The organism is Enterococcus sp. C76 (assembly GCF_040886985.1).
Lineage (GTDB): Bacteria > Bacillota > Bacilli > Lactobacillales > Enterococcaceae > Enterococcus_B > Enterococcus_B lactis.
The window spans coordinates 230,687-288,357 of record NZ_JBFOEY010000001.1; the positions used below are offsets into that span (position 1 = coordinate 230,687).

Here is a 57,671-nt window from a genome sequence, read left to right on the forward strand (position 1 = left end):
ATTTTATTGAATATTATTGCGGAAAAGACGATATTTTCTATGGGGATAAACTGTTGGAAGAAAACGCACATACTTATTCTGGCGATCGCTTTGCTCCTATTTATGTAGAAATCCCGGTTGATCGTCAACAAAAATCCGGTATCTATCCGATAGATATCACGATTTATCAAGCAGGGATAACGACAAAAGAAACAGTCATCGGACAGAAACGATTAGAAGTAACCGTAGAAGCCTTTGCGTTCAGTGATAAAGTAACTGATTCCTTCCATTTAGATATTTGGCAACAACCTTCTAATCTTTCTCGTACATTCCAAGTGCCTCTTTGGAGTAATCAACATTTTGAACTGATTCAGACAATGGCTTCAACCTTAGCTGAGTTAGGCCAAAAAACGATTACAGTCATTGCAGGAGAGATCCCTTGGAAAGGATGGTTCAATTATATTGTTAAAGATTTCCCAGCTAACTTGTATGAATACTCAATGGTCAAAGTCCTCAAAACAAAAGAAGGAAATATCCAGTGTGATTTTTCAATATTGGATAAGTATTTAGCTTGTTTTTTTGAAGCAGGGATCGATAAAGAAATCGATGTGTTCGGCCTTTTAGGCGTCTGGCAGCCACCTTTCTTTCCTTTGAATAAAGCAGTAGAACATCCAGAAAAACTTGTGATCCGCTATTATGATGAGGAAATGCAGCAAATGGCATTCATTGAAAAACAAGAAGAGCTCAGACAATATTTCCAGCAATTGTTTACCTATTTCAAGAAAAAGAACATTTGGGACAAAGTTCGTCTCATGGCAGATGAGCCAAAAGCTCATGAAATCGATACGTTTAAAGAAGCTGTCAAACGTCTAAAAGAAATCGAACCAACATTGCAGTTGAAAGTAGCATTTGACAAGGAACCAGTCTTACAAGCCTTGATTTCAGAAATCGACTATCCAGTCACATCTTTTTATTGTACTTGTCAAAACCATGGATGGCTGAAGGAACAATTTCCTGGAAAAACACAATACTACATCTGTAATTATCCAGATAAACCAAATACATTCTTACACAGTCCATTGACAGAAAGCCGGTTACAAGGCGCATTAGCTTATTATTTTAGAACGGATGGTCTGCTGAGGTGGGCATATAACTGCTGGCCAGAACATGCAAGAGAAGATATCCGTTATAATACTAGTTCACTTCCAATTGGTGACTTGTGCTTAGTCTATCCATCTGTCTCTGGCAGCCTGCTCTTGTCTCTTCGCTATAAAGAACTGTATCGTGGTGTAGAAGATTTTTATTTGCTAAAAGAAGCGGAGAAAATAAACAAAACAAAAACAGACCAGCTTTTAGCAGATTTTCTTGGAGAGGAAAAGCCAGAAAATTGGATGGAAAACAGCCATCAGTCTGTGCAAACATTATTCAATCAATCGTATCGTCAATTCGATCAGTTAAGAAAGAAATTGATCGCAATTATCACAGATACTTCTCCTTTAATCAAGTAAGAGTGAATGAAAAGCATGACCTGCATGTTGTAGGTCATGCTTTTTGTTTTTAACCGAAATAGGAAAGAATTCGTCGTAAAAATATTTCCAGCACAGTGAGTTTTGTAAATCTTTGTTTAAAGCGGTTTAGGTCTAGCCAGCCGAAAAGAGGCAAAGAACCTTGTTCCTGCTTAGATAAACTTTTTGAATAGAGAAATCACGTGTTTACATAGTTTTTACAATCTTTATTTGAATTAAGAAGGATACAAATTAGAACTTTACAAATAGAAGGTACACTAAAGATGTAGCAAATAAATAAAAGGAGCATAAGATATGTTTGAGTTGAAAAAAATAGAAAAAACAATGGTGCGTATAGTATTAATAGCAACTCTAATAGTGTTAGCAGGTTGTCGTTCATCTAATCAGACAGTAAGTGGTAATCAAAACCAATCCTCTGATACGATCAAAATTGCTTTTTACCCTAATGAATCTGCTGCAGAGTTTGAACCGGCAAGAGAAGCGGTAAAAGCGGTGGTTGAAAAAGCTACAGATAAGAAAGTCGAATTAGTGACAAGTACAGATTACAACGTGGTCGTGGAATCTATTGCAAATGGACAAGTAGACTTAGCTTATATGGGTGCAGAAGGTTATATCGAAGCAAACAAGAAAAATGAGCAAGTAGAAGCCATCTTGACCAATTCTGGGCCAAGCGGAACGCTGGAAGACGCGTTATATTACAGCTTTTTAGCGGTGAAACCAGAAAACAGCAAAGAGTATGAAGAAACAGGTGGCTATACGATTGATCCAATCAAAGACAAAACGATTTCTTTCGTCACGAATACCTCAACTTCTGGTTTTACTGTACCGAGCAACAAAATCGCTGAACATTTTGATTTAAAGAATACAGATGATCTTATCATGGATGGTCTATTCTTTGAAAAAGTGTTGTTTGGTGGGTCTCATCAAGGATCGATGATCAATTTATTAAAAGGTGACGCGGATGTAGCTGCTTTTATGAATATGCCACAATATTTTGATGTGATCCAAGGAGAAGAAAACAAGGCAGGAGTCATTTACGAAGTAAAAAAAGATGCTCAAGCTCCTTTTGACACAGTGCAAGGGGAACAAGCACAAGTCATTTTTTCCATACCGGTCTTGAATGGACCAATTGCAGCAAACAAAGAGACGTTGTCGGAAGGAGATATCGATAAGATCATCGAAGGGATGACTGCCGATAGTACGGCTGAAAACACAGCTATTTTTGCACCAAAAGATGCTGATGTCCCAGGGATGTTCACAAAAGAAGGAAATGAGCGATATGTGGAAGTCACAGATGACTTTTACGATGAAATCAAAGAAATGAATAAATAAGAAGAGATTGGAAAGGACAGCCAAATGCTATTAGAAGTAAAAAATATTACAAAAACCTATCCAAACGGAAATCAAGCATTGCAGGACATTTCATTTTCACTTGAAAAAGGAGAATTTGTTTCGATCATCGGACCTTCTGGGGCGGGGAAATCTACTATCTTGCGTACGATCAATCGATTGATCGAAGCAGATAGTGGAAGGATCCGATTTGAGGAGAGGGAAATGAATGAGCTGAAAAGAAAAGAACTGCGAAAGAAAAGAAGACGTATTGGTATGATTTTCCAGCACTATAATCTTGTCAGTCGTCTTACCGTAATCGAAAATGTACTGCATGGCTGCTTGGGTTATAAAACAACGCTCGGTGGAGCTGCTGGGCTTTATCGAGAAGCAGAAAAAGAACAGGCTTTTGATCTTATAGAAAAGGTCGATCTTTCGGCATTTGCGTACACTCGATGTGACGAATTAAGTGGTGGACAAAAGCAGCGGGTCGGAATCGCCAGAGCACTCATGCAAAATCCGGCACTGATCTTATGTGATGAACCAATAGCTTCTCTTGATCCAAAATCTGCTAAAACGATCATGGATTACTTAAAAAGAATAACCAATGAATTGGCGATTACTTGCCTTGTCAACTTGCATCAAGTGGAAACAGCCATCGATTATTCCGATAGGATCATTGGAGTGAATAGTGGAAAAATCGTATTTGAAGGAAGACCGTCTGAGTTAACAAAAGAAAAAATAGAAACGATCTATCAATCTAAAAAATTATTAGTGTAAAGGATGAGAGAATGGAAAAGATAGAGGCAGAAAAATTTTTCAGACAACAAAAAAGATATCGCTTGTTTTATATTTTGCTGATTGCTTTTCTTTATTTTATTTCAGCCCATGGCGTTGGATTTCAGGCAGGAACAGCTTTTTCTGCTATACCAAAAAGTTTTACCTGGCTATTCTCCAACTTTATTCCGACAAGTGATTCTCTAGCCTATTTATCGATCATCGTGTCTAGACTCATCCAGACGATACTGATGGCAGTGACTGCTACGACATCAGGTGCTGTAATTGCCTTGATAGCAGCTGTGATTGGTTCAAGAGAAATCGGGTTGAATCGTTTCACAAAAGTGATGGCTAGAGGCATGGCGAGTTTTTTCAGAAATGTCCCTATCGTCGTATGGGCAATGATTTTGTTACTAAGTTTCAAACAAAACGAATTTACCGGCTATTTGGCGATTACTTTTACGACATTTGGTTATTTGACTCGTTCCTTCATGGAAACGATCGATGAAGTATCTGGCAGCGTCATTGAAGCAATGATGGCATCAGGAGCTTCCTATTTGCAAATCATTTGGCAAGGTGTTTTGCCGATGTGTTTGAATCAGCTCCTTAGCTGGCTCCTTTTTCTAATTGAAAATAATATTCGGGATGCTACGCTAGTCGGGATACTGACAGGAACTGGTATTGGTTTTTTATTTGACTTTTATTACAAAAGATTCCAATACGATGTAGTCGGAATGGTTACGCTGACTGTCATTATCGCAGTTATCGTATTGGAGACGACTTCGAATACAGTAAGGAGGATGATCCGCTGATGATGGATTATCAGACAAATGAAACGAATGCCATACTTAATCCAACCTCTTATTCAAAAGTGGCATTTAGGAAAAGAAATCAAAGAATAAAAGTAAAACTATGGCGTCAAGAACGGATCATTGTAAAGCTTATGCTCCTATTTTTATGTTTGGTTTCTGTATATACGGTAATCACGATGGATTACGGGAATGTCAAATTAACAGAAGCAGTTTCTGCTTTTTTTTCCAATATATTCAATATTTTCTTACGTCCACAGTTATCTGGAAGATTTACGGCGTTCTCTTTAATAGAAAGCCTTGGTGTAACGATTGGCCTCTCTGTTTTAACAACGGTGATTGGTGCTTTTCTTGCCTTCTTTCTTAGTCTGTTAGCTTCCAGAAATTTAAGCAGCGGCTTTCTTTCCAATATGATAAGAGGGCTGATGTCGTTTATTCGAGCAGTTCCCACAATTTTATGGGTCATGATTTTTTCTATTTTGATCGGATTAGGAGCGAATGCTGCAGTTATCGGGATGTCTTTTCACAGCATTGCTTATTTGACAAAAGTTTATTCTGAAAGTATCGAAGAAATGGAATCTGGTATGATTGAAAGTTTGAAAGCATGTGGAGCAAGCTGGTGGCAGATTGTTTTTCAAAGTGTTCTCCCTCATTGTTTTACGACGTTGCTTTCTTGGACATTCATCCGGTTTGAAATCAATTTTACAAATGCGATCGCAGTAGGAGCTGCAGCTGGTGCAGGAGGATTAGGCTTTCAGTTGACGATGGCTAGTAACTTTTATTTTGATTTTCGAGAGATTGGTGTAATGGTCTATATGATCTTGACGATTGCTGTATTGCTAGAATTCATTTCTTTGAAATTAAAAGAAAAATATATAGTCAAAACATAAATTTTTATAGAAAGAGGAGAACGGGAATGAAGGCAGATTTACATGTGCACAGCTGCTATTCGAATGGTTTTTTTCATCCAAAAGAGCTTTTGTCTTTAGCAACAACTCAAGAAGTAAACCATTTAGCCATCGTGGATCACCATACATTCGCAGGAATAGAAGCAGTAAAAGAAGTATTCTATGATTCACCTGTTAATTTGATTGAAGGAATCGAAATTAGTGCCTTTGACTTGAAAAGACAAAAAGATGTCCGCATATTGGGCTACAATCTTTCAAATCGGAGCTATATCGAGCAGTTGTGCAGACCGTTACTCCATTTTCAAACAAATCAAACTTTATGTAAGTTAAAAAAACTGCAGGCAGAAGGCTATCGTTTGAAGGAAGAAGAACTTTGGAAGGAAGCAGAGACGGCAACTGCACTTTATCCCTGTCATTTATATCGTTTATTGAAAAAAAGAGGTTATGGTACACAAATGAATCCTCTGTTTTATCAAAAACTCATGACGACAGAAGAAGTTTCTGATGATCGGAAAAAAATAAATGTATATGATGCCATAGAAGCAATCAAATACGGCGGAGGATTGACTGTTTTAGCATGTCCAGGGAAATTTGACAACTATGATTTGATTCCTGAACTCGCTTCATTCGGGATTGATGGTTTGGAGAAATATCATCCAGCTCATCGCTTAAGAGACCTTAAAGTCCTTTCAGAGTTCATCCAAACCTATCACTTTTCTTGTTTCGGAGGTTCTGACTTTCATGGGATAAGGGGAACTGCAGGATTCGGCAGGACCTTGATTACAGATACACGAGAATTTCCCGACCAACTCCTCTGTAATTGAAAAACAATTTTTCAGAAAAATATCAAAAGATGATTGTAGCAAGGAAGGATAGTGATATAATAACCTCAATTACGTATGAGGGGATTGTGAACAATGATCAACTTTGCTTTATCACAGATCCAAGATTTGCCTAGAATCGTAGAAATTTATAACCAAGCGATTCCTACTCGCTTATCTACAGCTGATTTAGAACCAGTAACAATAGAATCGAGACAAGCATGGTTTGATGCTCATCAAACCAAAGAACGCCCGTTGTGGGTCATAAAGATCAATCAAAATATCGTAGGATGGCTGAGCCTTAGCGATTTTTACGGGAGACCAGCTTATGCAAATACTGCAGAGATAAGTATTTATATTGATTCAACTTATCGAAAACATGGCTTAGGACAAAAAGCATTATCCTTTGCTGAATCGCAACTGAAAGATTGTAAGATCGACACACTTTTAGCTTTTGTGTTTACTATCAATCAAGCGAGCATCAAGCTGTTCCAAAAAAATGGATTTGAGCAATGGGGGCATTTACCTAAAGTTGCAAATATGGATAATCAACGGATTGATTTAACTATCTTAGGAAAATCTTATGAATAACAGCTAATGACCACTTTTAAGTGTTTTTTACACTTGAAAGCGGTCATTATCATAGAAGTTTTCAATTGAAAAGTGTAAAGTGTGGATAAATTTTTTGAATTATCATAGTATTCCATCAAAATACAGTAAAAAAAAGACATGTTTATCTCATATACCATTCTTTTTTCATTTATCCTAGTATCAATGGGAAATAGCAGAAAATTCTAAAGAAATGAGAGCCCTTTACTTTAGGTTGAGTGTTATCGAATGTTGATTTTAAAATAACCAACGATAAAGTAGCAATAAAGTAGCGATAAAGTAGCAATAAAGTAGCAAAAAATTTGTTTTCTGAGAAATTCTGCGAAAATAAGGGTTAAAGGAAGAATGTGTATGTCAAAACGGTCTTTTTTAGTTATTGGAATTATTGCTTTGCTAGGTATTTTATTTTTCGAAGTCACTTCGGTCGCCTCCTTGATCACCGAAGAGAAAGGACAAGTAACTTCTTCGGAGCGTTCGTCACAATCTTTCAATCAATCAGAACAATCAACGAATAAAAACAAGTCGACTGAAACAGCTAGAGTTAACGCATCCACTCAAGAATCAGTGGAACCGGCACAAGGTCAATCAACTGAACCAGAACCAACACAAGAAAGTACAGAAGCTGTCCAAGATCCAACTGTCAAAAGTATTGCCATCAGTTTTGATGATGGACCAGGAGCGACCACGACACCACAGCTGTTGCAAATACTTAAAGAAAAAAACGTGCATGCTACTTTTTTTGTTTTGGGAGAAAATACGGCGCAACATCCTGAAATTGTAAAGCAGACAGCTGAAGCAGGACATGAGATCGGCAATCACACGTATGATCATCAGGATCTGGCGACGCTTTCTGCCCAGTCGATCACAGAGGAAGTGACAAAACAGACACTGAGATCAAAAAAGCCACTGGTAAAACCCCCGCTTTCGTTCGTCCGCCCTATGGTTCGATCACAGGTGTAGGAGCAAGTGTTATCCAGCGGCCAATCATCGAATGGTCGGTCGATTCAGAAGATTGGAAGACAAGAAATCCTGATTTGATTTTGCAGAAGATCCAAGCAACAGTATACGATGGTGCAATTATTTTATTCCATGATATTTATCCTGAAACGATTCGTGCCGTTCCTCAAGTGATCGATTATCTGCAAGAGCAAGGGTATCGCATCACGACAGTGGGGGATTTATTAGGGCATCCAACGACTGTCGAGAACTATTATGGCAGAAACGATCATCGGCCAGTCCAGTAAATAAATTATTTTTCGGAGTAGCTACTTCTGAAATACCGCTTTTATCAAGAGGTTGTGACAAAATTTTGTCACAACCTTTTTTGAATTTTTCTAAAGTATAGGATTTAGATACAAATCAGATAGATTTTGCTTCTATCCTTAACAGCAAAGGAGGAGAGTACAAATGTACAAAATATTAAAAGTCATATCTATTTTTCTATTGATGTTTATTATAGCAGCAGGCGCTTATGGTGTAAGCGAATATATGAAATTGCAAAACTTGTCTGAGGTTTCAAAGAAAACAGCAGCCAATATGAATGTGAAATATTCAGCTGATGCAGCCACACATTTACCGGATCGGTTCAATGTACTGCTATTAGGTGTAGATACTGGAGAATTTGGTAGGACAGAAAAAGGAAGATCGGATTCAATGATTGCTGCCCATGTTGATCTTAAAAATGAGACAGTAAAACTTATCAGTCTAGAACGAGATACTTATGTTCAAATCGCAGGACATAATAGTTTTGATAAATTAAATGCCGCTTACGCTTATGGAGGAGAACAAACAGCTATACAAACGACAGAAAATATGCTTCATACTACTATTCCTTACTATATGACAATGAATATGAAGGGGCTAGAGAGTATGCTAAGTATTGTTGGCGATATTGAAGTGATCAATGATTTTGCTTTCAACTTTGACCATTATGATTTTCCAAAAGGGTCCCTTACGTTATCTCCAGAAGAAGCACTTGCATGGTCAAGAATGAGATATGATGACCCTAATGGTGATTATGGGAGGCAAATAAGACAGCAAAAAGTGATCAAAGCAATCATGCAGAAGCTGTTGACTGTGGAATCCATACCTAAAATAGACAAAATCATCAATGTTCTAGGGAACAATATGAAAACAAATTTACCTTTGGGAGAATTATTTAAATTATATTTAACAAAGAGTACCAAATTTAAAATGAGTACGGATCAATTAAAAGGAGAAGAAGAAATAATTGACGGTATCTCTTACCAAAAAATGACTGACACAGAAATCAAACGAATCAGTCAGCAATTACAGTAAAGCAGGAGAGAGGCACATGATTAAAAAAAGTTTGATCACCCTTGGGACAATCGTCCTTCTAATAGGGATTACAGGTGGAAGCGTCTATATGACGAACAGAGTCTTCACGCCCTCAACGAACGAAAGTAAAACAATAGAAGATACTGAGAGTTCTAGGAAACAAGAACGAACAGAATGGCAAATTTCCAATTCTACCAGTTGGACGATCACTACAAAGGAACAGCAAGCAAAAAATGAAAAAAATAAAGAAACGGAAGATACAAAGGAATCATCAAAGACCGTTGCTCTTACCTTCGATGATGGACCTAATCCCTCCACTACCCCAAAACTTTTGGAGATTTTAAGACAAAAAAACGTACACGCCACTTTTTTTGTTCTAGGGGAAAATGTTTCCCAACACGAACAGCTTTTACAAAAGGAGGTGCAAGAAGGTCATCAAATCGGCAGCCATACTTTTTCTCATAAGGATTTAGCTGGTCTATCTGACCAAGAAATCAGTGAGGAAATCACTCAAACAGATAACGCTATTTTGAAAGCAATCGGTAAAAAGCCAGCCTATGTCCGACCTCCGTATGGCTCTATTACAAAAAAAGGAGCAGCAATCATTCATCGACCAATGATCGAGTGGTCTGTTGATTCTCAAGATTGGCAATCCAGACAAAAGGAAAAAATTTTACAGCAAGTAAAAAGTACAGTATATGATGGCGCAATCATATTACTACATGATATCTATCCTGAGACCGTAGATGCTGTTCCTGTGCTGATTGATGAATTAAAAAAAGAAGGATATACTTTTACGACAATCAGCGATTTGCTAGATGATCCATCAAAAACAGAAAATTATTATGGACGCAATGATCACCGTCCTGCGTAGTCTACAAAAAGGAGAGATGTCCAATGATTCAAAAGCAGATGTATTTTATTAGAGGATATTACATTTTGCTGCTGCTCGTTCTTTATCTTTCTTTTTATGAAAAAAGTGTTTTTTATTTATTTTTTACTAATACGATTCTGGCATATATCCCGATTGAATTAGCAAGGTGGGTAAAAGTCAGCAGCTCCAAACTAGTCTCTCTCGTGCTGATCTTATTCTGGCTACTGTTTTTTCCAAATAACTTTTATTTGTTCACCGATTTATTCCATCTGTCTTTGCTTTCACCTTACGATCCATCTACTATGATGATAAGCGTGAAGATGGAAATTTGGTATAAATTATTGCTAGTCGTTCTTTCTGTTTTCCCAACCACATTTTTCGGTTGTGAAAGCTTATGGATGGTTACCAATGTAATTGTCAAAAAAATCGGAATAGGCGTCTATCAATGGTTAGTTATCAGCGTCGTCTTGTTTATCAATGCTATAGGGATTTACTTCGGTCGCTTTTTAAGATTGAACAGTACGGATGTCTTCACTGACAGCAAGGAAACGTTCATGAGATTCGTTGAAGCATTTACCAAAATAGATGGTCCATCTTTTTTGTTGATCGTACTCATCTTTTTCTTTTCACTGATATTCGTGTATATTTATAGGTTAGGGATCAAATTTGCTCTATTGGCAGAAAGAGAGGAACTGTATGAAGATACTAGTAGTAGAAGATAATCCTGCGATCAACAAACTTTTAGTTCGTACATTAGAAAAAAATGGTTATACAGTCTATTCGGTATTCACAGGTAAAGAAGCAGCCGATATCATTGAGCAACAGGAATTTGATTTGGTTTTGCTAGATATCATGCTTCCTGAAATCGATGGTTATGAAGTATTTGCGTATATGCGGGAATATGATCTTCCTGTCATTTTCTTGACAGCCAAAGATCAGCTTTCTGATCGAGTCAGTGGCTTAAGATCAGGTGCTGAAGATTATATAACAAAGCCATTTGATCTGGAAGAATTGCTGGCACGGGTGGAAGTTGTTCTTCGAAGAAATGGAAAAAACGACTCCAATAAATTACTGAGATGGCAGTATATCGAAATCAATGAAAAAACAAGAGCTGTCACCGCAAGAAACCAAGCTGTTTCTTTGACTCCTAAAGAATATGAATTACTTCTTTACTTAATTAGAAATAAAGGGATTATTCTGCCAAGAGAAAAAATCTATCAAAAAATCTGGGGAAGGGAAGAAGAGCCCAACTCCAGAACGCTTGATTTACACATCCAAAGAATCAGAAATAAATTACAATTAGGACAGGACTTGCGTACGATTTATGGTGTAGGTTACCTATTGGAGGGATGAACTTGAAATATACAAGCAAAGTTTTCTTTTCATTATTATTCTTCTTTCTACTCATTTATTTGGTGGTCAGTGGTTTTACACTGCATGCGATTTATCAGCGCACAGTTTCTCAAGAAAAAGAAGTGCTGGTCAACCAGCAGAAAAATCTCTTATTGCTGTTGTCGACGAAAACAGACGGAGATGAAACAACAGATGAAATGAGAAAAAATGGTGAATTCGTAGCCGCAGCCAAAATCGGAGAGTTTGAGATTCTAGACAAAAAAGGCAAAACGGTTTTTACTACAAAGCCCACTTTGTTTGAAAAATACGAACCTCCAGAAGCGTTGTCTAATCGTACCGTGGAAATCAGCGACATGTCTACTGTTAAAAACAAACAGGTGCTTTATTCAACTTCAAAGATACCTGATACTGCCTATCGTTTAGCCACTTACCATCAAGCAAAAAACTATGAAGAAATCGTCAAAGATTCTCTTGTCTATTTTCGTCTGATCTTGCTCTTTTTACTTTTGGCCATTATTCCAGTCACTTATTTTCTAACAGGCATGATCTTAAAACCAATCAATCAGCTGATTTCCGTTGCCCAGCATATCACAGAAGGTAAGACGAAAGAACGGGCAATAGTCAATACTCAAGACGAGATTGGAAAATTAGGGAGCAGTTTGAACAATATGGCCGATAAATTGAGCCACGATCTAGAAACTCTCCGTCAGGCAAAGGAAAAGCAAGATTTATTCGTTTCTAGCTTTTCTCACGAAATTCGAACGCCGCTGACTTCCATTATTGGCTATGCTCAAATGTTGAAATGGGAAAAATTGGACCAATCAGCCGAAGAATCTGTCGATTATATCCTTGAAGAAAGCAACCGATTAAAACATCTGTCCAATGATATTTTGAAATTGATGGAACTGGAAAGAACAAGTGTCTCTCTTGAAGAAATCTCGACTAATATGATTAGCGATGATCTAAACAAGTTTCTTAAAGGAATGAAACAAGGGTTTACTTATACCATCGAACTAGAACCTGCCAATATTTTGCTAGACCTCAATCTTTTCAAGCTATTAGCCATGAATATTTTGGCAAATTCATTAGAAGCTATAGCAGAAGATGGAAAATTAGTGGTCAAAGGAATAAAGGAAGAAAAGCGTTATATTATGAAGTTTTCCGATAATGGTAGAGGGATACCAACAGAAAATTTGTCTAAAGTAACAGATGAATTTTTTACAGGAAATCCTTCAAGAACAACGAAACATTTAGGACTTGGATTAGCTTTAGTAAAGAAAATAACCGAATTGCATAATAGTTCTTTTGACATAGAAAGTACACTTGGTACAGGGACGACGATCACGATCGATTTTGCTTTAGGAGGGGAAATAGATGAAAATTAAATTATACCTTCTTTCTGCTTTCTTTCTGGTATTCAGCGCAGGATTGTTTTTTTTACCAGATATTTTAGCGAGTAGCATTACTACAAAAGAACAAAGAACAGTAGATATTTCTTCTTTAAGTTCAGCTTCTTCCTCTATCGAAACGGCAATGAGCCAAGCACAATCCTTTTCTATCATGGAAGAATCAGATCAGAGCCAATTAGATATGGTCAATCGGCTACGAGAGGAATTAAATCAGCTATTTCAAAAGCTAGCCATGCCAAAAGAGCCAGTGATTGTTCAAGACTATGAAGTTTTGATTTCAGGGGATAGCGTATTTTGGCAAATGGAATTCCTCACGCAAACAGGCTACGGAACGGCAATCATTGATGAAACGAACAAAAAAGTCGTACGGTTATCTTATTTTGATGAAGATCAAAATAACCGAGGAAAAAAACAAATCATAGACGATTACTTGAACTATCTTCCTCTAAAAGCAGATAAGATCGAAGAAGATGGTGAGATGATTACTGTCACTTTGAAAAATGGCCAGAAATTAAACTTTCTGATTGATGAGACGCGATTGTTGCTGAATTATGCATGAAGAATTACGTAGAAAATAGGGGTGAATCTACCGTTTGCCAAAAGGTTGTAATCAGAATTTTGTTACAATCTTTTTTATATTACTCATGGTATCCAGATATAAATCAGATAGAGTTTGCTTATGTTCTTAACAGCAAAGGAAAGATGAAAATCGAACCCCAAAAAAAGATCGATTTTTTTACTAAAAATATATTTTTTTACTGAATTCTGGTAAAATGAGATAAAAAGGTGTCATTCAAGGAGGATATGATGAAAACAATAGCTGATCCTTTAAAAATTGAGATTTTTAAAGCCAATAAAGAGTATATTCAGCAAAACAAGATTGAACCTTTTGTATTAAAAGAATTTATGGAATTTTTTGAAACGGGTAAACGATTGAGATACGAATCTAGTTACTTTGCTAGAAGAAGACAATTGGTTGTGGCCGCTTTGGCTTATTTCTATGAAAAGAACAGTGAGAACAAAGAGTGGTTGGAACAATTAATTTGGGATGTTTGTAATGAATGGACATGGGCGCTGCCTGCTCACTTGTCAGAGCAAGTTTTATTCAACGATCAAGCAAGGGTTTATATCGACTTATTTTCTGCTGAAACAGGGCAGGCATTAGCTGAGATCTATGAGCAAGTCGGAGAAGAGCTATCACCTATCGTTGCGAATCGTATAAGAAAGGAAGTAGAGGAACGTTTGATCTTGCCTTTTGAAAAACAGTCATGGGAATGGGAACAAAAGAAAAACAATTGGAGTGCTGTGATTGGCGGATGCGTTGGGATGGCTTGTTTGTCCTTGCTTCCTAAACAAAGCAATCGTTTAGAACGCCTCCTGACAAAAGTCGATATTTCACTTAAGAACTATCTTCATAGTTTTGGAGAAGACGGTATCTGCACAGAAGGTGTGGGATATTGGGGTTATGGTTTTGGTTATTATATTTATTATGCTGAAAAATTAGCCGAATCGACAGGGAATCATTATTATTTAGAGATAAATAAGGTTAAGAAAATAGCGGAATTTCCTGGGAAGGTAAGAATAAACAATACTTATCTTCCTTTTTCAGATTTTTCTCAACCCAACTTGCCAAGCGGTCTCTTAAGCTTTTGCGTATCGAGATTTGGTGCAGATATTCCTATAGAGACAGTCAGTTCTTTGGATTTTGACAAGTGTTACCGTTTTGCTCATCTCTATCATAACCTTCAATGGACAAAAAAGAAGGAGTCGAGTGTTTCTAACAGGCAGTGTGACTATTTTCCAGATGCTCAATGGTTTATCCTAAATTCAGTAAAACAAGATCTATTTTTCGCAGCAAAAGGTGGGGACAATCGAGAAAGCCATAATCATTTGGATGTCGGTCATTTTGTATTTGGAAATCACGAAGTATTGTTCCTAACAGACCTAGGAGCAGGGGAATATACTAAAGAATACTTTAATGAATCAAAACGGTATCAGTATTTTGTTACTTCAGCTAAGAGCCATCATCTCCCTATCTTAAATGGTTGTTCTCAAGTCGTTAACGACGGAAAAGCAGAAGTGGTAAGAACGGATTGCGCTAACGGGGAAATCACTTACAGCTTGGCCGAAACATATAGTACTGAATCTTATATAGAAAAATTTACCCGTCATTTTTCTGTTCATGAACAGAAAAAAATCTTAGTGCTCCATGATCGGTTTTGCTTCAGTAAAGCAAAAAATGAGATCATAGAGAATTTTGTGTCTCCTATTGAACCAGTAATAGAGGAGAAAAAAGTTATTCTAAGAACAAGCAACGAAGTCGTTGAAATCAAATTCGATACGCGTTTTTTGATTAGCCTCAATGTGATGAAAAAACAATATCACCGGCATGATGGTGGTCTTTGTGAAGCGCATCAAATACAAGCGATGTATCAGGTTGCCAAAGAGGCTGAGATTATTACTTCTTTTGTACTTATGTGATAAACTTGAACACTTTAACTTAAAAAGGGCAGTGACAATCAACTTGTCACTGCCCTTTTTCGGAGTAAACCACTTTTCCTGCTAACTCCACGTTTATAAATCACACTATCCATAAAACAGGAAGAACTGTACTTATGCTTAGTGTAGGACAGCTTTTTCATTATCTCTTATTTCTCTACATTTGACGTGGCGCAGCTGTCGATTGTCGGATAACTAATTCTGTACTAAGTAGAATCCGTTTAGCGATTCCTGGATTTTTAATTCGTTCGTCTAAAAGGTTCACGCCCATTTCGCCCATTTCTTCTGTAAATGCATGGACAGTTGATAAAGAAGGTGAGACATAACGAGAAATCGAAAGATCGTTTATTCCCATCACACTGATTTCTTCCGGCACACGAATCCCAGCTTCTGTCAATTTATGGATAATACCGATCGCAAATGAATCATTTGCAGCTAAAATAGCAGTTGGCAACTTTCCATTCCAGCTTTTCAATGCTTGCAAGGTCAGTTCTTCTCCTGTAGGGACATCCAAGCGACTATTTTCCTTCAAGATAAAATAGTCCTCTTTATATAAGCCATGAAATTGCATAACATCAATGTAAGTGTTAGTAGTTGGTGTCTTATATCGACGATAACTGTGAAGATTATCCGTTTCTTCAGCCCCAATAAAAGCGATATCTTTATGTCCAAGAGAAAATAAATGTCCTAAGGCTAGTTCAGTTGCTTGAGCAAAATCGGTGTTTACGGAATCATAGTTGTTCAAAGGGAAATTACTTCCTATTACACAGAAATGTTCATGAAGTGCTGCGAATTCATCGATTCTTTCCTGGGTGAATTTACCAATAGCTAAGAGACCATCCACTGATTCTATTGATTGATCATCTAAGTGAGAAATCTTCAATACGTTATATCCTAGCTCGGCAGCACGTTTTTCTACTCCTAAGCGAATGGACATATAATAAATATCATCTAATTCTTCCTCGTCTAAGCGCCATTGGATGATGCCAAGCGATCGTTCTTTTTTTTCTCCTGTTTTTTTTATGGTTCGTTTCTGTTTCTTTTTTTGTTTATATTTCGTGTAATTCAATTCTTCAGCAATTTCAAAAATCTTCCGCTTCGTTTCTTCAGTAACAGATAAGGTAGGATCGTAGTTCAATACTCTAGAAACGGTAGAGATCGATACTGCTGCAGCTTTTGCGATATCAGTAATAGTGGCCATTTTGTACCCCTCATTCATTCAATTTCTTATATACAGTATATTTCTTTCAAGTAAAAAAGCAAAGTAAAAAAAATACAAATAAAAATATTTTACTAAAAACTATTGATTTTTCCTGAGTAAAAAAGTACTATCTTCTTAAGGAAGCGCTAACAAAAAAGAGGGGTGGGATAAAATTGAAAGGGATAGTAGCTGCGGTTATCGTTATTTGTAGTCTATTTTTAGCAATAGGATATACGAATGATAATCGTGAGCAAATAAATAATTTTAGTAAAAAACAAGAGGAAAAGTTAAAAGAAAATGCTCGAAGCGTTTCTGAACAAGAATGGCAAAACGATGAAGTACCTTTACGTGAAATAGTCTCTTTAGAGGGAACTATCATCAAATCAGATCGAAAAAGCAACAAAGTGGAAAATGGCGATCGCTTCTTATTGCGGACCCAAGGAAACGTTTTTATGATATTCAACGATCAGAATCAATGTTTTCGTGTAGGAGAGCGGATTAAAGTGTATGGAGAATATTATGGTTTTATAAAGGGACAGCTGATTGAAAGGGAGAACGAGAGTGAATGAAAGAACGAGAGCAAGACAAACTAGCTTAAGGTTCAATGATTGTTTATCAAAAGAAGATATTGAAGAAATGTTTTTGGGTTTGCTAGAGCCATTAAGCGTCTTTTATGAGAAACGACCCGGGCGATTGAAGTTAGGGACGCATGGAACGGTATATACAGAAGATCGTAGACAAATCGAAGCATACTTAAGACCGTTATGGGGATTAGGACCTTTTATCACAAACAAGCCGCATCCTCTTACAGATATTTATCTTGAAGGGATAACGAAAGGTGTAGATCCAAGAAGTCCAGATTATTGGGGAGAAATCGATTCTTCTGATCAATTGATCGTAGAGATGGCTTCTCTCAGTACATCCTTGTTGCTGAATAAAGAAAATATCTGGGATCGATTAGAACCGCAGGCACAAAAAAACCTTCATCATTGGCTAATGCAGGTTAATGAATCTTCTTTACCGAGAAATAATTGGCATTTCTTCCGTGTGCTGATCAATTTAGCGATGAAAAATTGTGGAAGAAGTTATTCAAAGAGTTTGTTGGAGAAAGATCTTGAAACGATCGAAAGCTTTTATCAAGGAGAGGGGTGGTATTGTGACGGGGTCGAGACACAAGTAGATTATTATGTTTCTTTTGCAATCCACTACTATAGTTTGATCTATTGCCGCTTCATGGAAAAAGAAGACCCGGCTCGTGTCAAAAGAATGAAGCAAAGGGCATGCTTGTTTGCCCAGACATTTAAATATTGGTTTGATGAAGAAGGAAGAGGGCTTCCATTTGGGCGTAGTTTGACTTATCGCTTTGCGCAAGTGTCGTTTTTTAGTGCGTTAGTTTTTGCTAATGTCGAAGCATTGCCGTGGGGCGAGATCAAAGGATTGATCAGTCGACATTTGAAATATTGGAATCAACAAGAGATGCTGACAACTGATGGGTTGCTGTCAGTTGGTTATCATTATCAAAATATGGTTTTTGCGGAAGGATACAATGGCCCAGGATCCCCTTATTGGGCATTCAAAACGTTTTTGTTATTAGCAGTCCCTGATGATCATCCTTATTGGCAAGCAGAAGCACTCGGATTAAAAATAGAAGTACGTAAAAAAGCAGTACCTTCTAGTAAAAATATGTATCAATATGATCAGACATTAAAACATGTGCAAGCTTTTCCGGCGGGACAGTTCATTCAAAATCAAAATCATGGGAGTGCGAAATACAGTAAATTTGTCTATTCAACGCTTTTTGGTTTCAGTGTGCCAAAAAGCAACGGATCATATGGTGAAGGAGCTTATGATAGTTGTTTGGCGTTGTCTGAAGATGGCCGTCACTTTCGGACAAAAGAATTAGATGAAATGTTTTCGATCGAGTTAGACCGAGTTGTCCATTTATGGCGTCCTTGGTCAGATGTGACAATAAAAAGTACAATCGTTCCGCTTGAAAACGGGCATTTGCGTATCCACGAAATATGGAGTGAACGGTTGCTGTATGTGTATGAAGGCGGGTTTAGTGTACCAATGGAAAATACAAATAGATGTATAGCGGGAAAATGTGCCACAGCACGATCAATCATTGGTACTTCGAGGATTAAGAACATCATTGGATACAAGAAAGCTGGGATTATCCGACCTGAACCTAATACAAGTCTTTATTTTCCGGTAACACTATTACCATATTTGACAGGCGTGGCTGAAAGCGGAAAACAAGTATTTATATCTGTGATCAGCGGTGTTTTACCAGACCAGGTTTTTGAAGAGCCTGCAGTAGAAATTATTGGGAGAAATATAGAAATCGGGCAACTAGGGCAAAGGATTAATGTAAAGTTGGAGGAAAAATACAACGATGGACAATAGAACAAATATAGTTGAGTTAGATTGGCTAGTTTCAGAAATTGATTTTATTGAAAAACAGGTACGTGAAAATCAAGAAAAATTTAAAATTCTCGTACCTGCTGCAGCTAGTAACAATCATGTATATGAAGCGGAAGAAAACACTGATTGGACGGCTAGTTTCTGGTTGGGGATATTATTTTTAACAAAAGAACTTTCTAACTCAAAAGATTTTGATCGAACGATCGAAAGTCAATTAGCTTCATTCAAAGAACGTTTAGAAAAAGATATAGCCTTGGATACGCATGATATTGGATTTTTATATCAATTATCAGCTGTTGCTGATTATCGATTGAATAAAAACGAGTCATCAAAACAAATAGCGATACAAGCAGCTGATCGATTGATGGAGCGGTATTCTCCCAAATCTCAAATTATCCAAGCTTGGGGAGACTTAGATGATCCAAAGCAGCGTGGACGTATGATCATTGACTGTTTGATGAATCTACCATTACTTTACTTTGCTACTGAGGCTACCGGAGATGAGAGTTATAAAACAGCTGCCTACAACCATGCGAAACAAACTCAAAAGTATATTGTGAGAGACAATGCTACCACTTACCATACGTATTACTTTGATGATGTTACTGGAGTGCCTAAATATGGTCGTACGCAACAAGGTTATTCAGATGAATCTTGTTGGGCACGCGGGCAAGCGTGGGGGATCTATGGATTCACATTAAGTTACTTGTATACGGGAGATGGTTCTTTTTTAGAGACCGCCACGCAACTTGCTGATTATTTTCTACAAGAGCTTCCTGAAGATTTGATTTGTTATTGGGATCTAATATTCAAAGAAGGTAGTCAAGAGGAAAAAGATAGCTCTGCGGCAGCAATAGCTGCATGCGGATTGTTAGAACTTTCCAAACAACTGCCTGTTTCAGATCATCGTCATTTCGATTACGAAGAAATGGCAGTCAAAATCTTGGGAGAATTACAAAAAAACTATACAACGAAACAGGTAGATGGATCAAACGGGCTGCTTCTCCATGCCGTTTATGATAAAAACAGCTTAAAAGGTGTAGATGAATGTGTGATCTGGGGCGATTACTTTTATGTAGAAGGGATCATTCGTCTAGCTAAAAAATGGTACTGTTACTGGTGATGTATAAGAAAAGAGGAGGATTCATATATGATGAAGCGATGGAAAAAAATGATGATTGGATCAATAGTTTTGGGAATGTCACTCGTATTTGGTGCTTGTGGTAATCAAGAAGGCAGTAGTGAAGAATCAGCAAATGAAATTACCGTTTCGACATGGAATTATGAAACAACACCTGAATTCAAAGCGCTCTTTGAAGCATTCGAAAAGAAAACGGGAATCAAAGTGAAAGCAGTAGATATTGCTTCAGATGATTATGACACGAAACTTACTACGATGCTTTCTTCTGGAGATACGACAGATGTATTGACGATGAAAAATCTTTTGTCGTATTCAAATTATGCTTTACGAGATCAGTTAGTCGATCAAACAGAACGAATTAGAGAATTAGATACTGATGCTGCTGAAGGAACATATGAAATGTATGATATCGATGGAAAAACATACGCATTGCCCTATCGAACGGACTTTTGGGTACTATATTACAATAAGAAAATGTTTGATGATGCAGGAATCCAATATCCAGAAAATCTAACTTGGGACGAATACGAAGATTTAGCAAAAAAGCTTAGTAAAAATGACGGACAAGTTTATGGAGCATATCAACATATCTGGCGTTCGACGATCCAAGCTATTGCAGCTGCTCAAAACGAAGCGAATCTTGTGGAACCAGATTATCGATTTATGACTGATTATTATGATCGAGCATTGAGGATGCAAAAAGAAGGCGCGCAAATGGATTTTGGCACGGCTAAGTCAACGAAAGTAACCTATCAATCTCAATTTGAAGAACAAAAAGCAGCAATGATGTACATGGGAACTTGGTATATGGCTGGCATACTTGCGAACAAAGAAGCAAATAAGACAGAAGTAGAATGGGGAATTACAGCTATTCCTCAGAAGAAAAAAGGAGAATCGGTCACGACGTTTGGCTCGCCAACAGCATTTGCTGTCAATAAAAACTCAAAGAAACAAAAAGCAGCGCAAGAATTTATTGAATTTGCAGCTAGTGAAGAAGGAGCAAAAGTATTGGCAGGAGTAGGAGTAGTTCCTTCATATCGTACAGATGAGATTGATCAGCTTTATTTTAACCTCGCTGGAATGCCAACGGATGAGATTTCTAAAAAAGCTTTTTCTCCTGATGAAATCAAACTTGAATTTCCGATTGATACGCATGGGCCTGCAATCGATAAGATTTTACAAGAAGAACATGACTTGATTTTGGTTGGAGATGAAACGCCGGAAAAAGGAACGGCAAATATGGAGAAACGTGTAGCTGCTGAAAAAGAATAATCATGAAAGGAGAGAAGCCAAGAGATCAAACGCTCTTGGTTTCGTCATCGAAATGGAGAATAGTATAAATAAGAAAGCTACAAATCATTTGCGTAGAAAACGAACGTGGATCGCTTATTCGTTTATCGCCCCGAATTTCATTGGTTTTTTCGTTTTTACATTAATACCGATCCTGTTTTCGCTTGTACTAGCATTTATGAAATGGGATTCTTTTTCAACGCCAGAATTTGCTGGACTAGATAACTTTCGTAAAATGGCCAACGATGAGACCTTTTGGATTTCTTTGAAAAATACTTTTTTATATACCGCTGCTGTAGTGCCCGGCACACTTGTTTGTTCGTTAGGGCTAGCTTTACTACTAAATCAAAAAATTAGAGGGATGAAGCTTTTTCGTACGATATTTTTCTTTCCGTATGTTACTTCTTTAGTAGCAATTGCTGTTGTTTGGAATATGTTGTTTCATCCAACGATGGGACCAATTAATATCTTTTTAAGGCGATTTATTGAACATCCTCCAGGTTGGACTTCAAGTTCAAATTGGGCGCTTTGGGCAATTGTAATTGTCAGTATTTGGCGCGGGATGGGTTATTACATGATTCTGTACCTTGCAGGACTACAAAGTATCCAAAAAGAATTGTATGAAGCGTCTTCGCTAGATGGAGCAAATCGATGGAAACAATTTTTGAATGTGACATTACCTTCGTTGAGGCCAACTACCTTCTTTGTAACGATCATGCTTGTCATCAATTGTTTCAAGGTGTTTGACCTGGTGCAAGTGATGACGGATGGCGGCCCTGGTCGAGCGACAAATGTGTTGGTTTACCAAATCTACAATGAAGCATTCAAAAAATTTGATTTTGGTTATGCTTCAGCTATTTCACTTGTTTTGTTCGTAATTGTTTTGGGCGTTACGGTTGTTCAGTTTTCTTGGAATAAGCGTCGTACTTAGGAGGTATGAAATGGAAGAGAGTGTTCAAAATGAAAGGAAAAAAGCAAAAATTTTTTCAAACGATATGACCTTTATTCAATGGTTGGGTATGATTCTGCTAATAGGGCTAGCTTTATTGACGATCATTCCTTTTTTATGGATGGTTTCTGCTTCATTCAAAGCAAATAATGAAGTGTTCACGATTCCGATTCAATGGATCCCTAAAACTTGGCATTTAGAGAACTATCTGGTTATTTGGTCTCGTATTCCTTTAGTGACGTTTTTTAAGAATACAGCTTTTTTAAGCGTTGTGATCACATTGATTCAGTTGTTTACTTCTAGTTTTGCTGCTTACGGGTTTTCTAAACTGAATTTTAAAGGGCGCGATATTTTATTTTTAGCATATATCGGCACAATTGCTGTCCCTTGGCAGTCTTATATGATCCCTCAGTTCATCATGATGAGAAAAGTGGGCTTAACAGATACGTTGTGGTCATTGGTGCTATTACAAGCGTTCAATGCTTTTGGTGTGTTCTTGTTGAAGCAATATTACAGTAGTATCCCAGATTCTTTATGTGAGAGCGCGCGGATCGATGGCTTATCAGAATGGGGAATCTATCGAAAAATCATTTTACCCCTTACAAAACCGGCGATTGCCAGTTTGACGATCATCACATTCGTTAATACATGGAACGATTATATGGGGCCATTCATTTATTTGTCTTCTACGGAAAATAAAACAATCCAGTTAGGGTTGAAAATGTTTATTGGGCTATTTGATGCAGAGTACGCATTAATCATGGCTGCCTCAGTTGTTTCTGTTCTTCCTGTTGCTTTTATATTTTTAGCGATGCAAAAATATTTTGTAGAAGGGATCGCTTCATCAGGAATGAAGGAATAGGAGGCGATTATGAAAGAGCAGCGTTTTGACAAAAATGTTTATATGGAATTCTTTTATTGGTTGTATCAATCATTGGCAAGTAGCCTTTGTTTTTGGTGTGTCAATATCTTGTATATAGCAGCTGCGTTCTTTTTGTCAATAGATGGAAGGAATGTCTTTTCCCTTATTTTTTCTTTGCTTTTTATTGGTCCGGGTTGCATCGTGATGATAGGCATGACAGAAGAATTAGCAAAAGAAAAAAGTTTTTCATCAGTACGTTTGTTCATAAAGACGTTTCGCCGATTTTGGCTAAAGGGATTTTTTTATTGGCTATTTGCTTGGATAGTTAGTGTGATAGCGATTTTTGATTGTTTCTTTTTTATACGTTTTTCTTATGGAAAATGGTTGATTCCGTTGTTTGTTTTACTTGCTTGTTTATCAGTTTCCTTTAGCATCAACTGCTGGTATTTTCAGGTGAGAAATCCAGCGTCAAAACCAAATCAAGTTCTACGAATAGCGTTCTACTATACGTTGAAAAAATGGTATGTGAGTTTACTAGATTTTTTACTATTGACAAGTTTGTTTCTCTTCTTTTTCGTAAAGCCCCAATGGTGTATTCTACTAGGTCCTTCTATCGTATTTGGTTTGATTTACTTCAACAATCGTAAATTGATGAGAACGATGGATCTGTGGACTTTATAAATTGAAACTTTCAACCAAGAATGACAGTTTTTTATGTAAAATCTGTCATTCTTTTTCATTTTTTGAAACATATGGCTAAACAAATGAAATAAAACGTGCTATACTTCTGAATGAAACAGGTTTAGAAACTGTATCACTTATTTGTGATTATTTCTAACTAATAATTAAAAATAAAGCATAAAAAGGACGATGTTCAATGGCCGAAAAAATGAAACAAGGTTCGAAATCTGTAGTAGAAAGTTTGATCAATCATCACGTTGATTATGTATTTGGTATACCAGGCGCAAAAATCGATGGTGTATTTAATGAATTAGAGGATCAAGGTCCTGAATTAATCGTAACTCGTCACGAACAAAATGCTGCATTTATGGCACAAGCAATCGGACGTATCACAGGAGAACCAGGGGTTGTTATCGCAACAAGTGGTCCAGGTGCTAGTAACTTAGCTACAGGTTTGGTAACAGCGACAGCAGAAGGAGACCCAGTTTTAGCAATCGCCGGGCAAGTAAAACGAAGCGATCTATTGAAGTTGACCCATCAAAGCATGGATAATGCAGCGCTGTTCCAGCCAATCACAAAATACAGTGCAGAAATCCAAGATCCGGAAACAATTTCAGAAGTGATTGCCAATGCTTATCGCATGGCTAAGAGCTCAAAAAAAGGAGCGAGTTTTATCAGTATTCCTCAAGACGTAGTGGATGCGCCAGTTGAAGGTAATATCATCAAGCCATTGAGTGATCCTAAATTAGGTTCTGCTTCTGCAGATGATATCCGTTACTTAGCCGAACGCATCAGGGAAGCAAAACTACCGGTATTATTAGTAGGTATGCGGGGATCAAGCGAAAAAGAAACATTAGCTATCCGACAATTAGTTGAAAAGACAGCATTGCCTGTTGTAGAGACATTCCAAGCAGCTGGAGTGATCTCACGTGAATTAGAAGCGCATTTCTTTGGTCGTGTGGGATTGTTTAGAAACCAACCAGGCGATATGCTTTTGAAACGAAGCGACCTAGTCATCGCAATTGGTTATGATCCAATCGAATACGAAGCAAGAAACTGGAACGCAGAAAAAGATGCGCGGATCATTGTGATCGATGAAGCACCAGCTGAAATCGATCCGTTTATGCAGCCTGAAAGAGAGTTGATTGGCGATATCTCAGCTACTCTTGATTTATTGACAGGTTCATTAGAGCCTCAACAAGTGTCAGAAGATGCGAAAGAATATTTAGCTTCTCTTCAAGCAAAACTAACGGAGCGGGATATTGTCCAATCAAAAGGAGAAGCAGGTATTTTGCATCCTTTAGAAGTCATCAACACACTTCAGTCAAAAGTAACAGATGATATGACCGTTACTGTAGATGTAGGGAGTCATTATATTTGGATGGCACGCCACTTTAGAAGTTATGAACCCCGACATCTGTTATTCAGTAATGGTATGCAAACGCTTGGTGTAGCATTACCATGGGCAATTTCTGCTGCACTGGTACGTCCAAATACACAAATCGTATCAGTTTCCGGAGATGGCGGATTTTTATTCTCTGCCCAAGATTTAGAAACGGCCGTACGTAAAAAATTGAATATCGTTCATTTGATTTGGAATGATGGACGCTACAATATGGTAGAGTTCCAAGAAAAAATGAAATATCAACGGGCGTCAGGTGTAGACTTTGGTCCAGTTGATTTTGTGAAATATGCAGAAGCTTTTGGTGCTAAAGGAATCCGAGCTACAAGTGTAGAGGAATTAGAAAAAGCTTTAGAAGAAGGATTTGCGACAGAAGGACCCGTAATTATTGATATTCCAATCGATTACCGTGATAATGAGAAATTGGGAGAAACAATCTTACCAGATCAATTCTATTAAGGAAGTGTCGACATGACTGAAAAAATCTTATACCAGCACGGGACATTAGGAGCTTTGATGGCCGGCTTGATGGATGGAACAGAAACGATTGCTCATATATTGGAAAAAGGAACTCTGGGATTGGGAACATTGCATGGACTTGATGGTGAAGTCATCTTTTTAGATGGCGTAGCTTATCAAGGAAGATCAGATGGCTCAGTTGTCCAATTAGATGGAAGTGAACTTACCCCCTATGCAGCAATTACAGATTTTACGCCAGATACTAGTTTTTCTGTTTCAGAATCTGCAGATGGAGAACAATTGAAAAAAGACATCTTAGTAAAAGAAGATGGGGAAAATCTATTTTTAGCAGTGAAGATAACTGGATTATTCAAAAACATGCATATCCGTATCATGCCGAAACAAGAAAAACCTTATCGAAGACTAGCAAAAATTTCAGAGTCTCAACCAGAATTCCAACAAAGCAACATTCATGGAACATTAGTCGGGTTCTTTACGCCTGAATTATTCCAAGGAGTTGCTGCAGCGGGATTTCATCTGCATTTTATCGATGATACACATACATTTGGCGGACATGTAATGGATTTTGAAGTAACTGAAGGAAAAGTTGAGATTAGCCGCATTTCGTCCCTTGTACAGCACTTTCCAGTTGATGATCCGACTTTTGTTCATGAAACGATTGATTATGCTGATTTAGCAGCAGAAATCCAACAAGCAGAATAAAAAAGACAGCGAGATGCGTTTAAGGTAAACAACCTAACGTATCTCGCTTTTTTGAGAAGCAAACCTAGCGTTTACCAAAAAACTGAGCTATAATCTTTTCCATAGATCAAAAAGGAGCGGTTTTTATCATGTGGACAGAAAAACAGAAAAAAGATGCATACGAAATTCTATTATTACAGCAACAAGGATTATTAGAAGCAGAAGATAACTGGTTAGCAAACTTAGCAAATTCATCTGCATTGCTGAATGAAACATTACCTGAGACCGTCTTTGCAGGATACTACTTATTTGATGGCAATGAATTGATTTTAGGACCGTTCCAAGGGCGAGTTTCCTGCACACGTATCAAGATGGGAAAAGGAGTTTGTGGAGAGTCAGCTGAAAAACAAGCGACATTGATCGTTGACGATGTCAAAAAACATGAAAATTATATTTCCTGTGATTCAGCCGCACAATCAGAAATCGTTGTACCAATGGTAAAAGAAGGTCATTTAATCGGTGTTTTAGATATCGATTGCGGAGTAACGAAAGGGTATGATGAAATCGATCAAGCATTTCTAGAAAAATATGTAGATCTTTTATTAGCAAATTTTAATATAAATGCTTTTTCATTTATTAATAACTAAAATTGACTATTGAAACAAAAAAGAAGAGAAATCAAAAATAAAAAGAGCCGGAAAGACAGTGGACATATCTGTTTTTCGGTTTTTTTATTTTTTTATAAAATCACAAGTGTTATTGGTTTTCATAATCATATTTTAATGGTATTATCATTTTAAATAATGAAAAACACATTAAGGATGGATGAAATATGAATAACGAAACTATCATTTTAGGAAAAAAATATATTTGCCAACCTATTGGCTTGAAACAAAAAGTGGTTGGAGAAGTAATCAGTAAATTAGAAAATTGTGTTGTGATCTGCGTAGACGAATATCATGACGTCGATCGCAATGAAATATTAGAAAAATGCGGAAAAGTAGTGGCAAAATACACTCACGTTCATGAGTTGGAAACGACAGAATATCTATATAATTACAGCAATAAATATGAACATACTTTAGTTTCATAAAGATTTTAAATAAAGTGCCTTCAAAAGCGAGGAGTCCAAGCTTTTGAAGACACTTTATTTAGTTGGCGTTGTTTTTTATATGTCACTTTTCTTTTTAAGTGGCACAATAATTGTAAATTTTCTTTAATTGATTCTCTATACAACCTGAATCTAGGTCAGTATATAAAAACTAGTTTCGTTTGCTTCACTGTCAGAAATTCTCCTTCGCTTCTTTTAGATTATATAAGGTATCTCTAAAGTCCTTTTAGTTGCCAAAATTTAATAACAAATAAAGTATAATGATTATAGCTTCTCTAATTTCACTTAATTTAATTGTAGACATTATTTTTAAATAACAAACATAATCATTAAAAAAGTTTTTGTCATATCCTCAAGTACTTGTTCTAGCTTCCAGTATATGTTTCTATTTTTATCTTATTTTTTTTTAAACTAAAAGACGTAATTTCAAATGAAAATTTATTGAATAAAGATTCCATTATTATAGTGCCCACAACGAAACCAGCAGCATTTGCAATAATATCCCCTACATCAAATATTCCTAAATGAAAAACATATTGCGCTATTTCAATTAACCAGATACCCAAAACCACTATGCCTAGATGTTTTTTATTTAATGATAGTATCCAGCCTAATGGTATAAACATGATTATATTCAGCATCACGATTATCGCATCCCCATTGATAAAATCAGAAAGAAATGATAAAGGATTGGATTCTAGTCCTCTTATTCCAATGTTTTTTAAAAAGAGCAGATAAATTAATACTAAAAAATAAAGAATATAAAATCCAATGATTACTTCCTTATAAATTTTCTTTGTAAAAAAACTTAGTAAAAAAATATAGAGAAAAAAAGTAATAATTATTATTTGGATAAATGGAATCCAAAAATCAACATCTCCACTAGGAGGAAAAATAGAGAGTGAGTAAAAATAAAGATATTTCATGTAAAACCATCTGGAAAACAAAAACGATAAACATAGTAATGAAACATTTAAAAATAACAATTTTATTTTAATTTTTATGCTATTAATAGTAGAATTCTCCTTTCAAATTTGTTTCTATTATTATAACAAAAAAACATAAAGGAGCTATACTATGAAAAATATATGAAAAAACTATCGCTCGCATTTTTAATACTAAGTTTTTTTCTGCAACAGTTGTAAACGCTGCTACCGCTATGACATATAGTGGGACTGGTATTTGGTCATGGAGATCTGTCAACAGTGGTCTACTTCAACTACACGTTCGTATACTGTTAGGCATAATCTAACTAGACGGAGTGCTGGAGTATCTACTGTGTTGAATGTTGCTATTGCACGGCAGAATCTGATAGGCTCAACTATAGTTTCTTCTAGGAATTTTTCTGGAACTAGCAACGGTACTTTCACAAGTTCATTAACTTCTGGCACGTATTTTCTTCAATTTGAAAGTAATGAGCGGACCAAAACATTTGACATAAATGGAAGTGTCACGTATTAATAATATTCTATCTCCTTAAAAAATTCTATAAATGACCAGTAAAAGTACAATTGGCCGTTCATTTTACTGGTTATTTCTAATGTTTTCTAGATAGATACTCATTATTTATGGTAATTTCTGATTGGTATTTTTTTATAGGAACTAATAAAGTTAAAACGGATAAATCTATAAAGAAAATTATTGAAGGAAAGACTGTTGACAAAGAAAAACTAAGTGTGACAATATACGCGAAATTCTAATTATTAAATAAAAAGCAAAAAATTCAAATTTATTTTAAGCCAAAATAAAAAAACGTTGATTTATCAACGTTTTTTACAGTATCTATTAGTCTCAACCATACATATATGGAGACGGCGGGAGTCGAACCCGCGTCCAAACACATCGCCACTTAAAAATCTACGTTCATAGTCAACTCATTTGAGGTTTCGCTTTACAGCTTGCCGAGTGACAGGCATTCTGTATCGCTAGTCTGATATTCTCTTTTTCAACTTACAGACGGAAAGTTGAAACGTATCCCACTAAAGTTAGGACCCTTACTCGAGCACATGGGCGATGCCGAGAGGATCTACGCTAACTGTTTTTAGGCAGCTAAAGCGTAAGAGTTGTTTTCGTTTTTAGCAGTTATATTTAACTGTAACGTTTTTACGTAGACGTAACCTACGAAACGCAATTCAAGCTCGACTGTGCCTGTCGAATCCGTAACGTCCCCGTTAGCTAACAAGGGTTACGTGTATTTTTCATACAAAATCAGTATAGCACATCTTGGGATAAATTCAATAAAAAAGCGGATGATACCCCATTATTTATATAAAAACTGTCCCTTTCTTAAGAAAAAATAAGTGATTTTTTAAGAAAGGGTCCAGTTTCGAAAAAATATCCTTAAATCAGATCAAAATGCTTCAATGCGTGGACAATCCCGCCTTCTGTATTTTTCTTTGTGATGAAAGTAGAAAGCTCTTTTAATCCATCATAGGCATTGCCCATAGCGATTTTGTTGTCGCAAGCTTCCAACAAGGCAAAATCATTCGGACCATCGCCAAATCCAAAAGTAGGAACTTCTTCTAATTGAAGTTCTTTTTTCAGTCGTTTGACACCTGCGCCTTTTGAGATTCCTTTCTTCACTGTATCAATCGAGTAAGGACCATTCCGATAAAAAGTTAGCTCAGGAAAATGTTCATGATAGTATTCGTCACCCGATTGAGATAAGATAAGTAACATATTTACTGTATTGTCTTTAAAGCCTAGAGGATCTATTTCCGGCACATCTGAATGGATAAAGTCATAAGCATCGATCATTGTTTGGCTATGACCGGTACACCAGATTTTCTGGTCGTTATAGTAAGAAAGTTCGTGCCCATTCAACTGTACATGATCATACATTTTTTGACATTCTTCTGAAGAAAATGTCTGAGAGTAGATTTCTTCACCGTTTACTCGAATGAAAGAACCGTTCATGGTGACTGCAGAAGTAATGCCCGCATCTTCCATGATCGAGTGGATTTCTGCTTCTGTACGTCCTGTGGCGATGACGGGAAGAACGTTGTTTTCTTTTAATGCGTTCATAGCTTTTGCCACTTCGGGTGTGATTTTTGACTTCGCATCTAGTAATGTTCCATCAAGATCAAAGAAAGTGATTGCACGATAATTTGACACAAATAAAACTCCTTTTTTATTGGAATAAGTTTATCTTAACAAAGAATGAACAAAAGACAAACCTTTCGTGAAGAATTCCTGAATATATTGGTTCAGTCAACAATATAGAGTATACTATAAGAAGAGAATTTAGGAGGGAAAGAATGATTTTTTTCAGTATTGGTATCTTATTCTTAATAATTGGCAGTCTTTTTCGGATTCTGCCCTCAAAAGGAAACCTGCCTTTTTATGGGTACCATTCGCCTCTTGCCGCAAAAACAGACGCTCATTGGCGACTAGCACAAAAGACAAGCGGGAACTGGTTTTTCCTTATGGGCTTACTGATGACATTGATCGGTTATTATTTAAAGATATCTGGACATACGAATTATTTTTTGATCGAAATGCTATTATTGGTATTTCCAATTATGCCCATTTTTATTATGACAGAAAAAAAATTACAGAGATATGACCTGGAAACTGGAGGGAACGATAATGAATATTTTAATGATTGAAGATAATCAATCTGTTTCTGAAATGATGCAGATGTTTTTCTTAAATGAAGGATGGGAAGCAACCTTCAAATATGATGGAAAAGAAGGGCTCGACGCCTTTTTAGAAAACCCCCAACATTGGGACATGATCACATTGGACTTGAATTTGCCTACAATGGACGGCATGCTAGTAGGAAGAGAGATCCGCAAAGTTTCAAGCACAGTGCCGATTATCATGCTGACAGCTAGAGATTCTGAAAGTGATCAGGTGATTGGCTTAGAGATGGGGGCAGATGATTATGTGACGAAACCTTTCAGTCCGCTGACGCTTATTGCTCGAATGAAAGCTTTACATCGCCGTAGTGAGTTGGCAGAAGCAAGAGAAGAAGCAGCGGTTTCAGATGACCATTTTGATATTGAGACCAGTCATTTCAAGATGAATACGAAAACACGAGAAGCATATCTGGACAATCGGCCCATCGAAGGCTTGACGCCTAAAGAATTCGATCTATTGTTTACTTTAGCAAAAAAACCACGACAAGTATTTTCTCGGGAACAGTTGCTTGAACTAGTCTGGGACTACCAGTATTTTGGTGATGAACGGACAGTAGATGCCCATATCAAGAAATTGCGTCAAAAAATTGAAAAGGTCGGACCACAAGTTATCCAAACTGTTTGGGGAGTCGGCTACAAATTTGATGATTCTGGTGTTGCCTAATGCGTTATTTGTATCAGCAACTCTTAGCTTTTTGCGGAATGGTCGCGTTGATCTTATTGATCGTCGGAGTTTCTTTTACGCAACTGACAAAACAGACGATTGAAGAAAACAATTATCAGCAACTGTTTGGATATGCTGAATCAGTTGAAAAGACAACGCAAACATATGCAAACAGAATGTCACAACCTAATCAAGATCTGGCATTTCAAAATGCATTGCTGTTGACGGAGCAAGTACTGACAGAACAAAATGTGAATTTTATATTCATCGATAAAAATGAACGAATCATTTATCCTATTGATACAGCGATGCTAGACTTTTCTCTGACAAGTGATCAATGGGAAAATCTAAGAAACAGTCGTCAAGAAAAGTTTACATCAGATAAAAATATCTTGGGGCAGAAGCAAGCAACCTCTTATGCACTGATTCCATTTTATTTAGATAATGAATTTTACGGAGCTTTAGTAGTTAGTCAACCCGCGCGGAATATCGATAACAGTGTTCGTCCAATTACGTTGAATCTGTTCAAAGGTTTCATTTTTTCCAGTATTGTGGCAGTCATTGCTAGTTATGCTTTTGCAGCATTCCAAGTCAAGCGGATCAATCGTTTAAGGAATGCGACGAAAGAAGTGACGAATGGTAATTTTGATGTACAGCTTCCCGTACATGATAAAGATGAATTTGATGAGTTAGCAGATGATTTCAATAAAATGACGAATTCACTGAAAGAATCTCAAGCAGAAATCGAAGAACAGGAGAATCGTCGAAGACAATTCATGGCCGATGCTTCCCATGAGATGAGAACACCTCTTACGACAATCAACGGTCTTCTGGAAGGGTTGGAATACAATGCGATCCCTGAGAATCAGCGAGAAAACGCGATTAAATTGATGAAGAATGAAACAGAGCGTCTGATCCGTTTAGTAAATGAAAATTTGGATTATGAAAAAATCCGTACGAATCAAATCAGTATGGTCATAAAAAAATTCAATGGTACAGAAACATTGAAAAGCATTATTGCCCAGTTAGAAGCTAAAGCAGAAGCAGCAGGGGATACGTTGACACTGAAAGCCGATGATGATATCGATGTTTACGCGGATTATGACCGTTTTGTCCAAATCATGGTCAATATTATTCAAAACGCGATACAATTTACTGAAAACGGCCAAATCACAGTCACTCTGGAAAAAGGTTATCTTGAAACGATCATCACGATCGAAGATACGGGAATTGGAATGTCTGAGCAACAAATGAAAAGTATCTGGGATCGCTATTATAAAGTAGATCCTTCAAGAAAAAACACAAAATATGGTGAATCAGGATTAGGATTACCAATCGTGCAACAGCTTGTAAGATTGCATAAAGGTAAATTAGACGTAAAAAGTGAACTAGGAAAAGGAACGAAATTCACCGTCCGTTTGCCTGACGTAGAAATCAAAGAAGAGTAAAAAAAACAAGTGATATAAAAGATCATGAATCGATCTTCTATATCGCTTGTTTTCTTATAATAAAAGGACTGATTTAACCCGCAGGCTCTAAACGATCAATGTAAGGACTCTGGGCAATAGTAGCGTCATGCGTAAAGAGTAAGATACCTTGATTTTCTTCATGAGCTAAATAAGAAAGCAAGTGGAGCAGTTCTTGAATCTCCAATATGCTAAGTTCATCAAATGTATCTTCAATAACAATATTGTTTCGTTTGGAAAGCAACGCATGAAGCAATTGAAGCTTTACTTTCTCAAAAGGCGTAAGCTCAGTCGCCGCACAATTAAGTAACGAAGAAGAGATATCAAGTTTTTCTTGATAGGCTAAACGATCTTGTTTGATTCCCTTTTCTGGTAAATCTAACAGCACATGGTCTTTGAGCTTTAGGTAAGGAAACATTGGCCAATCTTTTTGAACGATGGCGAAATTTTCCAGATTAGCAACTAGAACTTCTTTTTTTAAATGTTCCAATATCTTATCCTGTTTTTCGAGGGGACACAAGATAACGGTCAAATGGTCAGCGTTAATCAAATATTCAGGTTTCATTACGTTTAGACCTCCTGCTTTGCAAGTGATGGATAAAAAAAGTGAATGGCAATAGGCTGAGAATCAGACAACACCCGCTAAGTCCAACAAGTGTTTGGACAAAGCCTCTAAGGATATCTGTGAAAAACAGATCATTTTGAAAATCGATAGTAAAGAAAGTCTGCTGATCCATCGGAATCGTAAGTCCGCTTACTGAAGTCAAGATATCACGGATATCTGGCAGCTCAGCAGTCTTTAAGACAAGAAAATTGATCCTTTGAAGCAGTGTTTCATAAACCGACTGGAAGCTGACGATCCACAATAAAACCAAGATACAACAAAGAAAGAGAGGAAAGAACAGCTGCCAAAAAATAAAAAGGAACAGTTTGGCTTTAGAAAGACCAGTCAGGCGCCAATTCATCAATTCTTGCTGGTTTTGCCTGAGTGAATAGTAAAAGAAAAAGATAAAAAAGAAGGCAAACAGAAAAAATAAACTGAATATGCCTTTTAGATAAAATCGGCTAGCTAATTCTAAAGCCGGAAGAAGCTCCGTAGATGCAGAAGCACCAATAAATGAAAGCCGATCTTGGACTTGATTCGCTAAAGCCGATTGCAAATGGTAGAGAGTCAGGCATGCTATCAATAAAAAAGCAGAAAAGCTTGAAAATAAACAATAGAGTATTGTCTGCTTTTTGTAATAAATTAATCGAGCAGTAGCATAGCGGATCATTTTCATACTTTTCACCTCTATAAAAAGTATAAAAAATGAATATGAATAAAGTATGAAATTCCTTTAGTAAAATCACGAATTAAAACCAAAACCAGGAAACCTCTTGCAAAAAGCAAGAGGTTGTGAAAAAAGAGCTGCGACAAGATGTTTGTCGCAGCTCCTTTCAGATTTGTTTTATCATTCGGAAGAACTTGTGGTCGTTCCGTGAAGTTCTTGATACGTTTGTGTTTTATAAAGATCAACAGTTGATTGTCCGTTGTGTTGACTAAAGACACTAGTTGATTTGTCACCTAGAGATTTTTCAGCTTCTTTTAATTTCTCTAAGCCATTCTTGTAGTCATAATCACTGGTATCAATTGGGTCTAATCCACTATTCGTATAGAAACGAAGAAGATCACCGTTATTGATTTGATCAGAAACAGCTAACTGTTTATCAACTTTTTCTTTGAGTGAATCAATTTCATTCTGTACTTCCTCGGTAGGTTCAGTAATGGCTTCACCAGTTTCGTTACTGTAGATGGTACCACCGTAGTAAGTATATTTTGGAGTAACAAAATCGCCATCACGGAAAGAAACAAGCTGTTCATGATCTTTCGAGAATAGATCTTGTCCTAACTGAATATAATTTTTTGTATCTACACCTAGTAAATGGAGAAGTGTAGGCAAAGCATCAACTTGGCCGCCATAAGTGTGATTGATCCCGCCTTGTGTTTGTCCAGGAATATGGATCATATAAGGGACACGCTGCATTTGTGCATTGTCATAATTTGTCCAAGTAGAACTTGTTTTTCCAACTAGTTCAGCTAGATTTTTATTTCTAGAATTCGAGACACCATAATGGTCACCGTAAAGAACGATAACTGAATTATCATACAAGCCGCTTTCTTTCAAATAGTTGAAGAATTCTTGTACGGCAGTGTCTAAATAATTGGCTGTCGCGAAGTAACCGTTAATCGTCTCATCGTTTGTATTGGCTAACGGGAATCCAGCTTCGTCATTGGTGAATTTCGAATAAGGATAATGGTTAGATACAGCAATGAATTTTGAATAAAATGGTTGTTGCAGACGTTCCAAGTATTGTACAGATTGTTGGAAAAATGGTTTATCATGCAACCCGTATTGGAACGAATTGTCATCATTAACGTCATAATAAGAAGAATCGAAGAAATAATCATATCCTAAATTCTTATAGGTCTCGTTTCGATTCCAGAATGTGCCGGCGTTCCCATGAAACACGGCACTCGTGTAGCCTTCTGTTTGACTTAAAATATCAGGTGCAGCTTGGAAAGTATTTTTTCCGCCTAATTGTGTGAACAAGGAGCCTTGATTCAAGCCAAACAATGAATTTTCCATCAGCGTTTCCGCATCACTTGTTTTTCCTGCTTTTACTTGATGGAAAAAGTTGTCAAAACTGAACGTGCTGTTGCTGTGATAAAGACTATTGATGAAAGGTGTAACTTCATGTTGGACACCATTCTCATCTGTCAATTTATAATCGATCAAGAATTGTTGGAAGCTTTCTAAATGGATATAAATCACATTTTTTCCTTTAGCAAGTCCAAACAAATCATCATTTGGTGCTGCGTAATGTTCTTTTACATAATTTTCTACTTCTTTCATATCATTGGGGCTTGCTTCTGCCCGCACTTGGTTTGTCTGGTAAGTTTGAACGCCGTCGTAAACCATGAAAGCATTCAAGCCAAGATATTTAACCAAATAATCCCGAGAGAATGTACGAGTCAATAATTCTGGACGATCAGCTTCCGCCATAAAAAGATTTCCTGAGAAAATCATAACGGCTAATGTAGAGATCGCAAAAGCCATTCTTGCTCGAATCGGACGAGGGTCCAACTTGATTTTTTTGGCGATCAGTAGAACAGTCAAGAGAATGAAATCGATCCAATAGATCACGTCATATGGGCGAAACAGTCGAATGGCACTTTCTCCCAGACCACTTGCTACTTTCCCAGCACCTAAAATCGTGTTGATCGTAATGAAGTCCGTGAATTCTCGATAATAAGTGACATTCGAAAAAACAAGCAATGTCAAAAGAAAATAAATGACCATCATCGTGATATAAGCAACTCTGGGGCGTCTGATATAAAGAGCAATTCCAAGTAATAACAGTGTAGTTGCAATAGGATTGATAAACAAGATAAAGTATTGAATGCCACTTTCAATTCCAAGATGGAAATCGACCAAATAGGCAAAAATCGTTTTCAACCAAAGTAAAACGACTAGTAAAGAAAAAAATCCGAGCCTCTTATTCAAAAAGGCAGGTGTTTTTATATATTTCAAGATAATCTTCCTTTCTGCACTTCTTAATCACAGAAGTGTCATGAAACCATGTTACACAGCTCACTTATTCTCATTTATTTTACTAGTATGACAATATAGTGTCAATTGAAACCAGAACTTTGTGCTGTTTCATTAAGTTTTTCTTTAAGCTTGATGAAAAAGGAGCAGTAAGACAAGACCTATGTTTTTTGTTATACTTGAGAAGAGAAAGCTAAAGCAGGTGAAGGAATGAAAGTACAAGTAAAAAAAAGAGCAAGCAGTCGATTGAAAAAAGGATATCCATTGATCCAAAAAGAAGACCTTGCACATCCCCAAAAAGAAACCACGCAATGGGTGGAATTAGTTGATCCGCAAAACCAATTTATCGCAAAAGGATATCTAGGAAAGCAGAATAAAGGGATCGGGTGGGTATTGAGCCAGCAGGATATCCCATTTGATCAATCATTTTTTGAAGAACTTTTTGTGAAGTCAAAAGAAAAAAGAACTTTCTTTTTTTCAGATGATTCTACTACCGCTTTTCGTATATTCAATGGAGAAGGAGACGGGATCGGCGGTCTGATTATTGATTATTATGCAGGTTATGCTGTTTTTTCTTGGTATAACGAGACGTTATATACACATCGTGAATTATTGATTCAAGCTTTTCGTGAAATCTATCCGGAAACCATCGGCGGATATGAGAAAATTCGTTTTGAATCAGTGAATCTGCCTGAGAGCCAGTTCATTTACGGAAAAGAGGCACCGGAGCCCTTGGTCGTAAAAGAAAACGGAGTAAAATTTGCCGTTTATTTGAATGAAGGATTAATGACTGGTATCTTTCTAGACCAAAAAGAAGTACGGGGATCATTAGCAGAAGGTTTCGCTTCTGGGAAAACAGTTTTGAATATGTTTAGTTATACCGGCGCCTTTTCTGTTGCTGCCGCAATGGGAGGGGCAATCGAAACGACAAGTGTCGATCTAGCAAAACGCAGTTTGAAAAAAACACAGGAACAGTTTGAAGTGAATGGCCTGGATGTCGATCAGCAAAAAATCATTGTTATGGACGTATTCGAGTACTTCAAATACGCAAAAAGAAAACAATTTTTATATGACATGATTGTATTGGATCCACCAAGTTTTGCCAGAAACAAGAAAAAAGTCTTTCGCGTAGCAAAAGATTATGGGGAACTGATCAAGGATAGTCTGGATATTTTAGCAGAAGATGGGATACTTATTGCGTCTACAAATGCTGCGAATGTCTCGATCGAACAATTCCAAACAATGATCGAAGAGGAATTCCATGCCAAGAATGTTTCTTTTGAACAACTTGCTTTATATCGTCTGCCAAAAGATTTCCAGACGACGGATACCTTTTTAGAAGGCAATTATCTGAAAGTGTTTGTTTATCAAATTAAAAATAACCATTAGAAGGAGCGATACAGAGTGGTTCGGATAAAGGGATTGAATATAGGAAGCGGTAGACCAAAGATTTGTGCGCCTCTTATCGGAGCCGTCCGAGAGGAAGTATTACGTGAAGCAGTTCTTGCACGTGAAGCAGGGGCCGACTTAGTAGAATGGCGAGTCGATCATTATCGTAAGGTTTTTTCTTTTGATGAAGTTGCAGAAACATTGGTTCTTATCCATGAGATGCTTGATGGATTGCCGTTATTATTTACGTTCCGTACCTTAGCTGAAGGCGGAGAACAAGACATATCGATCCGTCAGTATCGCGATCTTTATGAACATGTGATACACACTGGATTAGTAGATATGGTCGATATCGAGTTGTTCAAAGTTGAAAGTTTAGGGAAAGGACTGATAGAGGAAATCAAATCTTTAGATATCCCTTTGATCATCAGTAGTCATGATTTTAAAGAAACACCAGCTGACCCTGTCTTGCTTTACCGACTGAATGTCATGGAACATTTTGGCGCTGATATCGGAAAGTTGGCAGTGACTCCCAACAATGAACGAGATGTTTTGCGGTTGATGGAGTTGACTAGACGGGCAAATGCTTTTGTCTCCATGCCTATCATTACGATGTCTATGGGCGATCTGGGAAAAATTTCTCGTCTGGCTGGCGGAACGACAGGCTCCGTCATGACGTTTGGTTCCTTAAACAGTGATTCTGTTTCTGCTCCAGGACAATTACCGGTCAAAGCATTGAAGCAAATTATCCAATTATTAAATGAACCGTTGTAGAACAAGTTTGAGGTGATATTTTTTGGCAAAGAAAAAAATAGTAAAAACGAATGCGATCCGTATGGTCGAACAAAAAAAGATTCCCTATACAGAACACGAATATGAATGGGACGAAAACCACCTAAGTGCGTCCTCTGTCGCCGAACAGCTCCCAGAGAGCCAATCTCGTATATTTAAAACACTGGTTGCTGTGGGCAATGTGACGGGGCCTCTTGTTGCTGTGATACCAGGAGAAGCCGAATTGAATCTAAAAAAATTAGCAAAAGTTTCAGGGAATAAAAAAGTAGAAATGCTTCATTTGAAAGATTTGGAAGCAACGACCGGATACATACGTGGTGGCTGCTCGCCTATAGGAATGAAAAAACTATTTCCTACTTATTTAGATCAAATCGCAGAAAACTATGATAAAATCATTGTATCAGCTGGCAGAAGAGGGCTGCAGATGGAATTAGCTCCTCAAGATATCTGTGCATTAACGAGCGGACAATTTGCAGATATAAAACAATAAATCATACGTATAAAAGAAAGAAGGAGGCCGGGATGTTGTTTGCCCAGTCTCCTTCTTTCTTTTTTATACATTATGCTCTTTGCCCAGCATTCATTCCTGCTACATGTCCTGTAGCGAAAGCCGCTGTGATATTAAAGCCGCCAGTATAACCATTGACATCCAGTAATTCTCCGGCAAAATACAGACCATCAATGATTTTACTCTCCAACGTTTTAGGATGAATTTCCTTTAGAGAAACCCCTCCGCCAGTTACAAATGATTTCTCAATAGGAAAAGTCTTGTTGATTGATAGCTTAAACTCTTTGCATAATTGAACGAAATCTTGAATTTGTTTTTGAGAGGCTTGTTGTCCTGTTAGGCTGTCCATTTCAAGCCGCTCAAGAAAGAAAACCAACAATCGCTCAGGTAATAGACCGTGCCAAGCATTTACTAAGTTCTTTTTGGTGGCTTTACTTTTTTCTGTCAATAAATGAATAAGCTCTTGTTTGGTTTGTGTAGGGAAACAATCCAGAGAAAGGGTCACTGGTTCTCCCGTTTTCTCTAATTCTTTATTGACAAAACTTGAACAACGCAGTGCAGCCGGACCAGAAATACCGAAATGGGTGAAAAGCAAATCCATCGTATGTTCAGTCAATACACGGCCTTTTTTATTTAGAACACGTAAAGTGATGTCCTGTAAAGAAAGCCCTTGAAGTGTTTTCTCTTGAATATACGGTTCATCCGATATCAAGGGGGACTCTGTCGCATAAAGAGGCGTCACCGTGTGACCTACTCGCTTCACGATCTTGTACCCATCTCCAGTAGAACCAGTAGAGGGATAAGTCCGACCACCAGTCGTTAAGATAACGGCAGGAGCATGGAACTCTTCGAATTCCGTGCGTATACCGTAAATTTTATGTTCTTTGTGGATCAATTTCTCTACTCGAGTAGAGAATAGGATCGTCACATCTAGTTCTTTCAGACGATTAAGTAATGCTTCGATAATCGTTTTTGATTTATTTGTCACAGGAAACATCCGTCCATGATCCTCTTCTTTTAAATGTACGCCTTGTGATTCAAAGAAGTTCATGATATCGAAATTATTCCATTGCGCAAATGTACTATATAAAAACTTTCCATTTCCAGGAATATGTGCGATTAAATCATCAACAGGACGATTATTCGTGACGTTGCACCGACCACCACCTGTCATCAGTAGTTTTTTCCCTGCTTTTTTGTTTTTTTCAATCAAAAGTACGCGTGCGCCTTGTTCAGCTGCACTGATCGCTGCCATCATCCCGCTTGTTCCAGCGCCGACTACGATCACATCATACAGTTTTTCCATTCCCTCACCTCAAGGAAAGTGTAGCATATTTGAAGAAAGAAAACAGAAAAAAATGTTTTGAGCCAAAAGAGAAAATGAGCTAAAATGAGGGAAGATAAGCAAAGGAGCGTGGAACGATGACAAACGCAACAGAATATGTTCAAGCAATTCAAGAAAAGCTACATCAAAAGGATCAAGGACAAGAAGAATTTTTACAAGCAATCGATGAATTTATGCCCACAGTAATGTCTTTTTTGGACACTCATCCCGAATATATCGAAAAGAATATTTTAGAACTTTTAACAGAACCAGAAAGAATTATTCAATTTCGAGTACCTTGGCAAGATGATAAAGGAAACTGGCGAGTAAATAGAGGCTATCGTATCCAATACAATTCAGCTATCGGCCCTTATAAAGGTGGATTACGCTTCCATCCCAGTGTCAACCTAAGTATCTTAAAATTTTTGGCTTTTGAACAGATTTTCAAGAATAGTTTAACTGGTCTGCCAATCGGTGGAGGAAAAGGTGGGAGTGATTTCGATCCTAAAGGGAAATCTGATAATGAAATCATGCGTTTTTGTCAAAGTTTCATGTTGGAATTGTCAAAACATATCGGGCCATCGATTGATGTTCCTGCGGGAGATATCGGTGTAGGAGCTAGAGAAATCGGCTATTTGTTCGGCGAATATAAACGATTGAAAAAATATGATACTGGTGTGTTGACAGGTAAACCTCTGGATTTTTGGGGAAGCAAGATACGTACGGAAGCGACTGGTTATGGATTAGTGTATTATGTCAAACATCTATTGAACGAAGAAAAAGATTCATTTGATCAAAAAACAGTTTTTGTTTCCGGAAGCGGGAATGTAGCCATTTATGCAATCGAAAAAGTGCAAGAACTAGGTGGAAAAGTGGTTACATGTTCAGATTCCAACGGGTACATCTATGATCCAGAAGGAATAGATGTGAAACTATTGAAAGAAGTCAAAGAAATCAAGCGCCAACGTTTAACAGAATACGCGAACCAACGTCCTTCTGCTGTTTATCATGCTGGAGAATCTGTTTGGACATTGAAAGAAAAGGCGGATATCGCTTTGCCATGTGCCACTCAAAACGAAATAGACGAAAGCTTGGCTGAAATCTTAGTAGAAAATGGGATCAAAATCGTAGCAGAAGGCGCTAATATGCCATGTACAGTAAAAGCTGTTTCTGTTCTTCATGAAGCAGGCGTGTGGTATTGTCCAGGAAAAGCTGCTAATGCTGGAGGTGTGGCAGTATCTGCTTTAGAAATGAGTCAGAACGCCCAGCGATTGACTTGGGAAAGAGAACAAGTGGATGAGCAGCTGGATCAAATCATGGAAAAGATTTACCATACGTGTCGCCAAACAGCCGCTGAGTATGGTGATGAAAAGAACTTGCTTCTTGGAGCAAATGTTGCTGGATTTGAAAAAGTTGCCAAAGCAATGGCAGCAGAAGGTTTAGTTTAAAAAATGAAACTTTCTTGGAAATATTGTCAGCATTTTGTTTATTTGCTTGAAAAATAATAAAAAAAAACGTAAAGTATTACCTGTAGAGTAAACCTATAAGGAGGAGAACAAATGGCACACATTCATTTTGACTATTCAAAAGTAGCACCGTTTGTCAATGAACATGAGTTAGGGTACATGCAAAGCCAAGTAACAGCAGCCCACAACGAATTACGGGAAGGAACTGGTGCAGGAAGCGACTTCCGCGGCTGGATCGATTTACCAACGAACTATGACAAAGAAGAATTTGCACGTATCAAAGAAGCAGCTAAAAAAATCCAATCTGATTCTGAAGTATTAGTTGTTATCGGTATCGGTGGTTCTTATTTAGGCGCTCGTGCAGCGATCGACTTCTTGAATCACACATTCTTCAATCTATTAGATAGCGACACACGCAAAGCACCACAAATCTTCTTTGCCGGAAATTCAATCAGTTCAACATATATCGCTGATTTGATCGAAGTAATCGGTGATCGCGACTTTTCAGTAAACGTTATTTCAAAATCTGGAACAACTACTGAACCAGCGATTGCTTTCCGTGTATTCAAAGAGCTTCTTGTTAAGAAATACGGACAAGAAGAAGCAAACAAACGTATCTACGCTACAACAGATAAAGCAAAAGGTGCAGTTAAAGTAGAAGCAGATGCAGAAGGTTGGGAAACTTTCGTGATTCCTGATGACATCGGCGGACGTTTCTCTGTATTAACGGCTGTTGGTTTGTTACCAATCGCTGTTAGTGGAGCAGATATTGACGCATTGATGCAAGGAGCTGCTGATGCAAGCAAAGCTTATTCAAGCGACAAACTAGAAGAAAACGAAGCTTACCAATACGCAGCAATGCGCAACATTCTTTACCGTAAAGGCAAAGTAACTGAGTTGTTGATCAATTATGAACCAGGAATGCAATACTTCTCAGAATGGTGGAAGCAATTGTATGGCGAATCTGAAGGAAAAGACCAAAAAGGCATCTATCCTTCAAGCGCAAACTTCTCAACTGATTTGCACTCTTTAGGACAATTCATCCAAGAAGGACGCCGCAACATTTTTGAAACAGTTGTGAAAGTTGAAAAACCTCGTAAATCAATCACGATTCCTGAACAAGCAGAAGACTTAGACGGTCTAGGCTACTTGCAAGGAAAAGAAGTGGACTTCGTAAATACAAAAGCATTTGAAGGAACATTGCTTGCTCATACAGACGGTGACGTACCTAACTTGCTAGTCAAAATTCCAGAAATGGATGCTTACACATTGGGTTACACAATGTACTTCTTTGAAATTGCTGTAGGTATTTCAGGTTACTTGAATGGAATCAACCCATTCGACCAACCAGGTGTAGAAGCTTACAAGAAAAACATGTTCGCACTTCTAGGCAAACCAGGCTTTGAAGACCTTGCCAAAGAATTAAACGAACGCCTGTAAGATAAGGGTTTCTAGGTAGTTTTTATAAATTAGTACCCAAAACATGTTGGCTTTAAAATGGAAACTGGAACCCATTTAGGTACTTAACACATATTAGCACCGTTTATTCGGAAAAAGGGGGCTGTGACAAGAATTTTGTCACAGCCCCTTGTTTGTATGGGAATCGATTCATTGCCTTGTTCTTTGGTTAAGGACTGGAAAAACAGGAAAGTGACTTCGAAGACCAATTCTATTTTTTTGTTTTCTAAAATCGACAAACAAAAAAGCACTCAAATCGAGTGCTTTTTTGCGATATTTTCTTAATCTTAAGATAGCCCTAATTTGTCTTTTACAGATGAAGGTACTTTATCGCTAGTGATTACTTTTTTCTCTATAATTCGCTTTTCGCTTGCTTTCAACTGCAAGATTGTTCCTTCGGGATAGGCAGAACCATTAGCAGAGTCGCCAGAAGTGATGACATCAAAATCCAATTGTCTTTTTTCACCGTTTTCAGCGTACGCATCTACGTTATATTTAAACCCTTTTCCAATTACTTCTCCATTATCTGCTTTAATATCAGTTTCTGCAGGCATCGGTGCTTTGATTACTGCATAATAATCTTTTCCTACATAAGTAGACTGATAGTAGTCCCAGCCTTTCCATCCTATAAAAGCAATCAATATGATAACGATCAACCCTAAAATTTTTTTCATGAAAGATCTCCTTTTTTATTTTTATTATATTAAATATTATACAGATAATAACGGAATATTATCATCGAAACAGCTAACAAAATTGTCATAAAAAACGAGATGGTTGATATTAGAACTTGTGTTTTTGTTTAGGTCTAGAGATAAAGAGATACAATTTCCAAATATATGTAATGAATACAAAAAGACGTCTGTCGCGGATCACCGTTACAAACGTCTTTTATTGATTTTCCGAGATCTCATCAGTCGCCATTTGGAATGGGTCACTCCTTATCTAGATTCATTTAATGCTCGGACTGCTTGTTCAATTGTAATACCAAACGCAACGTTATTTTCGTTTTGTACATCAATCGCCATAAAACGGTTAGAAGTTGTATCAAAGGCTACGCGGTATTGCATATTTGTTTTTGTAAACGTCATAAAATTCATCTCCTTTGTAATGTAATTCAGTTCTTGAAAGTTTCCTTTAAACTTTCGAACCTATAACAAGTTTAGCATCGTCCGTTTTTTCATGCAATTAAAAAGCATTTATCACTTTTCTTGTTTACTTTTTCTTAAATCAATTAGCTGTTTTCTTTCAAGCCAATAAGTAGTCCAACCATCAACGTTACAAAGACTATTGCTTGGATATAGATCATATGCTCACCCCCTGTAAATAATTTAGCAGGATAATGAAAAGAACACACGAACAACATAGGAATATAAACAAACGTTTTTGTCACAACATCTAGAATTATGATAAGAAAATAGTTATCTAAAAAGTAAAAATAAAAATAAAAAAGCAAAATAAAACGTTTTCAAATGGAGGGAGATTTGTTATTATAAAATAAAGAAAAACAAAGAAAAGAGGGAATGAAATGGTAAAAGCGGAAGTAGGAAGAACTTATATATGCAAACCGATCGGCGTATCTCACGAACTAATCGGCTGTATTGAACGTACATATAACAACACGGCTGTCGTGTATGTTGAAAGTTATGACCAACGAGACCATCCAATCATCCATGAAAGCAAGTACCGCATGCTCGTAAAATTCTGTGATATTAGTGCACCTGCTGAATTGGTTTCTTAAACAGTATTTTTGAGAATTCGCAAGAACTCCCTTATAATATAAATAAAGACAGAAGGGAGCGAGAAGATATGCCAAAAAGAAAAAGTTCAGGGAAAATGGGAATTATTCTTGCAGTGATCTCTGCAATTCCTGCTATTTTAGCTATTGTTCGTGCGATGAAGGAATCAAGAGAAAGTTAAGGACACGTTATGAATGTCAAACAAAAAACGCATATACCTGCGGTAACAGGTTATGCGTTTTTTGTTGTATAAAGGCTTATTTCATCAACTATTTTTGATTAGCCAACACCCAAAACAAAATTTAGTAGCTTGTCTGAATAAGTGATTTCTTCATCTGTTTGTTTCACACTTTCATTTAGTAGTCCCATCTCATCGGTTATGATACCATCCACACCATAAAACATCATGCGACTCATAGCATCTGAATCGTTGATTGTCCATACATATACTTTTTTTCCATCTTGATGGGCAGAATTAATGAAGTTACGATTGATCGTACTATACTCCATTGTCAAAAAATCAGCAGGCGTTACGGGTGGTCCAACGATATTGAAAGGCAAGATATAGCCCACATAGAAGTTTGGTTCTGCTTCTTTTAAATCAGAAACAGTTTGATACGTCAAACTTTGCAAAATATGATGATTCTCTAAGATCGCTTTGCGGTATTTCTGAACAAATCGTTCGACCAGGTCATCCGAATCTTTTTTAGAGGTCTTGATCTCAATAAGTAATTTTTGGTTCAATTCCTGCGCTTTTTCTAAATAAGAATCAAAAGAACACACAGGGGCTTGGAACCCATTTTCAGTAACCGTAAGATTTGTCAATTCTTTCAATGTCAAATCCTGTGGTGTTCGATTTACCCCTGTTAAGTGACGAAGATTTGCATCATGCATCACTACGAAACGGCCATCTTTTGTTTCCTGCACATCCATCTCTATATAATCAGGATGATAGTCTCTGCTTGTTTTTTCAAGTGCTTCTAAAGTATTTTGCGCCCCATTTTGCGTACTTACACCTCTGTGAGATACAGTCACTGGTTTTGTCTGAACTGCCGAAGTCAGATAATCCATATTGTAAAGACAAACGCCAATACCGAAAAAAACTGCAAAAAGGGTCAAACCAGTGTTTTTCAGCGCAGATAAACGCACGTTGGGTGTTTGAGGCGTAAACCACTTGGGAATCTCTGGTAAGAAACCTTCGTCATCCATGAAATCAACGATGATATAAAAAATTCCTACAGTAGACATCACGATATTGAATAATAAAATTCCTTGTAAAAGCGTCATCGCAAATACAGCGCTGATCAATGCGTAATTCGGGAAAAATTCTTCAACAACACTTTGTGCCAAAATAACAACGATATATCCTAAAGAAGAAAGAAGTAAAATCGTACCGCCAATCACAATAAATTGCCCCATGATGGCAAAAAGACGTGATTTGGTCAGCAACCAGCTTTCTCGAATGGATGCTCGAAAAGGTCGATCTCGTAAAATCATTTCAGGTAAAGCGAAAATCAAACGAATCCCAATATAGCCAAGAAAAATGTAAACGAGTAAAAAGGAACTGACGACGATCCAGCGGTTAGCAAAAATAAAATCCATGATAAAAGCAGGAATTTTTATTTTTGACAGTAAATCAGAATTGAAACTTAACCCACTGATCGGTAGAATCAATAAAAAATAAGCAAGAAAAAACAAAAAAGTAATAGGTCTCACTTTTTTCAGTTGAAGTATCGTCAAGTGCAAGAGCTGCTTTAAAGAAACCGGTTCTTTCTTTTTAATAAAAAAGACGCTCATCAGAAGAAATGCAAATTCGAAATAAACCAATAGTAAAATCGTCAGTAAAACGGCGATTAACGACAGCAGAACTCCAGGATGCTGAGAGAAAATCAAAGGAATATTGTCATAAGACAAATAGTCAATTGCTCCTCGGTGCAAAATAAAACGAGTCGTACTGCTCAATAAGGGTAAACAAATAAATAAAATAAAGCCATGCATCAGCAAGACATCACGGAAATAAGCTTGTGTCCCTTTCAAAAAATCCCACGCGTTGCCTAAGCTACGTTTCAAATAATTCATCCTATCACCTACTTTCACATTGTAGCGCAAATCCAATGAAAAAGGAAAGGGCGCAATGTATCTTGCAGACCCTTTCCCAGAATTAACATTGGTAATCAATCAATAACTGATTTTGCAAAATAAATATTAACCAAGCAGACCACTTAGATATTGTCCTCCATAAATCAAAGCCATACTGTATAAGAAAATCGATAGTGGTTTAGCAATCAAAATAATCAGTGTATATCGTTTCACTGAAATGTTTGTCAATCCAGCCATCAAACATAACGCATCATCCGGAGCAACCGGAAGAAAAATAGCTAGAGCAAACAGCTTTTCAAAGCGGTTTTGATTGTCTAACCAGCCAATATATTTGTTATAGGTCTTATCGCTGATCATGGAAAGAATGAATGGTTTTCCGTAACGTCTTCCTAGAAGAAAGATAATAATCGAACCAATACAGATTCCAACATAATTGTAAATAAAGCCAGCATAAGGACCAAATATCAGGACACCCGCTGCAGTGCTGATTCCTCCAGGAATGATTGGAATAACCACTTGCAAGATTTGGATGAAGATAAAAATGACCGGACCTAGAATGATCGAATCACCTACTAATCCTCTTAAAGCATTCAAATCTTTGAAAACACCTAAATTAATAAAATAAATCGTCAGCGCGATTGATAGACCTAATCCGATAATAGAAATGAAATTTATCAGTTTTCGAGAAGCAGCAATATTCATTATTCATCAACTCCTTAGAGGTTCTTTGATATCTATACTTTACTAGAAAAGCAACTGTCTGCGCCACTTTTTAAGATGACAGCAAACAAACAATTTTGTAAGTTCATCATACGTTCATTATAAGTATAAAAGAATAATCTCAAAAAAACATCCAACTAAAGACTTATTTAATCTCTTGTTTTTTCAAAAATAGAAAAAAGATAGAAAACGTTAACAATTATGCTTGGAAAGCATACTGATGGAATAAACTAAGCATTGGACAGGTTAAAAAATGGGGCTTAAAATAAAATGCGAAGAAACAATAGATAATGATGTAATTAAGAACAATGTTCGAATCACCTAGCAATCACGGACGGAGGAAATAAAAAAATGGCAGAAAAACAAACCGCAGGAAGAGATCAATTGGGGGAGTTTGCACCAAAATTTGCAGAATTGAATGACGATGTTTTATTTGGACAAGTATGGTCAAGAGAAGAATTATCTCCTCATCAGCGTAGTATCATCACCCTATCTGCTTTGATCTCAGGAGGGAATTTTGAACAATTGCCAGCTCATCTGAAAATTGGCAAGCAAAATGGCATTACTAGTGAAGAAATAGCAGAAATCATTACCCATTTAGCTTTTTATGTAGGGTGGCCAAAAGCTTGGTCGGCTTTTAGTTTAGCAAAAGAAATCTATCTAGAAGAAAATAGAGAAGATAAGAAAGAGGCGTAAATGATGACAAAACACGAAGAAATACAAAAAGGCGTGATTTTTCCAGCAGGTAAAAAAAACGAAGCATACGCTCAAGTATTTACCGGGCAAAGCTATCTGAATATGTTAGTAAACGATCCCGAAGTTTCTGTTGGTGTAGGGAATGTAACTTTTGAACCAGGCTGTCGCAATCACTGGCATGTCCATACAGACGGCTATCAAATCTTACTTGTGACCGGAGGAGAAGGCTGGTATCAGGAAGAAGGAAAGCCAGCAAGACGATTAATGGCTGGAGATGTCGTCGTAACGCACAAAGGGATCAAACATTGGCATGGTGCGACAAAAGACAGTTGGTTTGAACATTTGGCGATCACTGCTGGTAATTCAGAGTTTTTAGAACCTGTAACAGATGAACTATACGAAGGATTGGAAAATCAATAATATCAAGCTTAGAACAGCTCCTAAAAGTAGATTTTTAATCGAACTTTCAGGAGCTGTTTTAGGTGGATGAAGCTGTTTTGTAAAATAGGTTAATAATAGGGGCGAGGAGAAGCACGCCGGAAAATCTTGATATTGATAATCGGCTGGGCATACATGATTTCCACATCGTCAATCAAACTACCTAGCAGATGATAATCTTCCCGATCATGTCGAGGATTACCTAATAGCTCCTGATAGTAGATTTCCATGCTAGGGTCTCGAGGATTGTTCAGCAAATCAGCAAGTACATCTAGATCTTCTGGCTGAGTTTCTGTTGTGCCCTGTATTTCTATGAAAAGTCCCTCCTCAGCAAATTCTACGCCAATACGTATTTCAGTTATTTCGTGGGAATATAGATAAGTAAGAAGCTCATCGATGATTCTTTTTGATAATTCTTTTTCCAAGTGTCTTTTTTTCCTTTCTGACAGCGGTAAAGTTATCTAGTATCGGTACAAGGATACCTGCAACGAATCCAGTTGAAAAACCACTGTTATATAAATTGAGTCCTCCGTGCAAAGTGCTGACGTTATGGACAAGAGCAATATGTAACATACCAGCTATTACACCGTAAAAACTGCCGTAAAAACCGCTTATGGGCGCGAGGCCTGTCCCAAACACAGCGGCAACGAGCATGCCGGTGCTGGTGATCTCATGAAACGTCCCAAACAAAGAAGCAAGAAAGATTCCGACTAGTATCGGAAAACTGTTTTTCAAATAACAACCAAAAGCACTGAAACCAACCGCAGATAAAATAGCACCGATGACAGGACCATTTAACTTACCACCAACCAGCAAAACATAAGAAGAAAGCATTAGACCAACTAGCCCCATGTTGATCAAAGTAGCACCGATACCAGAATTAGCAATGAAATCAGTTGTCAGTTTTCCAGATGAATCGAAAATCTCTCGAATACCCGAAAGTCGAAAGGAATTATAATAGAAACCAAAACCGACTGTCAGCAAAAAAAAGCCGAAAATGATCCAGACGAGAGGGGAATGGTATTCATTGGAAACCAATGTATTCTCGACGATCGAGTAGCTGAACAATCGCAAAACAGCAGTAAAAGCCATGGCAATCAAGCCTGAGGTAAATCCAATATTATAAAGCGTGAACCCGCGATGGAAAACTAAAGTTTGAGCAGCTAATGGCGGAAGAAGAAGACCAATTGCTATACCGGCCAAATTGCCCAGCAGAACACCTACTAGCAAAGGAAATCGCATACCGAAAGTAATGTAGCTAACGACCGGCGACAATGCGCTGCCGAACAGTCCTATCATAATATACTGAGAAAAAGGTTTATTGACAAATACAGCATACAAGTATACACCTAAAATGATCGAGATCGAATTATAAAGGTTTTTGCCAAAAAAAGAAAAACCGGTAACTGTTAAAATCGAAGCGAATAAGGGGCCATTCAAAATCACCTTTTGCCGGTAAGCCAAAAGCACAGAAAGTAAGGTCAAGATCCCAACGTTTATAAATGCGCTTCCAAAACCACCCAAAGCAAAATAATCTGTCAGAAGATTGCTTGGCGAGGTAAGAATAGTCAGTAGTCCACTCCAATTAGCAGCAGGTGTACCAGAAACTAAGCCAATAAAAAGAAAAAAAGCACCTGTAAAACTAAGATAAAAATATTTTCTTTTCTGTGAAACGATTCTTTTTTGAGGATGAATATAAATAACGTCAGTTTCGTTTTCCATTACACACCTTCTTTTTCGTTTTCTTTAACTATAACTTGAAATGAAAGATTTGGTCAACTATCATTTAGGTTAAAACTAAAAATGTAAGGGAACCCAGTGAATTTAACCAAATTTTTTTAATTTTGCAAAAAAAGTTAAAGAAGACTGAGAAAAAAATTTAAAATATAACGTTTTGAGTAAAATGTTTGCAAAAAATACTAAAAATAGGGTACAATAAAACAACATATACTGCAGTAAAGAAGTGGGGGAGTTTTAATGAGAAGAAAAGTCTATACCAAGGATCAAATTCTAAAAGCTGCTTATGATGTTGTTGCAAAGGAAGGGTTTAAAGGATTTACTGCGAGAAACATTGCGAAAAAGATGGGGATTTCGACTCAGCCAATTTATCTGGAATTCAAAAACATGGAAGATTTGAAAAATACGTTATTGGATTCAATCTTTGAACAACTAAAAGAAGATGTTTTCCCTATTGAGCGCACGGGTGATAAAATCATTGATCTCGGTTTGAACTATATCTACTTTGCAAAGAAACATCATAGTCTTTACATGGCATTGTACATTGATGAACATGGGGACGGAAAGAAAATGCATGATTTTTCTTACAACTATTTCCGTGAAATAGTCAAAGAAGATGAAAGATACAATCAATTATCGGATGATTATATCGATGCCTTGCATACTGGTACATGGGTAGCGGTGACTGGCTTAGCATCATTGATGTCATCAAACATCATGCATCCAACAGAAGAACAAATCATCGCACTGATCAAACGGACAATTGACTCGATTTTAGCACTAGATAATCCTGAAACAATCAGATAGTGTTCTATCATTATGAATTTGATCGGTAAGTCCGTTGGCTGTAAACTGTCAATGGACTTTTTTTGTAAAAAAACGGTTTCTGTTATTTATCTGTTAGAAATAGGCTTGACATTTCGTGGAAAAAGTTTAAAAATAGTACTTACGGAAGGTTGGCAGAGTGGTAATGCACCGGACTCGAAATCCGGCGAACCGGCTAATACCGGCGCGCAGGTTCAAATCCTGTACCTTCCTTATATATCAACGATTAGACACGATTTCGATCGTGTCTTTTTTGTTGTATGTTTAGCCCAAAATATTTTTTGATTTCCTCTGAGTACGATCTTTCATACATGCTAGGAAATAAATCTCCTTGGACTTTTCTTTTGATATAAAAATACCAGATGTAAGATAAAAGTGTAAAAACGATTTGGTTTAGGGGGAAAAGCGATGTGCACCGCGATCACTTATGCAACGAAAGACCATTATTTTGGAAGGAACTTTGATTATAAGATTTCTTATAATGAAGTAGTTACTATCATTCCAAGAAATTATAATTTCAATTCAACTATGTCAATGAGAGAATGAATAGATCTGTTTGGCTGCATATTTTCTTATATAGTCATAATTAGACACGATCTTTCGGTCGTGTCTTTTTATCTGGAGGCTATTTTTTGAACAGCATCCACTAATATTTTTTTAACACGAAGAGAATAAGATAGCCTCAAAAAAGAAAACATGGTAAATTAGATATCGGGACTTTATTTTCTGTAAAAACAGAAACTTTCATCTATTGTTTTCACGTGACGAAACTGTAAGAGAGAAAATATTCGTCCGCTATTTATTCTATGTTAAGATGCATATGGATGAAATAAACAGTAATTTTATATTAGGATGTGAAAGTTAAATGTGCGGTATTGTAGGTTTTGTTAACGACAAGGACAACAAAAAAACAATTATTAATACAATGATGGATCGAATCGTTCACCGTGGACCTAATAGTTCAGGTGAATATATCGATAAACACGTTGCTTTAGGATTCAGAAGATTAAGTATTATTGACTTAGAGGGCGGTACTCAGCCTATTTACAATGAAGATCGGACAAAGATCATTATTTTTAATGGCGAAATCTATAATTATCAGCCTTTGAGAGAAGAATTGATTGCAGCTGGTCACGTTTTTCAAACACATGCAGATACAGAAGTCCTTTTGCATGGTTACGAAGAATGGGGAACAGAATTATTGCAAAAAATCCGCGGAATGTTTGCTTTTGCTATTTGGGATAATGAAAAAAATGAGTTATTCGGTGCGAGAGACCATTTTGGGATCAAACCATACTATTATGCAGAAATGAACGGAACATTTATGTTTGGTTCAGAAATCAAAAGTTTTTTGCCTCATCCTGATTTTAATAAAGAATTGAATAAAGAAGCATTGAAACCTTATATGACTTTCCAATATTCTCCATTAAACGGTGAAACCTTCTTCAAAGGTGTCTATCGTTTGCCTGAAGGCCATTATTATACGTATAAAGACGGAAAACTGGATATTCAACAATATTGGGATGCAGATTTTGAAACAAAAGAAACACATTCCCGACAAGAATGGATCGAAAAAATCGACGAAACTGTTCAAGCTTCTATTGAAGCACATACAGTCAGCGATGTAGAAGTTGGTTCTTTCTTATCCAGCGGGGTCGATTCCAGTTATGTAACCTCTGTATTGAAACCAGATCATTCTTTCTCAATCGGGTTTGATGATAAAACCTATAATGAAGCGATTGAAGCCAGAAAACTAACAGAATTATTGGACTTAGACAATACGGCAGCTGTGATCGACGGAGACATGTCTTTTAAAGCATTCCCATTGATCCAGTATCACTTAGATGAACCAGACTCAAATCCTTCTTGCGTGCCGTTGTACTTTTTAGCAAATCTCGCTTCACAAAGTGTACGGGTGGTTCAATCAGGAGAAGGGGCAGATGAACTATTTGCGGGATACCAAACGTATGGATTCCACACGAATTCAAAATTTATCCGTGTGATTGCGCAAGGACTGAAAAAATTGCCAAAAGGGACACGCTATAATTTAGGACGTAAAATCGGAAAAATGAAAAATTTCCATGGACGTATCCATTTATATGAATCACTTGCGCCAGCAAAAGAATATTTTATCGGGCATGCTCGAGTGTTCGAAGAATCAGAAGCATCAGAAGTGTTGACGCCAAAATATCAAACAGCGCCATCTGTGAATGAGATCATGACTGTTCATTACGAGAAAACAGAAGGAATCAAAGATGAAGTCAATAAGATGCAATACGTTGATCTTCACCAATGGATGCCAAAAGATATTTTGTTGAAGGCAGATAAACTTTCTATGGCTAGTTCTCTAGAAGTCCGAGTACCTTTACTGGATATCGAAGTCATGAAATTGGCTCAACAAATACCAAGTAAGTTCTTGTTGAATCAAAACAACACAAAAGATATTTTCAGACAAGCTGCGAACAAACATCTTCCAGAAGAGTGGTCGAATCGGGTGAAATTAGGATTCCCTGTGCCAATCAAAGCTTGGTTGAAAGAAGAACACGGCTACGAACAAGTCAAAGCATTATTCGAAGCAGATTTTGCAAAAGAATTTTTTGATCAAGAAAAAATCATGAAGTTGCTAGATGACCATCACGAAGGACGTAAAGAAGAACAACGTAAAATCTGGACGATCTTCAGTTTCTTGACATGGTATAAAGTTTACTTTGTCGATGAAACGATTCCGCAAGCAGAAGCAATCGATTATGTGACTGTTTGATAAAAAAGAAACAACAATATGAGAAGAAGCATAGAAACATGTGAGATGATCTCCTTGTTTCTATGCTTCTTTTTAAGCGCTTAGTAACTGATTTCTTTTTCTTTTGTCCCATCTTTTTTATAGATGATCAAAGTTGATTGTTTGTTTTGAGCTACTTGCTTTCCTTTTTCGATTGCTTCTTTTTTTGTATCAAAATGGTTGCTTGCCTTTTTTGCCCCTTTAGATTTCACGATCCATTGTTCTTCCTCATATTCTACGATCACATCTGAATCAAGCAGTTTTCCGGCACGAGGATTCGTATCGTGTTCATCCGTCTTGCTTGGATTTTTTTCTTTTTCGAAGGTTCGTTTTTCTGATTCACTAGCATCTTCATCCCATTTTTTTGCTTGATCAATGGCAATTGGGATCGCACGGCTATCAGGGTACCCTTCATCCAACAGTGCATTTGCGATGTCGATTGCTTTTTTTCTTGTCAGTTTATCTAAGTTTTTCATTGATGCAGGAAAGTCCTTCATGTTCCATGGCATATTAATATCCCCCTTTATTAAAAAACATAATCTCTATAAACAAGTGTAAGGGTATTTATACAAAAAGAAAAAGATTTTGTTTGAGAAGTAAAACCGTTGTATTTATCGTCAAGTAGTTTTACTTAACAAAATCGTGAAAAACACTAGCAATCTAGAAAAAATCATGGTAAGATAATCAAGTCTGAGAGTCATCTTAGAGGATTCTTGTAAAAATGGGAGGGAAAAACATGCGCGTAAACATCACTTTAGAGTGTACTTCTTGTAAAGAACGTAACTACCTAACAAGCAAAAACAAACGTAACAATCCTGATCGTTTGGAAAAACAAAAATATTGCCCACGCGAACGCAAAGTTACTTTGCACCGTGAAACAAAATAATGTTTTTAAAGTTCTCAATTCCTTGCTGGTCAAAGAATTGAGACTTTTTTTATCTCAAACCATCTAAAATCATAAGGAGCGGATGATATGTTTATTTCAATGTGGGCACAAGATAGGAATGGTCTGATCGGCAAAAATGGATTGCTACCGTGGCGATTGCCAAATGACATGCGTTTTTTTCGTGAACATACAATGGATCGAATCTTAGTGATGGGAAGAAAGACCTATGAAGGAATGGGCGATCTCTCACTTCCTTATCGCCATATCATCGTGTTGACAACGCAACCGAACTTTCGCACGAAAGAAAATGCAGAAGTGATGCATTCAATCGATGAACTTTTGGCGTATAGTCAAACAATCTCAGAAGATATCTATGTTTCGGGTGGCAGTCGGATTTTTCAAGAACTTCTTCCTTACACCGGTCGAATCTGGCGGACATTGATTGATAGCACGTTTGAAGGAGATACGTATATTGGGGATATCGATTTTTCAGACTTCACTCTTATAGAGGAATACGAGGGAATAACGGATCAGGAAAATTTATATGCCCATCGTTTTCAAAAATGGGAAAGAGTAAAAAATAGGGTTGTTTCAAAAGAAGAATAATATCTGGTATTCAGTTTTTAATAATAAAAAAGCATCTCACGAATGAACGTGAAGATGCTTTTTTAGTTAAAATCAGTTTAGCTTTTCTTTGATATCATTGACCATTTCCTGACTGGCAATAGGTCCGTTATATAGCCAGCTAGATTCAGGGCCGAATTGCAGTACGTGATCGTCCTTCACTGCTTTGAGATTTTTCCAGCTTGGTTCATTGAACATAGCAGCATCTTTATCACTGTTCACAAGAATGATGTAATCAGCATCTAATTCAGCTAGTTTTTCCGAAGAAACAGCAGACCAGTCAGAAGTGGCTTCTTTGGACACTTCTTCTACTAAATCAGGCACACCAAATTTTAGATCGTCATATACGATTCTACCGCTTGACCGATTTTTGCTGACCATGAAGGCGGAGTTATTGGTCACCCATAACACTGCAGCTGTCTTGTTCTCAATTTTATCTGCTAATTCTTCGCGAGTGCTCTTGACGGATTTTTGATAATCGGAAATGACTTTTTCCGCTTCTTTTTCTTTTGCTAAAGCCTTGCCGACATCTTTTAGTTGTTCTTCCCATGTGACGTCTGTTCCGTTTTTTACGACATAAGTTGGCGCGATTTTACTATATTGCTCGTATTTCCCACCTTCGACAGTAGCGGAAGAAGAAATCAACAGCAAGTCAGGTTCGAAGCTTAATACTTTCTCGTAAGGAAGATCATAAGAAATAGTTGGAACATCTTTCAAATCATCTTGCAGATAATCTTGGATAGAACCACTGCCCACTGTCCATTGGGCGATAGGTTTTTCTCCTAGGGAAATCAGATAGTCTTCTAAGTAACTGCCGATGATCCGTTTAGGTGCGTTTGGAATGTCGACTTTATGTCCAAGCGTATCTGTGACTGTATGCGTGCTGGTGGATGAAGTCGTCGAATTGGTAGGTGTAGCTGTTTCTTTATCTGAAGAAGGGGAGCAAGCGCTCAATACTCCAGCCAACAGCAATATGCTAGATAATGTGAATACTTTTGTTTTTAAGTTCATTTCTTTCCTCCTGACATAATTGAGAATCTTTCTCATTGGTTATTATTCCTGATATTTCGAATGCTGTCAACCGCTTCATTTAGCTATAGCTATGAAAGTAGCGCTTGACGAAATAGTGAAACAGCGTCATAATTGAGAATGATTTTCAGCGAAAGGATGGGTGAAATGACGAGACTAAGGGCAGCTGATATTGCAGCCGGCTACGAAAATAAAAAAATTATTGAAAACATGTCTGTTACGATTCCTGAAGGGAAAATCACGAGCTTGATTGGACCAAACGGAAGTGGAAAATCTACTTTATTGAAAAGCTTTACCCGCATAATACCTGTGAAATCAGGAAAGATCATTGTCAATGATTCTGATATATCTACATACAGTTCAAAAGAACTTGCAAAAAAAATTGCT

56 protein-coding genes, 1 tRNA gene, 1 other RNA gene and 2 pseudogenes (2 of these 60 running past the window's edge) are annotated in these 57,671 nt (G+C 37.1%); 44 read left to right on the plus strand and 16 right to left on the minus strand.

Annotated elements, in window-relative coordinates:
- From AB3I00_RS01160 to AB3I00_RS01230, 15 genes and pseudogenes are all read left to right on the plus strand, one after another.
- Positions 1–1,487, plus strand: partial view of a DUF4091 domain-containing protein gene (locus tag AB3I00_RS01160; RefSeq protein WP_368024637.1) — the 3' portion only. It extends 235 nt beyond the left edge of the window; 1,487 of the gene's 1,722 nt are visible here — the last part of the coding sequence; its start codon lies beyond the left edge, outside the window; its stop codon occupies positions 1,485–1,487.
- A 312-nt stretch (positions 1,488–1,799) separates the two neighbouring features.
- Positions 1,800–2,837, plus strand: a complete 1,038-nt coding sequence (locus AB3I00_RS01165) for a phosphate/phosphite/phosphonate ABC transporter substrate-binding protein (RefSeq protein ID WP_083314612.1) — start codon at positions 1,800–1,802, stop codon at positions 2,835–2,837.
- A 24-nt stretch (positions 2,838–2,861) separates the two neighbouring features.
- The gene (phnC, locus tag AB3I00_RS01170; protein WP_010732263.1) at positions 2,862–3,614 is read left to right on the plus strand and encodes a phosphonate ABC transporter ATP-binding protein; all 753 of its coding nucleotides are present in this window, start codon (positions 2,862–2,864) and stop codon (positions 3,612–3,614) included.
- Positions 3,615–3,625: 11 nt separating this feature from the next.
- Positions 3,626–4,423, plus strand: coding sequence for a phosphate/phosphonate ABC transporter permease (locus AB3I00_RS01175; protein WP_149558472.1), 798 nt, complete (start codon positions 3,626–3,628; stop codon positions 4,421–4,423).
- A 2-nt stretch (positions 4,424–4,425) separates the two neighbouring features.
- Complete coding sequence (locus tag AB3I00_RS01180) at positions 4,426–5,310, plus strand: ABC transporter permease (protein ID WP_070770378.1); 885 nt, start codon at positions 4,426–4,428, stop codon at positions 5,308–5,310.
- A gap of 26 nt (positions 5,311–5,336) precedes the next feature.
- Complete coding sequence (locus AB3I00_RS01185) at positions 5,337–6,152, plus strand: PHP domain-containing protein (protein WP_002308779.1); 816 nt, start codon at positions 5,337–5,339, stop codon at positions 6,150–6,152.
- Positions 6,153–6,245: 93 nt separating this feature from the next.
- The gene (locus tag AB3I00_RS01190; RefSeq protein WP_368024638.1) at positions 6,246–6,740 is read left to right on the plus strand and encodes an N-acetyltransferase family protein; all 495 of its coding nucleotides are present in this window, start codon (positions 6,246–6,248) and stop codon (positions 6,738–6,740) included.
- A gap of 369 nt (positions 6,741–7,109) precedes the next feature.
- Positions 7,110–8,002, plus strand: a pseudogene (locus AB3I00_RS01195) (polysaccharide deacetylase family protein).
- A 163-nt stretch (positions 8,003–8,165) separates the two neighbouring features.
- On the plus strand, positions 8,166–9,056 hold the full coding sequence (locus tag AB3I00_RS01200) for an LCP family protein (protein ID WP_368024639.1): 891 nt from the start codon (positions 8,166–8,168) through the stop codon (positions 9,054–9,056).
- 16 nt (positions 9,057–9,072) lie between these two features.
- Positions 9,073–9,930 carry a polysaccharide deacetylase family protein gene (locus AB3I00_RS01205; protein WP_368024640.1) on the plus strand — a complete coding sequence of 286 codons (858 nt, stop codon included), beginning with the start codon at positions 9,073–9,075 and terminating at the stop codon, positions 9,928–9,930.
- Positions 9,931–9,953: 23 nt separating this feature from the next.
- The gene (locus tag AB3I00_RS01210; protein WP_368024641.1) at positions 9,954–10,652 is read left to right on the plus strand and encodes a DUF1361 domain-containing protein; all 699 of its coding nucleotides are present in this window, start codon (positions 9,954–9,956) and stop codon (positions 10,650–10,652) included.
- Positions 10,627–11,283, plus strand: a complete 657-nt coding sequence (locus tag AB3I00_RS01215) for a response regulator transcription factor (protein WP_368024642.1) — start codon at positions 10,627–10,629, stop codon at positions 11,281–11,283. Before AB3I00_RS01210 ends, AB3I00_RS01215 begins: the two co-directional genes overlap by 26 nt.
- On the plus strand, positions 11,280–12,668 hold the full coding sequence (locus AB3I00_RS01220) for a HAMP domain-containing sensor histidine kinase (RefSeq protein ID WP_256277974.1): 1,389 nt from the start codon (positions 11,280–11,282) through the stop codon (positions 12,666–12,668). Before AB3I00_RS01215 ends, AB3I00_RS01220 begins: the two co-directional genes overlap by 4 nt.
- Entirely contained in the window at positions 12,658–13,251 is a 594-nt protein-coding gene (locus AB3I00_RS01225; protein ID WP_002345998.1) for a hypothetical protein, read from the plus strand. Before AB3I00_RS01220 ends, AB3I00_RS01225 begins: the two co-directional genes overlap by 11 nt.
- A 248-nt stretch (positions 13,252–13,499) precedes the next feature.
- Positions 13,500–15,173, plus strand: coding sequence for a heparinase II/III family protein (locus tag AB3I00_RS01230; protein WP_368024643.1), 1,674 nt, complete (start codon positions 13,500–13,502; stop codon positions 15,171–15,173).
- 175 nt (positions 15,174–15,348) lie between these two features.
- Here AB3I00_RS01230 and AB3I00_RS01235 read toward each other — a convergent pair whose 3' ends face one another.
- Positions 15,349–16,392 carry a LacI family DNA-binding transcriptional regulator gene (locus AB3I00_RS01235; RefSeq protein ID WP_368024644.1) on the minus strand — a complete coding sequence of 348 codons (1,044 nt, stop codon included), beginning with the start codon at positions 16,390–16,392 and terminating at the stop codon, positions 15,349–15,351.
- 173 nt (positions 16,393–16,565) lie between these two features.
- On the opposite strand from AB3I00_RS01235, the gene AB3I00_RS01240 reads away from it, so the two are divergent.
- The 11 genes from AB3I00_RS01240 to AB3I00_RS01290 all read left to right on the plus strand — a co-directional run bounded on the left by AB3I00_RS01240 (position 16,566) and on the right by AB3I00_RS01290 (position 27,395).
- Entirely contained in the window at positions 16,566–16,961 is a 396-nt protein-coding gene (locus tag AB3I00_RS01240; RefSeq protein ID WP_070704101.1) for a hypothetical protein, read from the plus strand.
- The gene (locus AB3I00_RS01245; protein WP_368024645.1) at positions 16,954–18,798 is read left to right on the plus strand and encodes a DUF2264 domain-containing protein; all 1,845 of its coding nucleotides are present in this window, start codon (positions 16,954–16,956) and stop codon (positions 18,796–18,798) included. Before AB3I00_RS01240 ends, AB3I00_RS01245 begins: the two co-directional genes overlap by 8 nt.
- Positions 18,788–19,939: a glycoside hydrolase family 88 protein gene (locus tag AB3I00_RS01250; RefSeq protein ID WP_368024646.1), complete on the plus strand. Its 1,152-nt coding sequence runs from the start codon at positions 18,788–18,790 to the stop codon at positions 19,937–19,939. Before AB3I00_RS01245 ends, AB3I00_RS01250 begins: the two co-directional genes overlap by 11 nt.
- Positions 19,940–19,969: 30 nt before the next feature.
- The gene (locus AB3I00_RS01255) at positions 19,970–21,229 is read left to right on the plus strand and encodes an ABC transporter substrate-binding protein (RefSeq protein WP_002329432.1); all 1,260 of its coding nucleotides are present in this window, start codon (positions 19,970–19,972) and stop codon (positions 21,227–21,229) included.
- Positions 21,230–21,281: 52 nt separating this feature from the next.
- The gene (locus tag AB3I00_RS01260; RefSeq protein WP_016628336.1) at positions 21,282–22,178 is read left to right on the plus strand and encodes a carbohydrate ABC transporter permease; all 897 of its coding nucleotides are present in this window, start codon (positions 21,282–21,284) and stop codon (positions 22,176–22,178) included.
- A gap of 64 nt (positions 22,179–22,242) precedes the next feature.
- Complete coding sequence (locus AB3I00_RS01265; RefSeq protein WP_047936897.1) at positions 22,243–23,058, plus strand: carbohydrate ABC transporter permease; 816 nt, start codon at positions 22,243–22,245, stop codon at positions 23,056–23,058.
- Between the two features lie 9 nt (positions 23,059–23,067).
- On the plus strand, positions 23,068–23,739 hold the full coding sequence (locus tag AB3I00_RS01270; protein WP_368024647.1) for a DUF624 domain-containing protein: 672 nt from the start codon (positions 23,068–23,070) through the stop codon (positions 23,737–23,739).
- 196 nt (positions 23,740–23,935) lie between these two features.
- Complete coding sequence (gene alsS, locus AB3I00_RS01275; protein ID WP_002329431.1) at positions 23,936–25,600, plus strand: acetolactate synthase AlsS; 1,665 nt, start codon at positions 23,936–23,938, stop codon at positions 25,598–25,600.
- A 12-nt stretch (positions 25,601–25,612) separates the two neighbouring features.
- Entirely contained in the window at positions 25,613–26,323 is a 711-nt protein-coding gene (budA, locus tag AB3I00_RS01280; RefSeq protein ID WP_002293166.1) for an acetolactate decarboxylase, read from the plus strand.
- A 128-nt stretch (positions 26,324–26,451) separates the two neighbouring features.
- Positions 26,452–26,949 carry a GAF domain-containing protein gene (locus AB3I00_RS01285; RefSeq protein ID WP_002293167.1) on the plus strand — a complete coding sequence of 166 codons (498 nt, stop codon included), beginning with the start codon at positions 26,452–26,454 and terminating at the stop codon, positions 26,947–26,949.
- Positions 26,950–27,134: 185 nt separating this feature from the next.
- The gene (locus AB3I00_RS01290; RefSeq protein ID WP_368024648.1) at positions 27,135–27,395 is read left to right on the plus strand and encodes a hypothetical protein; all 261 of its coding nucleotides are present in this window, start codon (positions 27,135–27,137) and stop codon (positions 27,393–27,395) included.
- 383 nt (positions 27,396–27,778) lie between these two features.
- On the opposite strand, the gene AB3I00_RS01295 is transcribed toward AB3I00_RS01290, so the two are convergent.
- The 3 genes from AB3I00_RS01295 to AB3I00_RS01305 form a co-directional block, all read right to left on the minus strand.
- Positions 27,779–28,339 carry a VanZ family protein gene (locus AB3I00_RS01295; protein WP_368024649.1) on the minus strand — a complete coding sequence of 187 codons (561 nt, stop codon included), beginning with the start codon at positions 28,337–28,339 and terminating at the stop codon, positions 27,779–27,781.
- 877 nt (positions 28,340–29,216) lie between these two features.
- Positions 29,217–29,583, minus strand: a transfer-messenger RNA (tmRNA) gene (gene ssrA / locus AB3I00_RS01300).
- Positions 29,584–29,753: 170 nt separating this feature from the next.
- Positions 29,754–30,527: a Cof-type HAD-IIB family hydrolase gene (locus tag AB3I00_RS01305; RefSeq protein WP_002290402.1), complete on the minus strand. Its 774-nt coding sequence runs from the start codon at positions 30,525–30,527 to the stop codon at positions 29,754–29,756.
- 143 nt (positions 30,528–30,670) lie between these two features.
- Here AB3I00_RS01305 and AB3I00_RS01310 point away from each other — a divergent pair, with 143 nt between their 5' ends.
- The 3 genes from AB3I00_RS01310 to AB3I00_RS01320 are packed head-to-tail and all read left to right on the plus strand — an operon-like array spanning position 30,671 to position 33,166.
- Entirely contained in the window at positions 30,671–31,021 is a 351-nt protein-coding gene (locus tag AB3I00_RS01310) for an SdpI family protein (RefSeq protein ID WP_002308810.1), read from the plus strand.
- A complete protein-coding gene (locus AB3I00_RS01315) occupies positions 31,002–31,718 on the plus strand; it encodes a response regulator transcription factor (protein ID WP_002290404.1) in 717 nt (238 codons plus the stop codon). Before AB3I00_RS01310 ends, AB3I00_RS01315 begins: the two co-directional genes overlap by 20 nt.
- Positions 31,718–33,166 (plus strand): ATP-binding protein, encoded by a 1,449-nt coding sequence (locus AB3I00_RS01320; protein ID WP_368024650.1) that lies wholly within the window; start codon positions 31,718–31,720, stop codon positions 33,164–33,166. The genes AB3I00_RS01315 and AB3I00_RS01320 overlap by 1 nt, the downstream gene beginning before the upstream one ends.
- A gap of 73 nt (positions 33,167–33,239) precedes the next feature.
- Here AB3I00_RS01320 and AB3I00_RS01325 read toward each other — a convergent pair whose 3' ends face one another.
- From AB3I00_RS01325 to AB3I00_RS01335, 3 genes are all read right to left on the minus strand, one after another.
- Positions 33,240–33,749 carry a hypothetical protein gene (locus AB3I00_RS01325; protein WP_002308814.1) on the minus strand — a complete coding sequence of 170 codons (510 nt, stop codon included), beginning with the start codon at positions 33,747–33,749 and terminating at the stop codon, positions 33,240–33,242.
- The gene (locus AB3I00_RS01330) at positions 33,739–34,464 is read right to left on the minus strand and encodes a hypothetical protein (RefSeq protein WP_368024651.1); all 726 of its coding nucleotides are present in this window, start codon (positions 34,462–34,464) and stop codon (positions 33,739–33,741) included. The genes AB3I00_RS01325 and AB3I00_RS01330 overlap by 11 nt, the downstream gene beginning before the upstream one ends.
- 171 nt (positions 34,465–34,635) lie before the next feature.
- A complete protein-coding gene (locus AB3I00_RS01335; RefSeq protein ID WP_010732280.1) occupies positions 34,636–36,756 on the minus strand; it encodes an LTA synthase family protein in 2,121 nt (706 codons plus the stop codon).
- Positions 36,757–36,984: 228 nt separating this feature from the next.
- On the opposite strand from AB3I00_RS01335, the gene AB3I00_RS01340 reads away from it, so the two are divergent.
- The 3 genes from AB3I00_RS01340 to ybaK are packed head-to-tail and all read left to right on the plus strand — an operon-like array spanning position 36,985 to position 39,445.
- Positions 36,985–38,163, plus strand: coding sequence for a class I SAM-dependent rRNA methyltransferase (locus tag AB3I00_RS01340; RefSeq protein WP_010718171.1), 1,179 nt, complete (start codon positions 36,985–36,987; stop codon positions 38,161–38,163).
- Positions 38,164–38,178: 15 nt separating this feature from the next.
- Positions 38,179–38,937 carry a type I 3-dehydroquinate dehydratase gene (gene aroD / locus AB3I00_RS01345; protein WP_368024652.1) on the plus strand — a complete coding sequence of 253 codons (759 nt, stop codon included), beginning with the start codon at positions 38,179–38,181 and terminating at the stop codon, positions 38,935–38,937.
- Positions 38,938–38,959: 22 nt separating this feature from the next.
- A complete protein-coding gene (ybaK, locus tag AB3I00_RS01350; RefSeq protein ID WP_104764032.1) occupies positions 38,960–39,445 on the plus strand; it encodes a Cys-tRNA(Pro) deacylase in 486 nt (161 codons plus the stop codon).
- A gap of 70 nt (positions 39,446–39,515) precedes the next feature.
- Here the strand turns inward: ybaK and AB3I00_RS01355 are convergent, their stop codons facing one another.
- Entirely contained in the window at positions 39,516–40,769 is a 1,254-nt protein-coding gene (locus tag AB3I00_RS01355) for an NAD(P)/FAD-dependent oxidoreductase (protein ID WP_002335831.1), read from the minus strand.
- Positions 40,770–40,885: 116 nt separating this feature from the next.
- Between AB3I00_RS01355 and gdhA the strand changes: the two genes are divergently transcribed.
- Complete coding sequence (gene gdhA / locus AB3I00_RS01360) at positions 40,886–42,235, plus strand: NADP-specific glutamate dehydrogenase (protein WP_368024653.1); 1,350 nt, start codon at positions 40,886–40,888, stop codon at positions 42,233–42,235.
- Between the two features lie 111 nt (positions 42,236–42,346).
- The gene (locus AB3I00_RS01365) at positions 42,347–43,693 is read left to right on the plus strand and encodes a glucose-6-phosphate isomerase (protein WP_002290415.1); all 1,347 of its coding nucleotides are present in this window, start codon (positions 42,347–42,349) and stop codon (positions 43,691–43,693) included.
- A gap of 305 nt (positions 43,694–43,998) precedes the next feature.
- On the opposite strand, the gene AB3I00_RS01370 is transcribed toward AB3I00_RS01365, so the two are convergent.
- Together AB3I00_RS01370 and AB3I00_RS01375 are read right to left on the minus strand one after the other, a co-directional pair.
- On the minus strand, positions 43,999–44,385 hold the full coding sequence (locus AB3I00_RS01370) for a YxeA family protein (protein WP_086285909.1): 387 nt from the start codon (positions 44,383–44,385) through the stop codon (positions 43,999–44,001).
- 267 nt (positions 44,386–44,652) lie between these two features.
- Complete coding sequence (locus tag AB3I00_RS01375) at positions 44,653–44,802, minus strand: hypothetical protein (RefSeq protein ID WP_174130772.1); 150 nt, start codon at positions 44,800–44,802, stop codon at positions 44,653–44,655.
- Positions 44,803–45,239: 437 nt separating this feature from the next.
- Between AB3I00_RS01375 and AB3I00_RS01380 the strand changes: the two genes are divergently transcribed.
- Positions 45,240–45,452: a hypothetical protein gene (locus AB3I00_RS01380; protein ID WP_002329372.1), complete on the plus strand. Its 213-nt coding sequence runs from the start codon at positions 45,240–45,242 to the stop codon at positions 45,450–45,452.
- Between the two features lie 277 nt (positions 45,453–45,729).
- Here AB3I00_RS01380 and AB3I00_RS01385 read toward each other — a convergent pair whose 3' ends face one another.
- Together AB3I00_RS01385 and AB3I00_RS01390 are read right to left on the minus strand one after the other, a co-directional pair.
- A complete protein-coding gene (locus AB3I00_RS01385; RefSeq protein WP_002338854.1) occupies positions 45,730–47,529 on the minus strand; it encodes a glycerophosphoryl diester phosphodiesterase membrane domain-containing protein in 1,800 nt (599 codons plus the stop codon).
- Positions 47,530–47,655: 126 nt separating this feature from the next.
- Positions 47,656–48,252 (minus strand): TVP38/TMEM64 family protein, encoded by a 597-nt coding sequence (locus AB3I00_RS01390; protein ID WP_002329369.1) that lies wholly within the window; start codon positions 48,250–48,252, stop codon positions 47,656–47,658.
- A 369-nt stretch (positions 48,253–48,621) separates the two neighbouring features.
- Between AB3I00_RS01390 and AB3I00_RS01395 the strand changes: the two genes are divergently transcribed.
- Both AB3I00_RS01395 and AB3I00_RS01400 read left to right on the plus strand, forming a co-directional pair.
- A complete protein-coding gene (locus tag AB3I00_RS01395) occupies positions 48,622–48,966 on the plus strand; it encodes a carboxymuconolactone decarboxylase family protein (RefSeq protein WP_002338853.1) in 345 nt (114 codons plus the stop codon).
- Positions 48,967–49,386: a cupin domain-containing protein gene (locus AB3I00_RS01400; RefSeq protein ID WP_002338852.1), complete on the plus strand. Its 420-nt coding sequence runs from the start codon at positions 48,967–48,969 to the stop codon at positions 49,384–49,386.
- Positions 49,387–49,475: 89 nt separating this feature from the next.
- On the opposite strand, the gene AB3I00_RS01405 is transcribed toward AB3I00_RS01400, so the two are convergent.
- Both AB3I00_RS01405 and AB3I00_RS01410 read right to left on the minus strand, forming a co-directional pair.
- Positions 49,476–49,829: a hypothetical protein gene (locus AB3I00_RS01405; RefSeq protein ID WP_002338851.1), complete on the minus strand. Its 354-nt coding sequence runs from the start codon at positions 49,827–49,829 to the stop codon at positions 49,476–49,478.
- On the minus strand, positions 49,795–51,126 hold the full coding sequence (locus tag AB3I00_RS01410; RefSeq protein WP_368024654.1) for a DUF1576 domain-containing protein: 1,332 nt from the start codon (positions 51,124–51,126) through the stop codon (positions 49,795–49,797). Before AB3I00_RS01410 ends, AB3I00_RS01405 begins: the two co-directional genes overlap by 35 nt.
- A 255-nt stretch (positions 51,127–51,381) precedes the next feature.
- On the opposite strand from AB3I00_RS01410, the gene AB3I00_RS01415 reads away from it, so the two are divergent.
- From AB3I00_RS01415 to asnB, 4 genes and pseudogenes are all read left to right on the plus strand, one after another.
- Entirely contained in the window at positions 51,382–51,948 is a 567-nt protein-coding gene (locus AB3I00_RS01415) for a TetR/AcrR family transcriptional regulator (RefSeq protein ID WP_002308856.1), read from the plus strand.
- Between the two features lie 143 nt (positions 51,949–52,091).
- A tRNA-Ser gene (locus tag AB3I00_RS01420) sits at positions 52,092–52,179 on the plus strand.
- A gap of 195 nt (positions 52,180–52,374) precedes the next feature.
- Positions 52,375–52,488: pseudogene (locus AB3I00_RS01425) on the plus strand (linear amide C-N hydrolase); the annotation flags it as partial.
- Positions 52,489–52,831: 343 nt separating this feature from the next.
- Positions 52,832–54,727, plus strand: a complete 1,896-nt coding sequence (asnB, locus tag AB3I00_RS01430) for an asparagine synthase (glutamine-hydrolyzing) (protein ID WP_098041591.1) — start codon at positions 52,832–52,834, stop codon at positions 54,725–54,727.
- Positions 54,728–54,807: 80 nt separating this feature from the next.
- Here asnB and AB3I00_RS01435 read toward each other — a convergent pair whose 3' ends face one another.
- Positions 54,808–55,254, minus strand: a complete 447-nt coding sequence (locus tag AB3I00_RS01435) for a DUF2188 domain-containing protein (RefSeq protein ID WP_002329361.1) — start codon at positions 55,252–55,254, stop codon at positions 54,808–54,810.
- A gap of 227 nt (positions 55,255–55,481) precedes the next feature.
- On the opposite strand from AB3I00_RS01435, the gene rpmG reads away from it, so the two are divergent.
- Positions 55,482–55,631, plus strand: a complete 150-nt coding sequence (gene rpmG, locus AB3I00_RS01440) for a 50S ribosomal protein L33 (protein ID WP_002296119.1) — start codon at positions 55,482–55,484, stop codon at positions 55,629–55,631.
- Positions 55,632–55,718: 87 nt separating this feature from the next.
- Positions 55,719–56,237 carry a dihydrofolate reductase gene (locus tag AB3I00_RS01445; protein WP_070770088.1) on the plus strand — a complete coding sequence of 173 codons (519 nt, stop codon included), beginning with the start codon at positions 55,719–55,721 and terminating at the stop codon, positions 56,235–56,237.
- Between the two features lie 72 nt (positions 56,238–56,309).
- Here AB3I00_RS01445 and AB3I00_RS01450 read toward each other — a convergent pair whose 3' ends face one another.
- Complete coding sequence (locus AB3I00_RS01450) at positions 56,310–57,266, minus strand: ABC transporter substrate-binding protein (RefSeq protein ID WP_002338846.1); 957 nt, start codon at positions 57,264–57,266, stop codon at positions 56,310–56,312.
- Between the two features lie 165 nt (positions 57,267–57,431).
- Here AB3I00_RS01450 and AB3I00_RS01455 point away from each other — a divergent pair, with 165 nt between their 5' ends.
- On the plus strand, positions 57,432–57,671 hold the 5' end (the start) of the coding sequence (locus tag AB3I00_RS01455) for an ABC transporter ATP-binding protein (protein WP_002314789.1). It continues 567 nt past the right edge of the window; 240 of the gene's 807 nt are visible here — the first part of the coding sequence; its start codon is at positions 57,432–57,434; its stop codon lies beyond the right edge, outside the window.

Excerpts from the sequence above, each read along its gene's own strand:
- AB3I00_RS01330 (WP_368024651.1), bottom strand. The coding sequence starts at position 34,464 with ATGAAAATGATCCGCTATGCTACTGCTCGATTAATTTATTACAAAAAG.
- AB3I00_RS01355 (WP_002335831.1), bottom strand. The coding sequence starts at position 40,769 with ATGGAAAAACTGTATGATGTGATCGTAGTCGGCGCTGGAACAAGCGGG.
- AB3I00_RS01410 (WP_368024654.1), bottom strand. The coding sequence starts at position 51,126 with ATGGAAAACGAAACTGACGTTATTTATATTCATCCTCAAAAAAGAATC.
- AB3I00_RS01325 (WP_002308814.1), bottom strand. The coding sequence starts at position 33,749 with ATGAAACCTGAATATTTGATTAACGCTGACCATTTGACCGTTATCTTG.
- AB3I00_RS01230 (WP_368024643.1), top strand. The coding sequence starts at position 13,500 with ATGAAAACAATAGCTGATCCTTTAAAAATTGAGATTTTTAAAGCCAAT.
- AB3I00_RS01265 (WP_047936897.1), top strand. The coding sequence starts at position 22,243 with ATGACCTTTATTCAATGGTTGGGTATGATTCTGCTAATAGGGCTAGCT.
- AB3I00_RS01235 (WP_368024644.1), bottom strand. The coding sequence starts at position 16,392 with ATGGCCACTATTACTGATATCGCAAAAGCTGCAGCAGTATCGATCTCT.
- asnB (WP_098041591.1), top strand. The coding sequence starts at position 52,832 with ATGTGCGGTATTGTAGGTTTTGTTAACGACAAGGACAACAAAAAAACA.
- phnC (WP_010732263.1), top strand. The coding sequence starts at position 2,862 with ATGCTATTAGAAGTAAAAAATATTACAAAAACCTATCCAAACGGAAAT.
- AB3I00_RS01450 (WP_002338846.1), bottom strand. The coding sequence starts at position 57,266 with ATGAACTTAAAAACAAAAGTATTCACATTATCTAGCATATTGCTGTTG.
- AB3I00_RS01285 (WP_002293167.1), top strand. The coding sequence starts at position 26,452 with ATGTGGACAGAAAAACAGAAAAAAGATGCATACGAAATTCTATTATTA.
- AB3I00_RS01185 (WP_002308779.1), top strand. The coding sequence starts at position 5,337 with ATGAAGGCAGATTTACATGTGCACAGCTGCTATTCGAATGGTTTTTTT.
- AB3I00_RS01220 (WP_256277974.1), top strand. The coding sequence starts at position 11,280 with ATGAACTTGAAATATACAAGCAAAGTTTTCTTTTCATTATTATTCTTC.
- AB3I00_RS01320 (WP_368024650.1), top strand. The coding sequence starts at position 31,718 with ATGCGTTATTTGTATCAGCAACTCTTAGCTTTTTGCGGAATGGTCGCG.
- AB3I00_RS01200 (WP_368024639.1), top strand. The coding sequence starts at position 8,166 with ATGTACAAAATATTAAAAGTCATATCTATTTTTCTATTGATGTTTATT.
- AB3I00_RS01255 (WP_002329432.1), top strand. The coding sequence starts at position 19,970 with ATGAAGCGATGGAAAAAAATGATGATTGGATCAATAGTTTTGGGAATG.
- budA (WP_002293166.1), top strand. The coding sequence starts at position 25,613 with ATGACTGAAAAAATCTTATACCAGCACGGGACATTAGGAGCTTTGATG.
- AB3I00_RS01270 (WP_368024647.1), top strand. The coding sequence starts at position 23,068 with ATGAAAGAGCAGCGTTTTGACAAAAATGTTTATATGGAATTCTTTTAT.
- AB3I00_RS01370 (WP_086285909.1), bottom strand. The coding sequence starts at position 44,385 with ATGAAAAAAATTTTAGGGTTGATCGTTATCATATTGATTGCTTTTATA.
- AB3I00_RS01250 (WP_368024646.1), top strand. The coding sequence starts at position 18,788 with ATGGACAATAGAACAAATATAGTTGAGTTAGATTGGCTAGTTTCAGAA.
- gdhA (WP_368024653.1), top strand. The coding sequence starts at position 40,886 with ATGACAAACGCAACAGAATATGTTCAAGCAATTCAAGAAAAGCTACAT.
- AB3I00_RS01395 (WP_002338853.1), top strand. The coding sequence starts at position 48,622 with ATGGCAGAAAAACAAACCGCAGGAAGAGATCAATTGGGGGAGTTTGCA.
- AB3I00_RS01385 (WP_002338854.1), bottom strand. The coding sequence starts at position 47,529 with ATGAATTATTTGAAACGTAGCTTAGGCAACGCGTGGGATTTTTTGAAA.
- AB3I00_RS01445 (WP_070770088.1), top strand. The coding sequence starts at position 55,719 with ATGTTTATTTCAATGTGGGCACAAGATAGGAATGGTCTGATCGGCAAA.
- AB3I00_RS01165 (WP_083314612.1), top strand. The coding sequence starts at position 1,800 with ATGTTTGAGTTGAAAAAAATAGAAAAAACAATGGTGCGTATAGTATTA.
- AB3I00_RS01210 (WP_368024641.1), top strand. The coding sequence starts at position 9,954 with ATGATTCAAAAGCAGATGTATTTTATTAGAGGATATTACATTTTGCTG.
- AB3I00_RS01225 (WP_002345998.1), top strand. The coding sequence starts at position 12,658 with ATGAAAATTAAATTATACCTTCTTTCTGCTTTCTTTCTGGTATTCAGC.
- AB3I00_RS01180 (WP_070770378.1), top strand. The coding sequence starts at position 4,426 with ATGGATTATCAGACAAATGAAACGAATGCCATACTTAATCCAACCTCT.
- AB3I00_RS01390 (WP_002329369.1), bottom strand. The coding sequence starts at position 48,252 with ATGAATATTGCTGCTTCTCGAAAACTGATAAATTTCATTTCTATTATC.
- AB3I00_RS01435 (WP_002329361.1), bottom strand. The coding sequence starts at position 55,254 with ATGCCATGGAACATGAAGGACTTTCCTGCATCAATGAAAAACTTAGAT.
- AB3I00_RS01310 (WP_002308810.1), top strand. The coding sequence starts at position 30,671 with ATGATTTTTTTCAGTATTGGTATCTTATTCTTAATAATTGGCAGTCTT.
- AB3I00_RS01380 (WP_002329372.1), top strand. The coding sequence starts at position 45,240 with ATGGTAAAAGCGGAAGTAGGAAGAACTTATATATGCAAACCGATCGGC.
- AB3I00_RS01205 (WP_368024640.1), top strand. The coding sequence starts at position 9,073 with ATGATTAAAAAAAGTTTGATCACCCTTGGGACAATCGTCCTTCTAATA.
- AB3I00_RS01340 (WP_010718171.1), top strand. The coding sequence starts at position 36,985 with ATGAAAGTACAAGTAAAAAAAAGAGCAAGCAGTCGATTGAAAAAAGGA.
- rpmG (WP_002296119.1), top strand. The coding sequence starts at position 55,482 with ATGCGCGTAAACATCACTTTAGAGTGTACTTCTTGTAAAGAACGTAAC.
- AB3I00_RS01260 (WP_016628336.1), top strand. The coding sequence starts at position 21,282 with ATGGAGAATAGTATAAATAAGAAAGCTACAAATCATTTGCGTAGAAAA.
- AB3I00_RS01215 (WP_368024642.1), top strand. The coding sequence starts at position 10,627 with ATGAAGATACTAGTAGTAGAAGATAATCCTGCGATCAACAAACTTTTA.
- alsS (WP_002329431.1), top strand. The coding sequence starts at position 23,936 with ATGGCCGAAAAAATGAAACAAGGTTCGAAATCTGTAGTAGAAAGTTTG.
- AB3I00_RS01190 (WP_368024638.1), top strand. The coding sequence starts at position 6,246 with ATGATCAACTTTGCTTTATCACAGATCCAAGATTTGCCTAGAATCGTA.
- AB3I00_RS01175 (WP_149558472.1), top strand. The coding sequence starts at position 3,626 with ATGGAAAAGATAGAGGCAGAAAAATTTTTCAGACAACAAAAAAGATAT.
- AB3I00_RS01365 (WP_002290415.1), top strand. The coding sequence starts at position 42,347 with ATGGCACACATTCATTTTGACTATTCAAAAGTAGCACCGTTTGTCAAT.
- AB3I00_RS01295 (WP_368024649.1), bottom strand. The coding sequence starts at position 28,339 with ATGAAATATCTTTATTTTTACTCACTCTCTATTTTTCCTCCTAGTGGA.
- AB3I00_RS01375 (WP_174130772.1), bottom strand. The coding sequence starts at position 44,802 with ATGACGTTTACAAAAACAAATATGCAATACCGCGTAGCCTTTGATACA.
- AB3I00_RS01315 (WP_002290404.1), top strand. The coding sequence starts at position 31,002 with ATGAATATTTTAATGATTGAAGATAATCAATCTGTTTCTGAAATGATG.
- AB3I00_RS01400 (WP_002338852.1), top strand. The coding sequence starts at position 48,967 with ATGATGACAAAACACGAAGAAATACAAAAAGGCGTGATTTTTCCAGCA.
- AB3I00_RS01290 (WP_368024648.1), top strand. The coding sequence starts at position 27,135 with ATGAATAACGAAACTATCATTTTAGGAAAAAAATATATTTGCCAACCT.
- AB3I00_RS01415 (WP_002308856.1), top strand. The coding sequence starts at position 51,382 with ATGAGAAGAAAAGTCTATACCAAGGATCAAATTCTAAAAGCTGCTTAT.